This is a genomic window from Roseomonas gilardii subsp. gilardii (genome assembly GCF_023078375.1).
In the GTDB taxonomy this organism is placed as follows: Bacteria; Pseudomonadota; Alphaproteobacteria; order Acetobacterales; family Acetobacteraceae; genus Roseomonas; species Roseomonas gilardii.
The window spans coordinates 1128260-1185930 of sequence record NZ_CP095554.1; the positions used below are offsets into that span (position 1 = coordinate 1128260).

Consider the following 57671-nt stretch of genomic DNA (forward strand, 5'->3'; position numbering starts at 1 on the left):
GGAACTGCACGGCCTGGGCAATGGCCATGGCGAGGAGGCGGAGGACGAGGAGCGCCTCGGCCCTCCCTGGACCGACCCGCCCGGCGTGCCGGCGGTGGTGGTCACGCCGGTCGGGGTGGCCGATGCCTACCGCCTGCGCTCCGCCTTTCGCGGGCCGGACAGCACGGCGGTCTTCCCGGCCGAGGTCCTGGTGCCGCTGCTGCACGTGCTGGGCGACGTGCGCGACCTGATGGGCGGCATGGCCTGGGCCTGCACGGTGCTGGTGCTGCTGGCGGTGTTCCTCTCGCTCTCCGCCCTGCTGGCCACGCGGCGGCGGGACTTCGCCACGCTGCGGGCGATCGGCGCGCCACCCCTTTATGTACTGGCCACCGTCTGGGTGGAGATGGGCGTGATCCTCTGCGCCGGGGCGATCGCCGGCCTGGGCCTGGGGCTGGGCCTCGCCGTCCTCCTCGCCCGGCTGGCCGCGCCCGACCTGTCCTTCAGCCTGGGCATCCGCCCGGACTGGGAGGACCTGCTGCTGCCGGGCGTGGCCGGGGTGCTCGGCCTGCTCGCCGCCCTGCTGCCCGCCTTCGCCACCAGCCGCCGCCCGGTCGAGGCCGACCTGCGCCACTGACCGACACAGGGCGGCACTTTCTGGTCCGTCATTCTCCGGTGCCCGCCCTGGCTCCCACCGCCCTGGCTCCCACCGCCCCCGAACGCCTAAGCTCCGCCCCGCACCGGCAGGAAAGGGCACGCGGATGGCGGCGGAAGAAGGCTATGTCGCGGACCTCGCCCCGGTCGTCATCCTGCTCGGCGCGGCGGTGGTGGCGGTGCCAGTCTTCCGCCGCCTGGGCCTGGGCTCCGTGCTCGGCTACCTCGCCGCCGGCCTCGCCATAGGCCCCTTCGGCCTGCGCCTCGTCGCCGAACCCGGGGCGGTGCTGCACATCGCCGAACTCGGCGTCGTCATGTTCCTCTTCATCATCGGGCTGGAAATGCAGCCCTCCCGCCTCTGGGGCCTGCGGCGGGAGATCTTCGGCCTCGGCGTCGCCCAGGTCTGCGCCTGCGGCGCCGTGCTCACCGCCATCCTCTGGCTCGCCGGCTTCGCCCCCGCCGTGGCCTTCGTGGCCGCCATGGGCTTCGTCCTGTCCTCCACCGCCATCGCCATGCAGGTGCTGGAGGAACAGGGGGAGGTCTCCACCCCCGCCGGGCAGCGCATCGTTTCCATCCTGCTGCTGGAGGATCTGGCCATCGTGCCGCTCCTCGCCCTGGTCGCGATCCTCGCCCCCGGGCATGAGGCGGAGGGCTCGCGCTGGGCCTCCATCGGCCTCGCCCTGCTCTCGCTCGCCGCCCTGGTCGCGGCCGGCCGCTGGCTGCTCAACCCGATGTTCGCCCTGCTCGCCCGCGCCGGGGCGCGGGAGGTGATGACCGCCGCCGCCCTGCTCGTCGTCCTCGGTGCTGCGCTGGCCATGGAGCTCGGCGGCCTTTCCATGGCCATGGGCGCCTTCCTGGCCGGCGTCCTGCTCTCGGAATCCACCTTCCGACACCAGCTCGAAACCGATATCGAGCCCTTCCGCGGCATCCTGCTCGGCCTCTTCTTCATGGGCGTCGGCATGAGCCTCGACCTCGGCGTGCTGCGCAGCGACGGCCTGCTCATCCTGGCCGGCGTGGTCGTGCTGATGCTGGCCAAGTCCGCCATGGTCTTCCTCGTCGCCCGCCTCTCCGGCGCCGGGACGCGGGAGGCCGTGCGCCGCGCCGCCGTGCTCGCCCAGGGCGGCGAGTTCGCCTTCGTGCTCTATGCCGCCGCCGGTGCCGCCGGGCTGGTCGATGCCCGCACCGGCGCGATGCTCACCGCCCTCGTCATCCTCTCCATGGCGCTCACCCCGCTCGCCGTGCTGCTGGCGGAGAAATGGCCGGAACGCGCCACGCCCTCGATGGAGGGCATCGAGCGGCTGTGCCGATTCCCTGCATGGCGACGCGCTGATCATCGGCTTCGGCCGCTTCGGCCAGGTCGCCAGCCAGGCCCTGCTGGCGCGGGGCTTCACCGTCTCCACCATCGAGACGGATGTGGAGATGATCCGCGCCGCCGCCCGCTTCGGCTTCCAGGTCTATTACGGCGATGGCACCCGCCTCGACGTGCTGCGCACCTCCGGCGCCGGCCGTGCCCGCGCCATCCTGGTCTGCACCGCCGACCGCGCCACCACCGACCGCATCGTCACCCTGGCGCAGGAGGAATTCCCCCAGGCGAAGCTCTATGTCCGCGCCTATGACCGCGGCCACACGCTGGAGCTCATCAAGCGCGACGTGGACTTCGAGATCCGAGAAACCTTCGACGGCGCCCTCGCCATGGGCCGCGCCGCGCTGGAGGGGCTCGACGTGCCGGAGGAGGAGGCCGCCGAGATCACCGCCGAGGTCCGCCGCCGCGACCGCCAGCGCCTGGACATCCAGCTCTGCGACGGGCTGCTCGCCGGGCAGGAGCTGATGTACGGCAACCGCCCCGTCCCCGGCCCGCTCACCCCGCCGCGCCGGCTTGGCCAGGCCCTCAACCCGGAGGCCGAGGCCGCCATGCGCGCCGCCGAGAACGCCCGCGCCGCGGAAGGCACCGCCGCCGGGGGCAGGGACTGATCCGCCCTGGCGCCCGTGGCCCGGGGGGAAGGCTCCGCCTTCGCCCCCGATACCCCCATCCGCCAGGACGCTGCGCGCCCTGGACCCGGTTCGTTGGCGCCTGCTGCGGCCGGATCGCGCCGGAGAGCTTGGCTCTCCGGCGACTGCGGCCGCCACGAGCGCGGGCATGGTGTTTTCCTCCTTGAGTGCCCCACCTGTCCGCCGCGCTTCGGGATGAAGCCGCGGGGTTGGCGATCACCACCCAGAGCCAGCTCCCGGGGTCCAGGGCCCGCAGGGTCCTGGCGGAGTGGGGGCCGGGGGGAGAGGCAGGGCCTCTCCCCCGCCGCCGGCCGGCAAAGGCCCGGGCGCGGGCGGGCCGGTCTACTCCGCCGGTTCCGCCAGCGCGACCTTCGGCGCCGGTGGCAGGCGGCGCAGCAGGTAGAGCATCAGCACCATGGCCGGCAGCGCCGCCAGGGTGGTCATAACGAAGAAGCTCTCCCAGCCCAGCCGGGCGGCGAGCCAGCCGGAGGAGCCGCCGATCGTGTGCAGCGGCAGGGCGGCCAGCGAGGACAGCAGCGCATACTGGGTCGCGGTGAAGGAGCGGCTGGTCAGGCTGCCGAGATAGGTGAGGAAGGCCGCGTCGGCGAGGCCGCCGGTCACGTTCTCCACCCCCACCTGCAGCCACAGCATCCCCATGTCGTGCCCGGCCCGCGCCAGCGCGACATACATCAGGTTGGACAGCATCTGCCCCAGCCCGGTGATCACCAGCGCCCTGGCCACGCCGATGCGCCGGATCAGCCAGCCGCCCGCCAGCGCGCCGAGCAGCGTCGCGAAGAGCCCGAAGACCGAGGAGACCTGCGCCACGTCGAGGCGCGAGAAGCCCAGCTCGCGATAGAAGGGCGTGGTCATCACATGCGCCAGCGCCTCCCCCAGCTTGTAGAGCGAGACGAAGCCCAGGATCGCCAGCCAGGCCGGCCGCCGCATGAAGTCCAGGAACGGGTCCACCATGCCCGAGCGCATCCGCCGGGCCCAGGGCAGCGCCCGCAGCGGCGCCTCCGCCGGGCGCGGTGCGAAGGCGGTGGCGACGAAGCCCACCATCAGGATCAGCGCGGCGCACATGGCATAGGCGCCGGCCCAGCCCGCGAAGCCCACCGTCGCCAGCGCCCCGGCCCCCGCCACCAGCAGCGCGCCGCGATAGCCCCAGACATAGCAGGCGAGGCCGTAGCCCTGCTGCGTCTCCTCCAGCACCTCGATGCGGTAGGCATCGACGACGATGTCCTGCGAGGCGGAAAGGAAGGCCACCAGCACGGCGAGACTGGCCATCCAGCCCGGATGCGCCACCGGGTCGGTCAGCCCCACGCCCAGGATGGCCAGCGCCAGCAGCGGCTGGATCGTCCCCAGCCAGCCGCGCCGCTGCCCCCAGCGCCGGAACAGCGGCGGCGCCGCCTGGTCCAGCAGCGGCGACCACAGGAACTTCAGCGAATAGGACAGGCCGATCAGCGCCGTCAGCCCGATGGCGGTCAGGTCCACCTGCGCCTCGGACATCCATTGCCGGAGGACGAAGGCGGTCAGCGGGAAGGGCAGCCCGGCGGAAAAGCCGAGCGCCAGCATGACGAGGAAGCGGCGGTCGATGATCTTCACCGCCCCAGCCTGCCCCAACCGGCCCGCCGCTGGAAGCGCCGCGCCGTCCTGGCCGGGCGGATGCCGGCGGGGTGGTGGTCCTAGGCCAGGGCCTTGCGCGCCACCACGCGCCGGATCGGCCGGCCCGAGGACAGGCTGTCGGCCTCCTCATCCAGCAGGATGCCACCCGCCTCCAGCATCTCCAGCACCGGCCGCGGGTCGAGGGCCGCGTAGAGCCTCCCATACCCGTCCCGCCGGTCCGTCCCCTCCGTCACCCGCCAGCTCAGATAGAGCACGCCCCCGGGTACCAGGATCTCCAGCATCCGCGCCACCGCCGGCACCACGGTGGCGGGCTCCAGATGCATGATCACCGTCTCGCAGAGGATATTGGCGAGGCTTTCCGGCGCGATCCCCTCCAGCCCGGGCAGCACCGCATGGCGGAAGCGGATCGCTGGATGCCGCCGCCGCGCCTCCGCCAGCAGGGCCTCGGAGGCGTCGAACCCTTCGGCTGGATAGCCTTGTTCCCACAGCCAGGCGGCATCGCGCCCGCTGCCGCAGCCGATATCGGCGGTGGGGCCGGGCAGGAAGAACCGGCGCACGGCATCGTGCAGGTCGCTGGGTGCCGGCTGGGCCTCCCATTCCGCCGCGAAATCCGGCGCGACCCGGTCATAGGCGCGCAGCGTCGCCTCATCCATGGCTGTTCCCCTCCGCGGTTCATCCGGCCACCGGCACGTCCCCCTCCGGGCGGCGCCCCGGCTTCATGCCGCCATGCGCGCGTCCCGCAGTGCCTCATAGGCTTCCCGCACCGCCGAGGGCCCATGCGCGCGTTCCAGCCGCCGCACGGTGAAATGCGCCCGCGCCACGTTCCGGAAATGCTCCAGGAAGGAGAGGTTGATCGCCGCCCCGGCCGCCGCCCCCAGCACCGGCACCGCCTGGGCCGAGAGCTTCAACCCCACCGAGGCGGCGAAGCGGCCGGCGATGCGCGCCAGGAAGCCCGGCATCACCGCCGCGCCGAGATTGGTGACCGCGTTCGGCAGCACCTGCGCCAGGGCGATGCGGGCGGCGAAATAGCTGCTCTGGGCCGGGTCGTCGTCCAGGTCCTCGCTGCCCAGGGCGAAGACCTTCAGGCACTCCGCCTGCACCATCGGGTCGGACAGGTCCTCGCCCTGCTCCGCCGCCTCGGAGGCGATCTGGCGCAGCAGGATGGTGGTGGCGACCGGCAGTTCCGTCAGCGTCCCCGCCAGCCCGAAGGCCCCGCCCGCGACGCCCGAGGCCGCCGCCAGCCCGCGATGCAGCCAGTCCGGCGCCAGCCCATGCGGCGCCCGCCCGGGCTTCGAGCGCAGGGCCGCCTTCCAGGCGGCCTCGATCGCCCGCCGCACGGCGCCGTCCATGCCGGCCTGCAGGAATTCCGGCAGCCGGCGCTTCAGCGCGGAAACGGGCGTGCCCGCCATCGCCGCCATGCGGGCGGCGAGGGAGGGGTTCTCCAGGATCCGCACGGCCCCGGCCAGTTCGGCGCGGGCCTCGGGGGTAAGAGGCGCGGCGGTGAGGGCGGTGGAAGGGGATGTGTTCATCTCGACAGGCAAATGGCCCTGGCGCCTCGTGGTTTCAGCGGTCCCCGCCTGCGAAAGCCGGGTTTTCGCACCGTCTCCCGAATCCCGTCCGTCGCCGCCCCGTGTTCCTCCGGCCACGCCGCCCCACCGTTCCGCCTCCGCACCTCCGCCAGCAGCGGCCCCGCGATCGCCGCCACGCCTTGTTGATGCCGCGATCCCGGCGCATGCGGGCAAGGATGGGCGGCGAGGGGGAGCGAGTCGCCGTGGACCGGGTGTGGCCATGCCGCAACCCTTCCGCAGCCATCCCCCGGCTATAGCCTGCCCGGGAGCGGGAGCATGGCCAGGATCGCACCCCGGCCCATTCCCGCCGCCCGCCGGTGAACCATTGGGGGAGGCTCATCAGGAAGGCCCATGGCGAAACGAGCGCTCTTCTTGCTGCCGCTTCTGCTGCTGCTCTCGGCCTGCGGCCCGCCCGCCTATACCAGCCGCTTCGTCTGGGATGGCCGCCGCGGCTATGACGGCAATGGCGACTACGGCTACGACACCGCCGCGGCCGGGGCCTCCCGTGCCGAGGCCCGCAGCTACCTCTCCCACGCCGCACGCTCCTACCGCGCCCCCGGTCCGGAGGGCGATCCCTGGGGCCCGCATATCCGCGAGGCCGCCAGCCGCTTCGGCATCCCGGAACGCTGGATCCGCGAGGTCATGCGCCAGGAATCCGCCGGCAACCCCACCGCCACCAGCCGCGTCGGCGCCATGGGGCTGATGCAGGTGATGCCCGCTACCTACGACATCCTGCGCAGCCGCTACGGCTTGGGCTCCGACCCCTATGAGCCGCGCAGCAACATCATGGCCGGCGCCGCCTATATCCGGGAGATGTCGGACCAGTTCGGCGCCCCGGCCTTCCTCGCCGCCTACAATGCCGGGCCGCAGCGCCTTTCCGACTACCTGGCGGGCTACTCCGAACTGCCGGGGGAGACGGTCAACTACCTCGCCCGGATCGCCCCGCGCCTGGGCACCGAGGTCGCCATGATCGGTCCGCTCGCCGGCTTCGCCACCGGCTCGGGCACGGCCTATGCCTATAACGACCCGGCCAACCGCGCCTTCGACGGCGGCGGCCTCGTCACCGCCTCCACGCCCACCGGCAGCTATACGGGGACAGGTGGCGGCACCTCCTATGCCGGCCGCTCCCCCGCCACCACCCGCCTGGCCAGCGCCCGCCGCCCGGCCACGGGCACCTATGCCGCGCCGCCCTCCTACGCGGCGGAGGACCCCGCCAACCGTGCTTATGACGGGGTCTATGACGGGGGTGGGCCGGTCGCCGAGGGTGGCGCCCATGCCTATGACGACCCGGCCAACCGCGCTTTCGACGGCGGCGGCCTCGTCACCAGCCTGAGCCCGACCGGCAACCGCACGGGCGAAGGGGGCGGCAATCCGGTGATCCCGGCCTCCTATGCGTCCCAGGAGCCCGCCTACGCCGCAACACTCCCCGCCCAGGCTCCCGCACAGGCTCCCGCACTGGCCCGCGGCGCCCTCCCGTCCTGGACCGGCAGCGCCCAGGCCGCCGAGGCCCCGCCGGCGCGGCGGCCGGTTCCCGGTACCCTGGCCCTGCCGGCCCGCTATGGCGGCGCCGCACCAGCCACCGGGGGAGGGGGCGGCTGGGGCATCCAGGTCGGCGCTTTCCCCGATCCGGCCATCTCCCGCGCCGCTCTCTCCGTCGCCCGCTCGCGCACCAGCGGCCTGCTCGCCGGTGCCCAGGACAGCATCACCCCGGTCAGCCACAACGGCACGCTCTACCGCGCCCGCCTGACCGGCCTTTCCGCCGAAAGCGCCGGCAGCGCCTGCCAGCGCCTCCAGGGCAGCGGCATGCCCTGCTTCACCGTCCCGCCGGGGTCCTGACACCTGCCGGCTTCCGGCGGGGCGTGCGTTTCCGGCCCCGGGGAAGCCAGCACCTTCCCCAAGGGCGGCAGGCGAAGCACCGTCCTTCTCCCCGCCTCTTGCGCGGCGTTGCGGAAAACAGCACCTCTTTCCGCTTTCAACCGACCCCCCGGTCACCCCAGATTAGGCAAGACCATGGCTTCCCCCTCCCTCTGGCCCCGCAGACGCCGGACCCGTCCTTTGCCGAGCTGCTGGCGCAGCGGCCGCAGCTCACCGCCCATGCGCAGGACGGGCTGTGCCTGGAGGAGGTGCCGCTCGCCGCCATCGCGGCCAAGGTTGGCAGCCCGACCTGGGTCTATTCCGCCAATACCCTGCGCCGCCGTGCCCGCGCCCTGCGCGAGGCCCTGGCCGGGGCGGGGCTCGACGCCTCGATCCACTACGCCATGAAGGCCAATGACAACCTCGCCGTGCTGCGCCTGCTGGGCGCGGAGGGCCTGGGCACCGATGTGGTCAGCGGCGGGGAACTGCATATTTCCGAGGCCGCCGGCATCGGCGCCGGCCGCAGCGTCTTCTCCGGCGTCGGCAAGACCGGGGCCGAGATCCGCACCGCCCTCGCCGCCGGCATCTTCCAGATCAATGCCGAAAGCGCGGAGGAGGTGGAGATGCTTTCCGCCATCGCCGCATCGATGGGCCTCCTGGCCCCGGTGGCGATCCGCGTGAACCCGGACGTGGATGCCCGCACCCACGCCAAGATCACCACCGGCAAGGCCGAGAACAAGTTCGGCGTGGCGCTGGACGATGCCGCCGCCCTCTATGCCCGCATGGCCTCGCTGCCCGGCATCCGTCCGGTCGGCATCGCCGTGCATATCGGCTCGCAGATCACCGAGGGCATGTCCGCCTACCGCGCCGCCTATGCCAGGGTGGCCGAGCTCGTCACCGCGCTGCGCAACCGCGGCCTGCCGGTGGAGCGGGTGGATTGCGGCGGCGGCCTCGGCATCCCCTATCGCGACGAGACCGCGCCGCTGCCCGAGGCCCTGGCCGGCGCCATCGCCAGCACGCTGGGGCCCCTCGGCCTGCCGGTGATGATCGAGCCCGGCCGCTGGATCGCCGGCCCGGCCGGGGTGCTCCTCTCCCGCGTGGTGCTGGTCAAGCGCGGTGCCACCCGGCGCTTCGTGGTGCTGGATGCGGGGATGAACGACCTGATGCGCCCGGCCATGTACGAGGCCTGGCACGGCATCCTCCCCGTCGCCCCGCATGCCTTCCACGCCCCGCTCTCGCCCGCCGACGTGGTCGGCCCGGTCTGCGAGACCGGGGACACGTTCTCACGCGGCAGGGGCTTGCCCGAACTCGCCGCGGGCGATCTCGTGGCCTTCCTGGATGCCGGCGCCTACGGGGCCTCGATGTCCTCCACCTACAACGCGCGTCCCCTCGCCGCCGAGGTGCTGGTGGACGGGGCGCGCTGGGCCCTGGTGCGGGAACGCCAGAGCCTCGACGACCTGCTGGCCCACCAGCGTCTGCCGGAGTGGATGGGATGACGGATCTGCCAGAGGGCGTATCCCGGAAACTGACGCGCCAGCGGCGCCGTGCGCGGCTGGCCCTGCTCTGGGAATCCCTCTGGCCCCGGGCCTGGCCGGTGCTCGGCGTGCTCGGCCTCTTCCTGCTGGCCGCCTTGTCCGGCCTCTTCCTGATCCTGCCTCTCTGGGCGCATCTCCTGCTGCTGCTGGGCTTCGTGGCGGCCCTGGCCTGGGCCGCCCGGCGCGCCATCCGCGGCTTCGCCGCCCCGGCCCCGGCGGCGGCCGACCGCCGCATCGAATCCGCCTCCGGCCTGCGCCACCGCCCCCTCGCCACGCTGGGTGACCGTCCCGCCGGGGAGGACCCCGCCGCCCTCGCCCTGTGGCAGGCCCATCTCGCCCGGCAGGCGGAACGCCTCCACGACCTGCGCGTCGGCGCCCCCCGCCCCGGCCTGCCGGCGCGGGACCGGCGGGCCCTGCGCCTCGGCCTCGTGGTGGCCCTGGCGGCGGGCTTCGTGGCGGCGGGGGATGAGGCGGGCGAGCGCATCCGCCGCGCCTTCCTGCCCAGCCTGGGCCAGCCAGCCCCGGTCCCTGGCCTGAAGCTGGAGGCCTGGGTGACGCCGCCCGGCTATACCGGCGTGGCGCCGATCTTCCTGCAACCGGGCGGCCCTGGCTTCACCGCCCCCGCCGGCTCCGCGCTGCGCGTCGCCCTGTCCGGCGGCCAGGGCGGCACCCCGGAACTGCGCCTGGGCGGCAAGGACCGCAGCTTCGGGGCGCTGGACCGCGACAGCTACGGCATCGAGGTGCCGCTGGAGAATGGCGGCCGCCTCGCCATCCGCCGCGACGGCGCCGAACTGGCCGGCTGGGAGGTTTCCGTCCAGGCCGACGCCCCGCCCAGCATCGCCTTCGCCGAGCCACCCGGCCCGGCGCCGCGCAGCCACGCGCTGCGCCTGCCCTGGGCCGCCGAGGACGACTGGGGCGTGACCGCCGCGCGGGCCGAGATCCGCCTGGAGGCCCGCCCGGGCGCCGAGCCCCTGACGGTGCCGCTCACCCTGTCCGGCAGCAACCCGCGGCAGCAGCGCGGCACCGCCCAGCCCGACCTCAGCGCCCATCCCTGGGCGGGGCTGCCCGTGCAGATCCGGCTGGTGGCGCGCGATGGGGCCGGGCAGGAGGGCCACTCGGAAGAGGTGCCGGTCATCCTGCCGGAACGGCCTTTCAACCATCCCGTGGCGAAGCTGCTGATCCAGTTCCGCCGCATGCTCTCCCTCTCGCCGCAACTCCGTGGCCCGGTGGTGGCGGGGCTGGAGGGCGTGCTCTCCTCACCGGAGGCCTTCGACGACGACACCACCGTCTTCCTGGCGCTGAGCACCGCCCGCAGCCGCCTCATCCGGGACCGCCGCCCCGAGGCGGTGGACGAGACCCAGGCCATCCTCTGGGACACCGCCCTGGCGCTGGAGGAGGGGCGGACCGACCGCACCGCCCGCGCCCTCGCGGAAGCGCGCAAGGCCCTGGAGGAGGCGTTGCAGCAGCGCGACCCGAACCAGAGCGAGGCGGAACGCCGCGCCGGGATCGAGAAGCGCATCCAGGAACTGCGCGCGGCGATCGACCGGCACCTCCAGGCCCTGGCCGAGAAGCTGAGCCGCGAGAATGGCGAAGCGATGCCGCGCGAGGACGCCCGCCGCCTGGACAGCCGCGACCTGGACCGCCGCACCCAGCGCATGGAGGAGGCCGCGCGCCAGGGACGCGAGGAGGACGCACGGCGCGAGCTGGCGGAGATGGAGGAGATGCTCAAGGCCCTGGAGGAGGGCCGCGTCGCCCGCGCCGACCGGGAGCAGCAGCGCCAGCAGAACCGCCAGCGCGGCCAGGGCCAGATGAGCGTGATGCAGGACATGGTGCGGCGGCAGGCGGAGCTGCTGGACCGCGCCCACCGGCGGGAGCAGGACAGCGAGGCTGGGGAAGGCCAGGACCGCCCCCCCGGCCCGATGGGCCAACAGAACCCGGCGAACCGGCCGATGCCCTTCGGCATGCAGCAGCGCCCGGGAAGCCGCGACCCCTCTGCACGGAACCAGCCGGGCAGCCAGCAGGACCGGAACCAGGCCGGCCACGACGGGCAGCAGCCCACCGATGCCGAGGCGCAGCGCGACGGGCGCACCCAGCGCGCCCTGCGCCGCGCCCTGGGCGAGCTGATGCAGCAGTTCGGCGACCTGACCGGCGAGATCCCCGAACCGCTCGGCCGCGCCGACCAGGCGATGCGCGAAAGCGCCGAGGCCCTCCAGTCCGGCCGTGACTCCCAGGCGCAGCAGCAGCAGGCCCTGCGCGAGCTGACCGAAGGCGGCCGCCAGATGGCCCAGGCGATGCGGCGCCAGTTCGGCCAGGGGCAGCAGGGCGAGGGAGAAGGCGAGGGCGAGGAGGGCGACGGTCCCGGCATGGCTGGCAACCAGCCCGGCAACGGCCAGGACGGCGGCCTGGGCCAGGATCAGGCGAGCGGCCAGGGCCGTGGCCGCGACCCGCTCGGCCGCTCCACGCGCGAGAATGCGGGCTCAGCCAATGACGGCAACGACACCCGCGTGCCCGATCAGGCCGAGATGCTGCGCACCCGCCGTATCCAGGAGGAGTTGCGCCGCCGGGTCGGGGAGCGCGAGCGCCCGGCCCAGGAACTGGACTACTACGACCGCCTCCTGCGCCAGTTCTGAGAGCCCTTCGCCGTGGCGCCTCGTGGCTGGCCCCCGGAACCCCCACTCCGCCCATGACCATGATGGGGGACCGAAGCCGGTCCCCGGACCCCGGGCTATCGTGGGCGCTGATGGGTGCCGTCAGCCTGACGCCTGATCCCTGGGAACTGGCGGAAACGCGGGGCTCCCGAAAAGAAGAAAAGCACCTTGTCCGCGCTGGCGGCACCCGCGGTCGCCGGAGAGCCATGCTCTCCGGCGTGCCCCGGCTGACAGCAGGCGCCAACGAATGGGGTCCAGGGCGCGCAGCGTCCTGGCGGATAAGGGGGGCGGGGGAAAAGGCGGAGCCTTGTCCCCCGGGACAGAGCAACGCCCGACGTGAAGCGCGGCCTCAGGCCGCGAGCCATTCCGCGAAGCCGGCGGCCACGGCTTCCGGGGCTTCCAGCGACGGCAGGTGGCCCACGCCGGGCAGGAGGATCGACCGTGCGCCCGGCACCGCCCCGGCGATCTCCCACATCCGGTCGGGCGGGCAGAGCCGGTCTTCCTCGCCGCTGATCAGCAGCACCGGCACCTGGATCGTGGCCAGGCGCGGCCGGCTGTCGGCACGGTGGATCAGCACCGAGGTCTGTTCCCGCAGCACCGCCGGGCCGAGCGTGTTGGCCATGTCGCAGAGCAGGTCGAAGAGCGCCGAATCCTCTCGCCGCGAGGCGGGCACCGCATCGGGCCAGAACTCGCGCGCCACCATGGTGCGGGCGCCCTCGCGCTCCATCGCCTCCAGCAGGCGGAAGCGAGCCGGTGCCTTCTCCGGCGCGTCCGGCCGCGCATCCCCGGCCAGCAGGGCGAGGCGCGTGATCCGATCCGGCGCCTGCGCCACCATCTCCAGCGCCACCATGGCCCCCAGCGCCGCCCCCGCCAGGGCGAAGCGCGGCGGCGCGTCGCGCAGCAGCCGCGCCGCGAGGTCGGGCGCGCTGCGCGCCCCGCGCAGCGCCGCCACATGCGCGCCGGCATAGAGGTTGCGATCCGGAACCAGGACCCGCAACCGCTCCTGCACCGGTCCCCAGAGCCGCGCGTCGCACATCAGTCCGGGAAGCAGCAGGAGCGGTTCGGCCATGGGGGTCAAACGCTCCGCGCCGCCGCCAGGTTGGCCCGCGCCGCGCCGGCGAGGAAACCGACATCGTAGCCGGGGTTCACGAGCTGGAAGCCCTCCTTCGCCCGCCGCGCCGCCGCTGGCCCGTCGGAACAGAAGATGCCGGCGATCTTCCCGGCGGCGCGGCTGCGGGCCAGCACATGCGCGATGGCAGTGGCGGCGCGCGTCCCGGCCTCGGGCTCCGAGGAGGGGCGCTCGCCCATCTCGATACACAGGTCGTTCGGCCCGATGAAGATGCCGTCGATCTCCGGCAGGGCGAGGATCGCGTCGATCTCCGCCACGCCGCTCCGGGTCTCGATCATGGCCAGGGCCAGGACCTCGTCATTCGCATGCTCGAAATAATCCGGTCCGCCATAGAGCACGCCGCGCGCCGGGCCGAAGGAGCGTCCGCCGCGCGGGCCGTAACGGCAGGCCTCCGAGAAGCGCCGCGCCTCCTCCGCCGAGTTCACCAGCGGGCAGATGACGCCATAGGCTCCGGCATCGAGCACCTGCATCACCAGCCCCGGGTCGTTCGAGCGCACCCGCACCAGCGGCTGCGTCGGCGTGGCGGAGATCGCCTGGAGCATCGCCGCCGCCGTCTCGAAGCCGATCAGCCCGTGCTGCATGTCCACGGTGAGGCAGTCATAGCCCACATGTCCCAGCAGCTCGGCCGCATAGGGGGCGGGAAGGCCGCACCAGCCGTTCATCGCCACCCCGCCCTTGCGGGCGATCTCGCGGACGCGGTTCGGGCGCATCAGCGGCCCTCCCGCCCGGCGGTCCTCGCCAGAGCGTGCCGAAGGGGGTGCCAAAGGGGGTGCCCGGGAACGGATGCGATGGGGATCGATGCTGACATGGGCGTTCCTTTCCGGCCGCCCGGCCCGGGATGGGGCCGGGGGCATGGAAGGCTCTCCCCGTAACGTCCGGGCACAGTCAGCCCGGACGCGGCGCGGGCCTTCCTTGTTCCAGCGAGGCTAGCGCAGGACAGGGCCGCGAAGAAGCCCGCCGCCCGTTCATATCGGGGTGGCGGAACGCGGGGCGGGAGGATGAGGCGCCTCCCCCCGCACCCGGCCCCCTACTTCGCCAGGCTCAGGTTCATCGCCCGCGTCTCCTCGTCGGCGCGCGGCGTATAGGCATAGCCCTTGCGCATCGCCCAGACGCTCTTCTGGATATGCAGCGGGATGATCGCGACATCCTCCATCGCCATCTTCATCGCCCGCTGCATCAGCCCTTCGCGCGCCTTGTCGTCCAGCGTGCCGAGCGCCTGCTGCACCAGCTTGTCGAATTCCGGGTTGGAATAGCGCCCGTAATTCGACAGCCCGCGCCCCAGCGCCGGATCGCGCGTGCCCAGCACCGCCTTCAGCGAGGAGGAGGGCTCGCCCGTGGAATTGCTCCATCCCAGCAGATAGGCCGAGGCATCGAAGCGGTTCAGCCGCCCGATCACCGTCGCCAGCGGCTGCGCCTCCACCCGCGTCTTCACCCCGACGCGCGTCCACATCTGCGCCACCGTCTGCTGGATCTGCGCGTCGTTGACATAGCGGTCGTTCGGCCCGCGCAGGATGATGCTGAAGCCGTTGGGATAGCCCGCCTGGGTCAGCAGCTCCTTCGCCCGGTCCGGCGCGAAGGCGGGGACGGGGATGGAGGGATCGTAGCCGAAGACGCCCGGCGGCATGAACTGGCCGGTGGCCAGCGCCGCCCCTTCCATGACGCGCGACACGATGGCCGGCCGGTTGATGGCGATGCTCAGCGCCTCCCGCACCCGGTGGTCGCGCAGCGGGTTCTTGTCCAGCTTCTCGCCATTCGGGCCGGTGATGTCGGGCGAGCCGTCCTGCCGCTCCACATCCAGCCCGAGGAAGATCAGCCGCGTGCTGGCGGCCTCGGCGATGGTGAGCCGCTCGTCCTTGCGCAGCCGCGCCGCATCGGCGGTGGGCACCGCGTCGATCAGCGCGACGTCGCCCGACAGCAGCGCCGCCACGCGCGCGCCGTCATTGGTGATGATGCGGTAATCCACCGTCTCCCAGGCCGGCTTGCTGCCGTAGTAGCCGTCGTTGCGCGCCAGCTTCACCCGGTTGTTCGGGTCATAGGAGACGAACTTGTACGGCCCGGTGCCGATCGCCGCCTTGCCGCTGTTGAAATCCGCCGTGCTGGAATTCGCCGCGACGGAGCGCGAGACGATGAAGATGTTCGCGAGATTCGCCGGCAGCAGGGGCGAGGGCTCCTTCGTCTTCAGCCGGATGGTCTGCGGGTCCACCACCTGCACATCGGTGATGTCGCGCGTATAGACGGAGAAGGAGCTGGGGCTCTGCACCGTCGGCACGCGTTCCAGCGAATAGGCCACGTCCTCGGCGGTGAAATCGGCGCCGTTGTGGAACTTCACCCCCGGCCGCAGCCTGAACTCCCAGGTGGTGTCGTCCACCAGCTTCCAGGATTCCGCGAGGTCCGGCACCAGCCGCGAATTCTCGTCGCGCTGCACCAGCCGGTTGAAGATGTGCGACGACAGCATGATGCTGGGCGTCAGCGTGTAGTAATGCGGGTCGATGCTGGCCGGCGGCGCGCTGACCGCGAGCGACAGCGGCTCGGCCCGGGCGGCGGGCGCCGCGAGCGTGCCGCAGAGCGGCAGGAACAGCGAGGCGAGCAGCGCCGCGCGGCGGGAAACTGTCTTGATCATCGGCCGTGTTCTTTCTGGTTTCGGTGCCGCCCGGCCCGCGCGGGGGCCGGACGACGGCTCCGGCAGCCCCGGCGGCATGGCGCGGCACGCCCCACCCGCCGGGAAAACGGGCCCGGCCGCCAGGGTGCCGCCGGGCCATGGAAGGCATCGCGCGGGCCGTCAGGCCGCCTTCGCCTCCTCGCTTGCCCAGCCCAGCTCATGCCGCACCAGGCTCGCCCAGTAGGCCGCCCCCAGGGCCAGCGCCTCGTCGTTGAAGTCGTAATGCGGCGTGTGGACGTTGTGGAAGCTGCCATCCGCGTTCACGCCATTGCCGATGCGGATGAAGGCTCCCGGCTTCTCGCGCAGCATGAAGGCGAAGTCCTCGCCCCCCGTGCTCATCGGGATCTCCCCGACCTTCGCGGCGCCCACCACCGCCCCGGCGGCGGCACGCGCCACCTCGGTCTTCTCCGTGTCGTTCACGGTGGGGATGCAGAGTGGCTGATAGTCCAGCTCCGCCGTCACGCCATAGGTTGCGGCCAGCCCCTCGGCCAGCTCGCGCAGGCGGCGGCGGATGGTCTCCTGCGTCTTCGGCTCGAAGTACCGCGCCGTGCCGCGCACCAGCACCCTGGACGGCATCACGTTCGGCGATTCCGCCGTGCCGCAATGCACATGCCCCACGCTCACCGCGGCGGGTTCCGTCGGCGCCAGCGCCCGCGCCGCGATGGTGTGCACGCCGAGCAGGAAATGCCCCAGCACCACCGTCGCATCCGTCGCCAGATGCGGCGCCGCGCCGCCATGCCCGCCCGTGCCGGTAAAGGTCACGCCCCAGAAATCCGCCCCCGCCAGGTTCGGCCCCGGGCGGATCGCGAACTGTCCGACCGGGATACCGGGGCTGTTGTGCATGCCATAGACGGCGTCGCAGGGGAAACGCTCGAACAGCCCGTCGCGGATCATGGCCGGCGCCCCCGTGCCGGCCTCCTCGGCAGGCTGGAAGATCAGGTGCACCGTCCCCGCGAAGTCGCGGTTCCCGCTCAGGTACTTCGCCGCGCCCAGCAGCATGGTGGTGTGCCCGTCATGGCCGCAGGCATGCATCTTCCCCGGCACGGTGGAGGCATGCGGCAGCCCGGTCTGCTCCTCCATGAACAGCGCATCCATGTCGGCGCGCAGCCCGATCGCCCTCTGCCCCGGACGGGTGCCGCGCAGCGTGCCCACGACGCCGGTGCCGCCCACGCCCTCCGTGACCTCGTCGATCCCCCATTCCCGCAGCTTCTCCGCCACCAGCGCGGCGGTGCGATGCTCCTCGAAACGGGTCTCGGGATGGGCATGGATGTCGCGGCGGATGGCGATCAGTTCATCCTCGAAGCGCTTGATCGCATCCAGGGGCGTTTCGGTCACGTCGTGTCCTCGTTGCGCGGACGCCGGCGCGGCAGCGCCGGGCGTCACGGGATTGTCTTGGAACGGCGCGGACCGTGACTCCACCGGCGCACCGGGTCAATCGAGGCCGGAGCATTTCCGGCTCATCCCGACGCCAACGCGAACGCCCCTGCCCGCCGGCGGGGCAGGTTCACCTGTCCGGACGGATGCCGGCCGGGCCTTCCGGCTCACCCCCCGGCGGGCCGCAGTGTCACCGTCCAGTGGAAGCGCCGCGCCCGCCCCGGCTCCAGCAGGATCACGCCGGGCTTGCCGGCGAGCTCCCCCTCCCAGCCGAGCGGGGTGGAATGGCCGGCCCAGGGCTCCAGGCAGAGGAACTCCGCCCCCGGCTTGGACCAGAGGCCGAAATCCTCGTAGCCCTCCCAGACCATCTCCAGCATCGCGCCGCCCGGGCCGTCATAGCGCAGCGCATGGGCGGGCAGCCGCGTCATCACCAGCGCGTCCTTGCGGAACAGCTCGTCTTCCAGCCGCAGCCGGCCCTGGCGCAGCGGCAGGGTCTCCGACCGGTCGAGCAGCCCGTTGGACAGCCGCCGCACCGGCAGGCTGTCGCGCAGCGTACCGGGCGGGGCCGCCGCGTCGGGCAGGAAGGTCACGCCATGCTCCTCCCGCGCCCCGCCGCGCGGCAGCGGCCAGGCGAAGGCCGGATGCGCGCCGACCGAGAAGGGCAGGGGCGCCTCGCCCGTATTGGCCACCGTCACCGTGCAGGCCAGCGCGGATTCGGCCACGGCGAAGGCGACATCCAGGGTGAAGGGAAAGGGATAGGCCGCGCGCGTTTCCGCATCGTCCGTCAGGCGCAGGGCGCAGGCCGTGTCGGTCAGGGCGAGCCATGTGAAGCGGCGGTCCCGGGCGAAGCCATGTTGCGTCATCCGATGGGCTTCGCCCGCATGGAGCAGCGTGTCGCCCGGCAGCCGGCCGACGATCGGGAACAGCACCGGCGCATGGCGCGGCCAGGCCGGGCCCGCCTGCCAGAGCCATTCCGCGCCGGAGGCATCGCGCAGGGACTGGAGTTCGGCACCATGAACCGAGATCGCCGCCCGCAGCGCTCCGCTGCCGATCTCGTGCCGCTCCAGCCTGTCCCGTTCCATCGCTTCGCCACTCCTCCGGTCCGGCTGAAAAGCCGTCCCCTCCTGCCGCGCGCCATCCCGATCCAGGAGCGCCCCATGACATTGCGGCCGGTTCGTCCTGGAAGGAGACCGGCCGGGTCCTTGTTATGCCGTGGCGCAATCCATCCGGCGCCCCCACCCGCCATCACATCTGCGTCCCACGCGCCCCGCCCGTCGTCCTGGGTGGGGTATCCGGCGGGGAATGGATCTTGCCGATGGCTCCGGAGCGGCGCAGATGGGCGCCACCGTGCTGCATCTCATCAAGCTTTCCGTCGGCCCCAAGGACGTGGCCGAGCTGCGCCAGATCCAGGCCCGCCGCCTCGCCGAGCAGCCGCCGCTGCGCCACTGGACCCGGATGATCCCGCGCCGGGGTGGGGAACTCCTGGACGGCGGCTCCATCTACTGGGTCGTGGCCGGCTTCGTGCGCGTCCGGCAGAGGCTGATCGGGCTGGAGGATGGACAGACCGCCGATGGCCGCGCCCAGGTCGGCCTCGTGCTCGACCCGGAACTGGTGCCGGTGGAAATGCGCCCGCAGAAGCCCTTCCAGGGCTGGCGCTACCTCCAGCCGGACGCCGCCCCGCCTGACCTGCCCGCGGATGGCCCGGTGGCGGAAGGGCTCGACTCCCTGCCACCCCGCCTGCGCCGCGAACTGCGGGAACTCGGGCTGATCTGAGGCAACTCTGCCGTTGCGCTGCGTGGCCGGCCCCGGGGGAGAGGCTCTGCCTCTCCGCCCGGACCCCCACTCCGCCCATGCCCATGATGGGGGACCGAAGCCGGTCCCCGGACCCCGGGCTTTCGTGGGCGTTGGTGGTGGCCGTCAGTCTGTCGATTGATCCCTGAGCGCAGGTGGATCGGCGGGGCTCCCGAAAAGAAGAAAAACATCCTGTCCGCGCTGGTGACACCGGCAGTCGCCGGAGAGCGATGCTCTCCGGCGTGATCGGGCTGCAGTCAGCACCAACGAATGGGAGGTCCAGGAACCTCAGGTTCCTGGCGGATCAGGGGGGCCGGGGGAAAGGCGGAGCCTTGTCCCCCGGGACAGAGCAACGCCCGACGTGAGGCCCGCCCCGCAAATCAGTCCGGCAGCACCGCCAGCAACTCCCGACCCTCGATCAGCCGCAGCCGGTCCTCCAGCACGTCTTCCCGTGCCAGGCCCAGGGCGACCAGACCGGCGCCGCGCTCCTCCGCCTCGCTGTCCAGCAGGATCTCCAGCACGCCGTCTTCCCCTGGCTCCTCCGGGGCGGGCAGGAGCAGCATGGCCTTCGCCTCCTCCCCCGGCGACAGGTCCAGCGTCGTGGCCACCTCCTCGCCGCCCCCGCGCCAGGCGCTGATCCGCAACCGGCAGGGCTCCGCCGGTGCCCGGACCTCCAGCAGCAGCCGCAGCGCCCCGCCATGCACCCCCTCTGGCACCCGGCAGCGCAGCCGCGCCAAACCCGGCAGGCTGGGCCGCGCCCCCGCCTCCGCGGGCAGCCAGCCCGGGCCGTTGGGCAGCACCTGCGCCAGCGCCTGTTCCAGCCTGGGCCGGCGGCTGGGCGGCGGCGCCAGCCGGACCCGCAGGCCCGGCGGCAGCCGGGGCGGCACAGCCGGCTGCGCGGCCCCGGCCAGGGCACGTGCCCGCGCCAGCATCTCCCGCGCCACCTCGCCCCAGGGCCGGCAGCCGCCACCCGGCGCGATCCGGGCCGCCGCCAGCTCCGGTCCGGCGATCAGCGCCAGCGCCTTCTCCACAAGGTCGGGCTCGGAATTCGGCGTGAAGAAGGTCGCGCCCGCCGCGCCGCTTTCCAGCAGCGCGGAGTGCCCCGGGACCAGCACCGGCCGCCCCAGCGCCAGCGCCTCGCTGACCGGCAGGCCCCAGCCCTCGCCATGGCTGGCACTGACCGCGAAGCGGCAATGCCGCGTCAGCGCGTACAGGGTGGCATCGTCCACCTCGGGCAGGATCACCACCCGGGCCGCCAGCTCCGGCGAGGCTTCGAGCAGCGCCATGGCCCCTTCCGAGCGCCAGCCCGGCCGGCCGACGCAGACCAGCAGGGGACAGGCACCCCCCAGCCGGCGCGCGAGTGTCAGCCAGGCCTGGAAGAGCAGCAGGTGGTTCTTCCGCCCCTCGATCGTGCCGGTGCAAAGGGCATAGGGCCGGGATTCGAGCTCCGGCGGCAGGCTGGCCTCGCGCGGCGGCGGGGGAGGGGCGCCGTTGAGCGGCACCACCGCCAGCGGCGGCCATTCCTGCCCCGGCAGGTACCGCGCGGCGAAGCGGCGCAGATCCGCCGCCGTCGCCTCGGAATTGCACAGGATGCCGTCGGCCAGCAGCGGCAGGGCCGAGAACCAGGCGGCATAGTCCGACACGGTGCGGGCCTCGCACCATTCCGGCAGGGCCAGGGGGATCGTGTCGTGCAGCAGCGGCACGTAGCGCGCCCCGGCCTCCCGCGCCGCCGCCAGCCGCGCCGCCTGTTCCGGCATGGCCCAGGCCGTGCCCGGACAGAGCAGCAGCGCGCCCGGCGCCAGGGCCAGGTCCGGCGCTGCCGCCAGCCAGTCATGGAGGATGCCGCTCGCCTCCTGCCAGGCGGCCTCGCGCGGATCGGCGCCCCCCTGGATCGCGAGGCGCCGCAGCCGCAGCAGCAGCGGCGCCGGCAGTTCGCGCCAGCCGCCCACCCCATTCCCGGCCGGGAGCATGGCGCAGGCCAGCACCGCGCCATCGTTCATTCCCCCGCCGGCGCAAAGGCTGGCGGCGATCTCGTACTGCACCCGCTGGATGCCGGAGGGGGCCCGCCGGCCACCCAGGACCCAGGAGACGAGGTCGGACAGATCCAGCCCCACGCCTGTCAGTCGGCGGGGCGGGGGCGGCCACGCCGGGCCAGCGCCAGCCATTCCCGCCAGGGGTCCTCGCCCTCCGGGTCCAGCGCCAGCGCCCTTCCATAGGCATCCAGCGCCTCCGGCAGCCGGTGCAGCAGCTTCAGCGCATGGCCCGATTGCAGGTGGATGTCGGGATCGGCCGCGTCCAGACTCCGCGCCCGCTCATAGAGCGCCAGCGCGGCCTCCGGGTCCCCGGCCTCCTTCACCATATGCCCCTGTTGCACGATGGCGGCGCGGTCATCCGGCCGCAGGCGCAGATAGTCGCCATAGAGCGTGGCGGCCGCCCGCCATTCGCGGGCATCGCGGGCGCGGTCGGCGTCTTCGAGCAGGGTTGCGGCCTGTGACATGCCAATGCCGCACCACGATGTTAATACTTCGTCAAGACATCCTTTGGTTGCGGCTGCGAAAAATCGCCCGCCACGCCACCTCCCCCAGGCTCTTCCCAGCGTCTAGCCTGTGTCCATGGCGCGCATCTACATCGACGGGTACAACCTTGGACTGGAGCATGGGACCGGCGTGGCCACCTATGCCCGCAACCTTTCCTTCCGCCTCGGCGCCATGGGGGCCGAAGTCGGTGTGCTCTACGGCACCCGGGCCAGCCCGGCGAAGGACCCGCTGATCCGCGAGATCGCCTTCTTCGACAACCGCGTCGGCAAGCCCAAGCCGATGAACCGCCTGCTGCGCACCGCGCGCCGCCTGCTCCTGCCGATGATCGGCCACAAGGCCCAGCCCGTGCCCATCACCGGCCGGGTGATCACCCGGCCCTTCGAGGCCCGGCTGCCGCATTTCGATCATCTCTGGAACGTGGAGGAACTCTTCAGCCTCTCCGCCAACCACTTCAAGATGCACAAGGATCGGCTCAAGGTCCGCCTACCCCGGCAGCCCGACGTGATGCACTGGACCTATCCGGTTCCGGTCCATGTGCGCGGCACCCGCAACATCTACACGCTGCACGACCTGGTGCCGTTGCGCCTGCCCTACACCACCCTCGACCACAAGCGCCGCTACCTGCGCCTGAACCGCCTCCTGGTGCAGCAGGCCGACCATATCGTCACGGTCAGCGAAGCCTCCCGCCGCGACATCATCGACCTGCTCGGCTGCCCGCCGGAGAAGGTGACCAACACCTACCAGTCGGTGGAACTGCCGCGTGCCCTGGCGCAGAAGCCGGAAGGCGAGGCGCGCGACGAGCTGATGGGCTCCTTCGGCCTGGACTGGAAGGAATACTTCCTCTTCTTCGGCGCCATCGAGCCCAAGAAGAATGTCGGCCGGCTGATCGAGGCCTACCTCGCATCCGGCGTCGAACGCCCCCTGGTCATCGTCGGCAAGCAGGCCTGGAAGAGCCAGGAGGAGCTGCGGATGCTCTACGAGGACCATCAGCGCTGGCTCCTGCCCGGCCAGCAGGAGCCCGTCACCAGCAGCCAGCGCCGGCTGCGCGACCGCATCATGCTGGTGGACTACGCCCCCTTCCGCCTCCTCGTCAGCCTGATCCGCGGCGCCCGCGGCGTGCTCTTCCCCTCGCTCTACGAGGGCTTCGGCCTGCCGGCGCTGGAGGCGATGAGCCTCGGCACGCCCGTCCTCACCTCCAACACCGCCTCCCTGCCGGAGGTGGTGGGCGACGCGGCGGTGACGGTCGATCCCTACGACATCCGCGCCCTCACCGAAGGCATCCGCGCCCTGGACACGCATGAATCCCTGCGCGGCCATCTCGCGGAAGTGGGGCCGCGCCGGGCTGCGCTCTTCTCCGCCACGGCCTATGAGAAGCGGCTGGCCGAGGTCTATGCCCGGGTGGGTATTCCCATGGAGGCCGGCACCGGCTGACCGCAGGGGCCGGCCACCGCAGGGGATGGAGTCACGGAACCCGCATGAACCAATCCGAGTATCCCGCTTCCTCCCGCCCCGCCCCAGCCCCGGCTTCGGCCCTGGCCTCAGCCCCCGCCGCCGATCTGCATCCCGATGGCCTGCCCATGCCCCGCCGCCTCTGGTCGGTCGTGGCCATCGCGCTGGCCATCACCATGGCCGTGCTGGACGGTGCCATCGCCAATGTCGCCCTGCCCACCCTGTCGGAGGAGCTCGGCGTCGCCCCCTCCGCCTCGATCTGGGTGGTCAACGCCTATCAGCTCGTCATCACCATCTCGCTGCTGCCGCTCGCCTCGCTGGGCGAGATCCTGGGCTACCGCCGCATCTATCTTTGCGGCCTCGCCGTCTTCACCGCCGCCTCCGCCGCCTGCGCCCTGTCCGACACGCTGACGACGCTGACGCTGTGGCGGGTCGTGCAGGGGCTCGGCGCCTCCGGCGTCATGGCCGTCAACGCCGCGCTGATCCGCTTCACCTATCCGCACAGCCAGCTTGGCCGCGGCATCGGCATCAACGCCCTGGTGGTCGCCGTCTCCTCCGCCATCGGCCCCACCGTCGCCAGCGCCATCCTGGCCGTCGCCAACTGGCCCTGGCTCTTCGCCGTCAACGTACCCATCGGCATCGTGGCGCTGGCCATCGGCTGGCGCAGCCTGCCGCACTCGCCCCTCTCGAAGCGCCGCTTCGACACGGCCAGCGCCCTGCTCTGCGCCATCACCTTCGGCCTGTTCATCATGGCCCTCGACGGCGTCGCCCATGGCGACGGGCTGGGCCTCTCCGGCCTCTTCCTCCTCGCCGCCATCGGCGCCGGGGTCGGGCTGGTGCTGCGCCAGCTTAGCATGACGGCGCCGCTGCTGCCGGTGGACCTGATGCGCATCCCCCTCTTCGCCCTCTCGGTCGGAACCTCCGTCTGCTCCTTCCTGGCGCAGATGCTGGCCTTCGCCAGCCTGCCCTTCCTGCTGCAGACACAGCTCGGCTTCACCGCTGTGCAGACCGGGCTGATGATGACGCCCTGGCCCCTCGCCACCGCCGTCCTGGCCCCCATCGCCGGCCGGCTGGCGGACCGGCACAATCCCGGCCTGCTCGGTGCCCTGGGCCTCGCCGCCTTCGCCGCGGGCCTCGCCGCCCTGGCGCTGCTGCCGGCCGACCCCTCCGCCGCCGACATCGCCTGGCGCATGGCCCTGGCCGGGGCGGGCTTCGGCCTGTTCCAGTCGCCCAACAACCGCGCCATGATCGGCTCCGCGCCGCGCGAGCGGGCCGGCGGCGCGGGCGGCATGCTCTCCACCGCGCGCCTGCTCGGCCAGACCATCGGCGCCGCCTGCGTGGCCCTGGTCCTGGCCCGCTTCGGCGACCACGGGCCGGTCGTCGCCCTGGGCCTCGGCGCCACCGCCGCCATCCTGGCCGCCATCGTCAGCAGCCTCCGCATGCTGCCCGGCACCGTCCGGCGCGGCTGACGAGGTGCCGGCGGCCGTCGCTCTGTCCCGGGGGAAAGGCGCTGCCTTTCCCCCGGACCCCCTATCCGCCAGGAACCTGAGGTTCCTGGACCTCCCATTCGTTGGTGCTCGCTGACGCAGGATCACGCCGGAGAGCCATGCTCTCCGGCGACTGTGGGTGCCATCAGCGCGGACACGGTGTCCTTTTTCTTTTCGGGAGCCCCGCTGACCCACCTGCTCTCAGGGATCAGGTGTCAGGGTGACGCCCACTACCAGCGCCCACGAAAGCCCGGGGTCCGGGGACCGGCTCCGGTCCCCGGCGGAGGGGGCCGGGGGAGGCGGCGCCTCCCCCGGGGTGGCCACCAGGAGCCACGCCCGGGAAGCGCGGCCCGGGCGCTAGGCCCTGATCTCCTGCACGGACTCGAAGCCCTCGAACTGCGGCGGGCCGAGATAGAGGGAGCGCGTGTTGGTCTGTCCGGCATCGCGATGCGCGGCACGGAACTGTTCCGAGCGGGTCCAGTTCTCGAAATCCTCCCGCGAGCGCCAGATCGTGTGCGAGGCGTAGAGGACATGCTCCTCCGTCGCCGGGCCGCGCAGCAGGTGAAACTCCACGAAGCCCGGCACCTCGCGCAGGCGGGAATCGCGGGACTTCCACACCTCCTCGAAAGCGGCCTCCGAGCCGGGCGCGACCTTGAAGCGGTTCATGGCGACGAACATGGGCGGCATCCTCTGGGCTTGCCCCGCCCTCCCGGCGGGAAGGCGGCTGGGCGGCGCGCAGGTTGCCCCGCCTGCCCCGGAAGCACAAACGCGGCGGTACGAGGGGGTATCCACAAAAGCGAAGGGCGCCGGCGGGGAGGAATTCCCGCCGGCGCCCCCTCTGTCGCCCCCATCGATGGGGGCTCCGCCTTACTCCACCCGCTCGCCATGAAGCACGATGTCGAGGCCCTCGCGCTCCTCCTCGGTGGTCACGCGCAGCCCGATCACCACGTCGATGATCTTGAGCAGGATCCAGGTCACGACCCCGGTGTAGATGAAGGTCGAGAGCACCGCGTAGAGCTGGATCATGAACTGCGCCATCGAGCCCGCGGTGCCGTCCGGCGCCGCCGGGGTGGCGGAGAGCGGGCCATAGGCGAAGAAGCCCGTCAGCAGCGCGCCGACGATGCCGCAGAGCCCGTGCACGCCGAAGGCATCGAGGCTGTCGTCATAGCCGCACCAGTGCTTGAGCGCGGTCGCGCCCCAGAAGCCGGTCAGCCCCGCGACCACGCCGATCACCAGCGCCGGCACCGGCAGCACGAAGCCCGCCGCCGGGGTGATGGCGACCAGCCCGGCCACCGCGCCGGAAATGGCGCCGAGCACGGAAGGCTTGCCCTTCACCGCCCATTCCACGAACAGCCAGGACAGCGTCGCGGCCGCCGCGGCGACCTGCGTCACCAGCATGGCCATGCCCGCGCGCCCGCCCGCGGCACCCGCCGAGCCCGCGTTGAAGCCGAACCAGCCCACCCAGAGCAGCGAGGCGCCGATCACCGCCAGGCCCAGGTTGAAGGGCGACATGTTATCGTGGCCGAGGCCCACGCGCTTGCCCAGCACCACGGCGCAGACGAGGCCCGCCACGCCCGCGTTGATGTGCACCACCGTGCCGCCCGCGAAGTCCAGCGCGCCGAGCGCGAAGATCCAGCCATTCGGGTGCCAGACCCAGTGCGCGATCGGGCAATAGACCACCAGCAGCCACAGGATGGTGAAGACCACCATCGCCGAGAACTTCATGCGGTCCGCATAGGCGCCGCTGATCAGCGCGGGCGTGATGATCGCGAAGGTCATCTGGAAGGTCAGGAAGACCGTCTCGGGAATGGTGAAGGCCACCGCCCCGTCGCCCGAGCCCAGGGTGAAGGGCGCGTTCCAGTTCTCCGCCACGCCGTTCAGCAGCAGCTTGGACAGGTCGCCCACATAGGCGTTGCCCTCACCGAAGGCGATCGAATACCCCACCACCATCCACACGATCGTGGCGAGCGCCGCGATCGAGAAGGACTGCATCATGGTGGCCAGCACGTTCTTCTTGCGCACCATGCCGGCATAGAACAGTGCCAGGCCCGGGATGGTCATCATCAGCACGAGCGCCGTGCTGGTGAGCATCCAGGCCGTGTCGCCGGTATCGGGCGTGGACGGCGCCGCCGGCACCGCCTCGGGCGCGGCCGGCGTGGTCTGTGCCAGCACGGGCAGCGCCAGCATCAGCACAGGCAGGGCCGCCAAGGCGCAGCCCGCCGCGCGGCGGGCCCGCGTCTTCATCAACTCGCTCATCATTCCCCCTCAGAGCGCGGCGTCGTCGGTCTCGCCGGTGCGAATCCGCATGACCCGTTCCACATCCAACACGAAAATCTTTCCGTCACCGATCTTGCCCGTGCGGGCCGTGGTGGCGATGGCCTCCACCACCGCGTCCACCATGTCGGTGGCGACGGCGACCTCGATCTTGAGCTTCGGCAGGAAGCTCACATGGTACTCGGCACCCCGGTAGATCTCGGTCTGGCCCTTCTGCCGGCCAAAACCCTTCACTTCCGTCACCGTCAGCCCCTGGATGCCCAGGGGCGTGAGCGCCTCCCGCACCTCATCCAGCTTGAAGGGCTTGATGATCGCCATGACCAGCTTCATTCGGCCGGAGCCCCCTTCGATCCTTCTCGGCACACGAGATGCGAAGCGCGTGCCACGCCGGGGAATGGGCAGTCTGCACGCATTCCGTGCGGCTGATGCTCCGGAAGGGCAGGAAAGCCCCGCCACCCCCTGCCCAAAACCTGTGCAATGCGGCAGGATGGCAGGCATGACGGAACGGATCGAGGTCGAGGTCTGCGTGATGGGCGCGGGCCCGGTGGGGGCGACCCTGGCCGCCACCCTGGCGGCGGCGGGGCTGGAGGTCGCGGTGGTGGACACCGCCCCCCTGCCGCCGATGGAGCGGCCCGAATTCGATGGCCGTGCCTATGCCATCGCCGCCTCCTCCCGCAACCTGCTGGAGGCCGCGGGCATCTGGGCGCGCCTGCCCGACGAGCCCTGTCCGATCACCCGCATCCGCGTGGCCGACGGCCGCCCGGGCGAGCCCGCCTCGCCGCTCGACCTGCATTTCGACGCCGCCGAGCTGGGCGAACCCGCCTTCGGCTGGATGGTGGAGGCCCGCTCCCTCCGCGTCGCCCTGAACGCCGCCCTGCCGCACCTGCCGCGCCTGCATGTCTTCGCCCCGGCCCGGCCGCGCGTCACCCGCACCGCGGAGGCCGCCCTGGTCACCCTGGCCGATGGCACGGAGATCGCCGCCCGCCTCGTGGTCGGCGCCGAGGGCCGCCGCAGCCCGCTGCGCCGCGCCGCCGGCATCGGCACCGCCGGGCTCGACTACCGCCAGACCGGGATGGTCTTCGCCATCGCGCATGAGCGCCCGCACGACCATCTCGCGCTGGAACAGTTCCTGCCCAACGGCCCCTTCGCCCAGCTCCCGCTCGCCGGCACGCCGGAGCACCCCCACGCCTCCGCCATCGTCTGGTCCGATCGCGCGCCCCTGGCCGCGCGCTTCATGGCGATGGACGACGCGGCCCTGTCACGCGAGATCCTTCGCCGCCTGGGCAGCCATCTCGGCGCGGTGCGCGTCATCGGCCGCCGCTGGTCCTATCCCCTGACCGCCATGCAGGCTGCCCGTTTCGTGGACACGCGCCTCGCTCTGGTGGGCGATGCCGCCCATGGCATCCATCCGATCGCCGGGCAGGGGCTCAACCTCGGCTTCCGCGACGTCGCCGCCCTGGCCGAATGCGCGATCGAGGCCTGCCGCGCGGGACAGGACCCCGGTGCCCCCGAGGCCCTGGCCCGCTACCAGGCCGCCCGCCGCCCGGATGCCCTGTTGATGCTCGGCGCCACCCACGCGCTGGAACGCCTCTTCGGCAACGACCTGCCGCCGCTGCGCCTCGCCCGCCGCCTGGGCATCGCGGCGGTGGACCGCCTGCCGCCGCTCAAGCGCTTCTTCGCCCGCCGCGCCATGGGTTTCTCCGGCGGCCCGCTCTCCGGCCTGCTCGAAGGCCGCGGCCTGACCGCTCCCTGATTGCCTCCCCCTGGCCGTTGCGCCAGGTAGCCACCCCCGGGGAAGAGGCTTTGCCTCTCCGCCCGGACCCCCTCACCGCCGGGGACCGGAGCCGGTCCCCGGACCCCGGGCTTTCGTGGGCGCCTGTGGTGGCGTGGGCCTGCGGGCTGTCCCTGGAAGCAGGTGGATCAGAGGGGCTCCCGAAGAAATACAAACACCGTGTCCGCGCTGATGGCACCCGCAGTCGCCGGAGAGCCATGCTCTCCGGCGCGATCCGGCCTCAGCGGGAACCAACGAATGGGAGGTCCAGGAACCTCAGGTTCCTGGCGGATGGGGGGCGGGGGGAAAGGCGGAGCCTTGCCCCCGGGGACGGCGCAACGCCACCACGACGCGGGGCGGGCAGGGACCTCGAAGCCTTTCTCCCAGGCAACTCGCACGTGTTTCCGCTTGCTGCACGAAGAATTCTGTATTCAGTTATACGGAACGTGGAGGAAAACCGGATGAGCACCACGCAGTCACCGGCGATAGGGGTTGCCGTGGCGGGCAGGACGGGCGTCCGCTGGCGCATCTTCGGCGTGATCGCCCTGCTGACGGTGATCAACCTCGCCGACCGCACCACCCTTTCGGTGGGCATGCCGACCATCGCGCATGAGCTCGGCCTGTCTCCCACCATGCAGGGGCTCATCCTCAGCTCCTTCTTCTGGACCTACGCGCTGCTCCAGGTCCCTGGCGGCTACCTGATCGACCGCATGGGACCCAGCCGCGTCGTCACCATCTCCACCCTGGCCTGGGGCGCCTTCCAGACCCTGGCCGCCTTCGCCACCGGCGGCCTCTCCCTCCTCGTCACCCGCCTTGGCCTCGGCGCCGCCGAGGCCCCGCTCTTCCCCTCCGGCGGCAAGCTGAACGCCCTCTGGCTCTCCCCACGCGAACGCGGGCGTGGCGCCGTGCTGATGGACAGCGGCTCCTATCTCGGCGCCGGGCTCGGCGGCGGCGTCATCGCCTGGCTGATCTACACGCTGGATTCCTGGCGCCTCGCCTTCGCCGTGGCCGGCCTCGTCACCATCGGCGCCGGCCTCATCGCCTGGCGCTACCTGCGCGACGACCCGGCGCAGCATCCCGGCGTGAACGAGGCGGAACTCGCCCATATCCGCACCCCCGTCCCCGGCATGGCCCAGGCCGTGCCCGCCGGCACGCCGCTCGCGCCCCGCGCCGTGGCTCCGGTCATGCTCGGCCGCTGCGGCTGGGCCATGATGAATTTCGGCCTGATCACCTGGGGCCCCAGCTATCTCGCCCAGGCCCGCGGCTTCGACCTGAAGCAGCTCGGCGGCGCCATGGCGGTGATCTTCGTCTGCGGCTTCCTCGGCTCGCTCACCGCCGGCTTCGGCGCCGACGCGCTGCAACGGCGCGGCCTGCCCCGCAGCCTCGTGCTGAAGGCCATGCTCTGCCTGTCCGGCCTCGGCGTGCTCGCCGCCTTCCTGCTGCTGCCCACCATCGCCGACCCCGTCGCCGCCGTCGCGCTGCTGTCCGGCACCGTCTTCCTGCTCTGCTTCGGCAGCCTCTACTGGAGCTTCCCGGCCCTGCTCGCCCCCGCCGACAAGGTCGGGCTGGTCGGCGGCATGATGAACTTCGCCGGCAGCCTGGGCGGCATCGCCATCCCCATCATCGCCGGCATGATCCTCCAGGCGACCGGCTCCTACACGGTGGTGCTGCACTTCTTCGCCGGCTGCGCCGCGCTCTACATCCTCGGCACGCTGCTGGTGCCCCTCGCGGGGCGGGAGACCGCGCGGTGACACGGGAACACGACGCCCCGCTCTGGAACGGTCCTATGGTGGATGCCCACCACCATGTCTGGGACCCGCGCAACGGCCGCTATCCCTGGCTGACGCCGGAAGGGAAGCTGCCGAACTTCCGCTACGGTGACACCACGCCGCTGATGCGTCCCTACCTCCCGCCCGACTACTGGGCCGATGCGGCGGGCCATGACATCCGCGGCACGGTCTATATGGAGGCCGAGTGGGACCCCGCCGATCCGATCGGCGAGACCCGCTTCGTCAGCGGCCTCGCGGCGGGCTACGACCTGCCCAATGCCATGGTCGCCCAGGCCTGGCTGCACCACCCGGATGCGGAGGCCGTCCTCGCCGCCCAGGCCGCCTTTCCGCTGGTCCGCAGCGTCCGCCACAAGCCCGGCGGCCCCGCCACGCCCCAGGCCGCCCGCGATGGGGAGCGCACGCTGATGTCGGACGAGCCGTGGCGCCGCGGCTATGCCGCGCTCGAACGCCACGGCCTGCATTTCGACCTGCAGACCCCCTGGTGGAACCTGCACGAGGCCGAACGCCTGGCCCGCGACTTCCCCCGCACCCGCATCATCCTCAACCACACCGGCCTGCCCTCCGACCGCAGCCCCGATGCCCTCGCCGGATGGCACGCCGCCATGGCCCGCTTCGCCGCGCATCCGAATGCCGTCGTGAAGATCTCCGGCCTCGGCCGGCCCGGCCATGCCTGGACCGTCGAGGAGAATGGCTGGGTCGTGCGCGAGACCATCGCCATTTTCGGCCCGCGCCGCGCCATGTTCGCCAGCAATTTCCCGGTGGACGGGCTCTGCGCCAGCTTCGGCACCATCTTCACCGGCTTCAAGCGCATCGTCGCCACCCTGCCCGCCGAGGATCAGGCCTGGCTCTTCCACCGCACGGCGGAAGAGGTCTACGCCCTGGACAGGCGCCGCACCGCCACGGGCTGAGGCGGCTCTCCCCTGGCTGGCCCCGGGGGAGGCTCCGCCTGCCCCCGGAACCCCTACCGTTGGGGGGATGGTATCCACCCAGACCCCGCCTGTCGTTAGCGCTGGTTGGCCAGGTCAGCCCGTGGCCTGATCCCTGGGAACAGGAAGACACCCTGTCCGCCTTGGCGGCACCCATGGTCGCCGGAGGGCATGGCTCTCCGGTGCGATCCGGCGTCCGCGAGCGCCAGCGAACCAGGGCCGGGAGAAAGGCTCCGCCTTTCCCCTGGGGGCGCCACCAACGCCAACCCACCCAGCCCTGCACAGAATTTCACCGCCCTGCCGGAAAAGGCGCCATCCTCCACCACGTCACCTGACAGTTTTTGCGGGGCGGGCCCAGAACGCCACTTGCTCACGCGGCGCAGCAAAAACTAGCATTCCCGGATAACGCAACCACGGTTCCAGAAAACGGAACTTCATGAGCATCCTCTCCAACGCCGCCGATGTGCTGCGCTGCTTCTCGGCGCACCGCCTCGAACTCAGCCTGACCGAGGTGACGGGCCTGCTCGGCATGCCGAAGAGCAATGCCTCACGGCTGCTGCGCGCGATGCGGGAGGCCGGGTTCCTGGAGCAGGTGCCGGGCACGCGCCGCTACCGCGCCGGCCTGCTGATGTTCGAGATGGGGCACACCTACCGGCGCGGCTCGCCGCTGCTCAGCCAGGCGCATGCGGCGGTCTCGCGCATCTCCCGCGACTGCGGCCATACGGGCTATGTCAGCATCCGCGACGGGCGCGACGTGATGGGCCTCACCTATCACGAGGGCTCGCAGCTCCTGCGCGTCGGCACCCCGATCGGCGAGCGTCTTTCCGCGGCCGCCACCGCCACGGGGCGCTCGCTGCTGGCACGGCTGGAGGATGACGCCGTCCGCGCCCTCTTCCCCGAACCGCTGCAACCGCCCTCGCCGAACTCCCCGCGCGACATGGAGGAACTCCTCCAGCGCCTCGCCCACATCCGCGAGCGTGGCTACGAGATCGCGCATCACGAGGCCAATCCCGGCATCGACTCCCTCGCCACCGCCCTGGGGGACCCGGCCAGCGGGGAGGAAGTCAGCCTCTGCATCGTCTATCCCTCCGCCATCGTCACCGAGGCGGAGCGCGGCGACATCCTGGCGGCCATGCTGCGCGAGGCCCGCGCCATCGCGGCGCTGCTGGGCGATCCCGGCACCGCCACGCCGCCTCCCCCGTCGCCCGCGCGCGACGTCGCCTGATTCACCGGCAAGACCACCGAGAGCACGAGCCCATGGCAAACCCCGTCCCCTCCCTGAACCGCTGGCGCATCGGCTTCGACATCGGTGGCACCTTCACCGACTTCATCCTCTATGACGCGGCGGAAGGCACGGTGCGGCTGCACAAGCGCCTGACCACGCCGCACGACCCCTCCGAGGCCGCGCTGATCGGGCTGGAGGAACTGGTGGCCATGGGCGGCATCACGCTGGCCGAGGTCGGCGAGATCATCCACGGCACCACGCTGGTCACCAACGCCGTCATCGAACGCAAGGGCGCGAAGCTCGGCCTGATCACCACCAAGGGCTTCCGCGACGTGCTGGAGATGGGCACGGAGCAGCGCTACGACATCTATGACCTGTTCCTCGGCTTCCCCGAGCCGCTGGTGCCGCGCGACCTGCGGCTGGAGGTCGCCGAGCGCCTGGACCGCGACGGCCGCGTGGTCGAGGTGCTGGACGAGGAGGCCGTCCGCACCGCCTTCCGCAGCCTGCTCGACGCGGGTGTCGAGGCGGTGGGCGTCTGCTTCCTGCATGCCTACCGCAACCCGGCGCACGAGCAGGCCGTCGGCCGCATCGCGCGCGAGGAATTCCCCGAGCTCGCCGTCTCCCTGTCCGCCGAGGTCGTGGCGGAGATGTGGGAGTACCAGCGCTGCGTCACCACCTGCGCCAATGCCTATGTCCAGCCGCTGATGGACCGCTACCTGAAGCGGCTCGAACGCGAATTGGCGGCGCGTGGCTTCACCGGCGCGCTGCGCCTGATGCACTCGGCGGGCGGCCTCGTCTCCCCCGCCACGGCGCGCGCCTTCCCGATCCGCCTGCTGGAATCCGGCCCGGCCGGCGGCGGCCTCGCCACGGCGCTGTTCGGCGAGCTGGCGGGCAAGAAGGACGTCATCTCCTTCGACATGGGCGGCACCACCGCCAAGGCCTGCATGGTCGAGAACGGGCGCGTCGAGATCGCCCCGATGCTGGAGGCGGGGCGCGTCCACCGCTTCAGCAAGGGCTCCGGCCTGCCGATCAAGGCGCCCGTGATCGACATGATCGAGATCGGCGCCGGCGGCGGCTCCATCGCCGGCATCGACGAGGTCGGGCTGCTGAAGGTCGGCCCGCATTCCGCCGGCTCCGACCCCGGCCCGGCCTGCTACGGCATGGGCGGCACGAAGCCGACCGTGACGGATGCCAACCTCGTCCTCGGCTACTACGATCCGGGCTTCTTCCTCGGCGGCCGCATGGCGCTGGACAAGCCGGCGGCGGAACGCGCCGTGGAAAGCGTGGCGGCGCCGCTGGGTCTTGGCGTGATGGAGGCCGCCTGGGGCATCCACAAGGTCGTGGTGGAAAGCATGGCCGCCGCCGCCCGCGTCCATCTGGTGGAGAAGGGCAAGGACCCGCGCGCCTATGCCATGGTCGGATTCGGCGGCGCCGGCCCGGCCCATGCCGCCGACGTGGCCCGCGCGCTCGGCGTGCGGGAGGTGATCATCCCGCCCGCCTCCGGCGCCGCCTCGGCGCTGGGCTTCCTCGCCGCCCCGCTCTCCTTCGAACTGGTGCGCTCCCTGCCGCTGGAATTCTCGGCGGGCTTCGACGCCGCCCGGCTGAACGCCCTGCTGGCGGAGCTGGAGGCCGAGGGCCGCGCGCGCCTCGTGGAAGCAGGCGTCGCGCCGGAAGGCATCCGCGTCGAGCGTTCCGCCGACATGCGCCTGGTCGGCCAGATGCACGACATCGCCGTGGAACTGCCCGCCGGCGAGATCGGCACGGACAGCCTGGGCGAGATCCGCGCCCGCTTCACCCGCATCTACGCCGCCCGCTACACCTCGGTCTATGAGGGCGCTCGGATGGAGGCGATCAACTTCCGCCTCCGCTGTGTCGGTCCGGAGCCGAAGCTGTCCCTCACCGGCGCGGTGGGTGGCGGCGACACCGCCAAGGCTGTGAAGGGCACGCGCCGCGCCTGGTTCGAGGGCGGCTGGCAGGAGGCCAAGGTCTACGACCGCTATGCGCTGGCCAGCGGCGACCGCATCCCCGGCCCCGCCATCATCGAGGAGCGCGAGGCCACCACCATCGTCCCGCCCGGCGACACGGTGCGGGTGGACGACACGCTGAACCTGCGCATCGCCATCGCCGCCCCCGCCATGGCGGGCGAGCTGGTGACGGCGGAGATGCCGCTGGCCGAGGCCATGGCACGCATCGAGGCCGACCCGATCGCGCTGGAGATCATGTGGTCCCGCCTCGTGAACGTGGTGGAGGAGATGTGGCTGACGGTGGTCCGCACCGCCTTCTCCCTCATCATCTCCGAAAGCCAGGACTTCGCCTGCGAGCTGCTGGACCCGGAGGGCGAGACCCTGGCGCATTCCCCGCGCGCCATGCCGGTCTTCAACCTGACCCTGCCGCGCGCGGTGAAGGCGCTGCTGGAGAAGTATCCGGCGGAGACGCTGAAGCCGGGCGACGTGCTGATCACCAACGACCCCTGGCTCTGCGCCGGGCACCTGTTCGACATCGCCATCGTCACCCCCGTCTTCCGGGAGGGCAAGGTCGTCGGGCTGATGGGCACGGTGGGCCATGTCTCCGACATCGGCGGCACGAAGGATTCCCTGCGCGCGAGAGAGATCTTCGAGGAGGGCTTCCAGATCCCGCCGATGAAGCCCTTCGACGCGGGCGTGCCGAACGAGACCTTCTTCACCCTGTTCCGCGAGAATGTCCGCAACCCGGACCAGGTGCTGGGCGACCTGCACTCCTTCATCGCCGCCAATGCCCTGGGCGGCGAGCGCCTGCTTTCCTTCATGCGCGACTATGGCATGAGCGACCTGCGTGCCCTGGCGGCGGTGGTGCAGGGCCGTTCCGAGAAGGCGATGCGCGACGCCATCGCCGCCCTGCCGGATGGCGACTACCATGCCGAGATCCGCAACAACCCGCTGGGCAAGGAACTGCGCTATCCGCTCAGGCTGACGGTCGCGGGCGACACCATCAACCTCGACTTCGACGGCGCCCCGCCGCAGCTCCCGCAGGGCGGGCTGAACTCCACGCTGAACTACACAGCGGCGCACGCGACCTATCCGCTCAAGTGCATGCTGACGCCGAATGTCCGCGGCAATGCCGGCTGCTACCGTCCCTTCAACGTGGAGGCGCCGGAGGGCTCGATCCTGAACCCGCGCCGCCCGGCGGCGGTGAACATGCGCACCCGCACCGGCTGGTACCTCGCCCCGAACATCTTCCGCGCGCTCTCCGAGGCGGCGCCGAGGCTGGTGCAGGCCAATACCGGCCTGCCGGTCGCCACCAACGTCTATGGCCAGGATGCCGAGGGCAACCTCTATTCCGACCACCTCTTCGTCGGCGGTGGCCAGGGCGCCTCGGCTCAGGGGGACGGCAAGTCCGGCCTGCTCTGGCCGACCTCGGCCTCCAACACCTCGATCGAACTCTTCGAGAGTCGCGCCCCGGTGCTGGTGGTGGAGAAGACCTATGTCCCCGACACGGGCGGCGCCGGCCAGTTCCGCGGCGGCCTCGGCCAGCGCGTGCGGCTGCGCAAGCTCACCGACGACGGCCGCACCACCCTGGTCTCCGTCTATCCGGAGGGCGTCACCAACCACATCGACGGCCTCTTCGGCGGCCGGCCGGGCACGGGCGCGCGCGGCCGCGTCATCGACCTCGACGGGCGGGAGCTGCATGATTGCGGCCCCGGCGAGATGGTCGAGGTGAACAGCCCGCACGAGGTCGTGGAGGTCACCGTCAACGGCGGCTCCGGCTATGGCGACCCGGCGAAGCGCGACCCGGCGTCGCTGGCACGGGATATGCGTCTGGGCATGGTCACGCCGGAGGGCGCCGCGCGCGACTACGGCACCGTCAAGACCACGGTCACGGCCTGAAGGAACGGAACAGCATGAGCATCACCCCCACGCGCCGCGCCCTCCTGGCCGCCGGCGCCGCCCTGCCCGGCCTGTCGCTGCTCCGCCCGGCCTCGGCGCAGGGCCGCCGCATCCTGGTGCTCTCCAGCAACCAGGACATCCCGAACTTCGACCCGCATGTGGCGACGGGCTATTCCTCCTCCTGGCTGCTGCGCAACGTCTATGACAGCCTGGTCGGCGTCGCCGGCAGCCCGCCGAAGCCCGAGCCGCGCCTCGCCCGGAGCTGGGACATCTCCGGGGACGGCAGGACCTATACCTTCCACCTGGACCCCGCCGCGAAGTTCCACGACGGCACGCCGGTGACGGCGGAGGCGGTGCGCTATTCCTTCGAGCGCATCCTGCGCCTCAACCGGGGCAATGTCTGGATGATCCAGAACATCGTCGTGCCCGGCGGCGTCGAGGCGGTGGACGACCGCACCGTCCGCTTCCGCCTCGCCACGCCCTTCGTGCCCTTCCTCAGCGTCCTGCCCTGGATCTGGGTCGTGAACCCCAAGCAGGTCGAGGCCAACAAGGGCGCGGATGACGGCCAGACCTGGCTGCGCTCCAACATCGCCGGCTCCGGCCCCTTCGCCGTCCGCCGCGCCGAGGCCGGCAACCTCTACGAGCTGGAGCGCGTGGCCGGGGGCTGGCGCAAGGAGGGCGGCAACCTCACCGGCGCCATCTGGAAGATCACGCGCGAAACCGCGACGCAGCGCCTGATGGTCCAGCGCGGCGAGGCGCAGGTCGCCCTTGATCTCACCTCCGAGGACATGGACACGCTCAAGGGCCGCCCCGGCGTCGTCCTGGTGATCGAGCCCGAGTACCGCACCTTCCAGATCAAGATGAACACCCGCCACGGCCCGCTGGCGGACGCCAATCTCCGCCGCGCGGTGAGCTGCGCCTTCAACTACCAGGCGATGCTCGACGTGGCCGGCTACGCCGACCTGATGACCGGCCCGCTGCCCCCCACGATCCAGGGCTTCGACAGGACGCTCCAGCCCTGGCGCACGGACCTGGAGAAGGCGAAGGGCTTCCTGGCGAAGTCGTCCTCGCCGAACGGGGGCATCAGGCTCACCGTCACCCATGTCGCGGGGCTGGAGCAGCAGCGCCGCTGGTCGCTCATCCTGCTCGACAGCCTGCGCCCGCTGGGCATCGAGCTGGAGATCCGCACCGCCACCTGGCCGGACCTCGTGGCCTCCTGCCGCTCGCCCGAGACGCTGGCGGATTTCTTTCCCGTCTACCAGACCGCCAATTACGGCGATCCGGACAACCTCGCCTATGCGGGCTTCCACTCCTCGCGGAACGGCAACTGGCAGAACCCCGTCTACAACAACCCGAAGGTCGATGCGCTGATCGAGCAGGCCCGCGCCGAGCAGGACCCGGCGAAGCGCGACGCCCTCTACGCGCAGTTCCAGCAGGCGGTGATGGAGGATGCCTGCGACATCTTCGGCGTGCTGGAGAAGCGCAAGCTCGCGATGCGCGACACGGTGAAGGGCTACAGCTTCACCCCTGTCGCCTCCAACGCGCCCGAGCTCTTTCCGCTCTCGCTCTGACGCACGGGACAGTCCCTTCATGATCCGCTACATCCTCAGGCGCATCCTCCTGCTGGTGCCGGTGCTGGTGGGGCTGTCCATCCTGGTCTTCTGCATCGCACGCCTGCTGCCGGGCGATCCCGTCCGCCTCGCCGCCGGGCCGAACGCCACCGCCGCCGACATCGCCTCGGTGGCGAAGGAGTTCGGCCTCGACCGCCCCTTCGTCGTCCAGTACTGGGACTACGCCACCGGCCTGCTGCGCGGCGACTGGGGCGTCTCCCTCTTCACCCGCCGCCCGGTGGCGGAGGACCTCGCCGTCTATCTCCCCGCCACGCTGGAACTCGTCCTGGCGGCGATGATCCTGGCCGTCGGCCTCGGCATCCCCGCCGGCCTGCTCGCGGCGGTGTACCGCAACCGCTGGCCCGACTTCCTGTCCCGCACCGTCTCGCTCGGCGCCATCTCCATGCCGCGCTTCTTCCTGGGGCTGGTCTTCCAGCTCGCCTTCGCCATGTGGCTCGGCTGGCTACCCCTGTCCGGCCGCTTCCCGCTGACCGAGGACCCGCCGCCCACCATCACCGGCTTCCTCACCATCGACGCGCTGGCCAGCGGCGACCTCCACGCCTTCGGTATCGCCCTGCAATACCTGGCGCTCCCCGCCATCGCGATGAGCCTTTCGCCGCTCGCCACCATCATGCGCATGATGCGCGCCTCGACCATCGAGGTGCTGGGCCAGGACTATGTCACCACCGAGCGCGCCCTCGGCCTGCCGGGCCGGCAGATCCTGTTCAAATACGTGCTGAAGAACGCCATCTCCGCCACCCTCACCGTCATCGGCCTGTATTTCGGCTGGCTGCTCGGCGGCACGGTGCTGGTGGAAACCGTCTTCGACTGGCCGGGCATCGGCCTCTACGCCACCCAGGCCGTGCTGAGCCAGGACTTCATGCCGATCATCGGCGTCACCCTCTGCATCGGCGCGCTCTTCATCACCGTGAACCTGGTCGTGGACCTGCTCTACGGCCTGCTGAACCCAAGGGTCCGCCTCGGATGAGCGACGTCACCGCCAGCCTGACACCCGCTGGGGCCGGAGCCGCCACCGCCGCCCGTTCCGACCGCTGGCGCCGCGGCTTCTATCGCTTCCGCAGTTCCTGGGTCTCGATCCTCGGCCTCGCCATCGTCGCGGTGCTCCTCCTCCTCGCCACGATCGGCCCCGCCATCATCCCTTATCCGCAGCACGTCGCCGGGATGGTGGACACCGCCTCCCGCTTCATCCCGCCCTCCGCCGCGCACTGGTTCGGCACCAACGAGGTCGGGCAGGACGTGCTCTCCCTCACCGTCGCCGGCACCCGCATCTCCCTCCTCTCCGGCCTCGCCGTGGTGATCCTCGGCAGCGCCGTGGGCATCCTGGCCGGCGCCCTGGCGGGCTTCCTCGGCGGCTGGGTGGACGAGGTGCTGATGCGCCTCTCCGACCTGATGCTCACCGTGCCCGGCCTCATCCTCGCCATGGCCGTCGCCGCCGCCCTCGGCCCCGGGCTGCTGAACATGGTCCTCGCCATCACCCTGTCCTGGTGGCCCGGCTATGCCCGCCTCGTGCGCGGCGAGGTCATCGCGAAGAAGGAGGAGCAGTTCGTCATCGCCGCCCGCGCCGTCGGCGCCGGCACCGGCCGCCTGCTCTTCCGCCACATCCTGCCCAACATCATGAGCCCCATTATCGTGAAGATGTCGCTCGACATGGGCTTCGCCATCCTCACCGTCGCCTCGCTCGGCTTCATCGGCATCGGCGTGAAGCCGCCCACGCCGGAATGGGGCTCCCTCCTCTCCGTCGCCCGCGGCAACATGCCCGACTACTGGTGGACGGCGATCTTCCCCGGCCTCGCCATCTTCCTCGCCGTCTTCGGCTTCAACCTCCTCGGCGATGGGTTGCGTGACGTGCTGGACCCGAAGGCCCGCCGCTAGATGGTCCGGCCTGCCGCATCCCGGGGCGAGGCTCCGCCTCTCCCCGGTCCCCTCTCCGCCAGGACTCTTCGGGCCCTGGACCCCAAGAGTTGGCTCGGATGGTGGCCGTCAGCCTGCGGGCTGATCCCTGGGGGGCCGGTGGACCGGCGGGAATCCGGAAGGGAAAACAACACCCTGGCCGCGCTGGCGGCACCGGCAGACGCCGGAGAGCATGTCTTTCCGGCGCGATCCGGTCGCCGCCGAGAGCCAGCGAATGGGAGGTCCAGGACCCCCGGGGAGACCTCCAGGGTCCTGGCGGATGGGGTTTGGGGGCCGAAGCACTGCTTCGGCGCCGAAGGCCGGCAGAGCCTTCCCCAAGGCCGGCAGGGATGAGCTGAACCATGGCGCTACTGGAAATCCGCGACCTGCACCTGGCGATGCGCTCCTTCGAGGGCGAGGCGCATGTGCTGAACGGCATCCACCTCACCGTCGAGCGCGGCGAGATCTGGGGCATCGTGGGGGAGACGGGCTGCGGCAAGTCGCTGACCGGCCTGTCGGTCTCGCGCCTCGTGCCCTCGCCCCCGGCCCGCTACATCCGGGGGGAGATCCGCTTCGAGGGGAGGGACCTCCTCCGGGCCAGCGAGGAGGAGATGCGCGCCCTGCGCGGCCGCCGCATCGGCATGATCTTCCAGGACCCGACCACGAACCTGAACCCCGTCTTCACCATCGGCGAGCAGATCACCGATGTCGCGCTCCATGCCGGCCGCGCCGACCCGGGGCTGCTGGGCCTCGTCCCCGGCGCCTCGCGCCGCGCCATGCGCCAGGCCGCGCAACGCCGCGCGGTGGAGGCGCTGGAGGAGGTGGGCATCCCCGACGCCGCCGCGCGCCTCGGGGACTATCCGCACCAGTTCTCCGGCGGCATGCGCCAGCGCGTGCTGATCGCCATGGCGCTGGTGGGCCGCCCCGACCTGCTGATCGCCGACGAGCCCACCACGGCGCTCGACGTTTCCGTGCAGGCGCAGATCCTGCGGCTGATCCACGACCTCGTGCGTGAGCACCGCCTCGGCGTGCTGTTCATCACCCACAATCTCGGCGTGGTGGCGCAGCTCTGCACCCATGTCGCGGTGATGTACGCCGGCAATGTCGCGGAGGCCGGGCCGGTGAGGGAGGTGCTGAAGCACCCCGTCCACCCCTATACCCGCGCGCTGATGGCCGCCGTCCCCACCGCCGGCACGAAGCGTGGCGAGCTCCAGGGCCTCGCCGGCACGGTCCCGAACCTGATCGCCCCGCCGCCGGGCTGCCGCTTCGCCACCCGCTGCCCCTGGGCCGAGCCCGCCTGCGATGCCGCCCTGCCGCCGATGGAAGGCTTCGGCCCGCATCACGAGGCCGCCTGCCTCGTTGCCGCCCGGGCGCGGAAGGAGGCCGCCTGATGCTCCGCATCGAGCATGTCACCAAGACCTATGGCGGCGCCCGCAAGGGCCTCTCCGGCCTGCTCGGCATCCCCGCCGCCGAGGTCCGTGCGCTGCGGGACGTCTCCCTTTCCGTCCGCCGGGGCGAGAGCTTCGGCCTGGTCGGTGAATCCGGCTCCGGCAAGACCACGCTCACCCGCTGCATCCTGCGGCTGGAGGAGGTCTCCGCCGGCCGCATCCTCTTCGACGGCACCGATCTCGCCACGCTGAAGCCCGCCGAGCTGCGCCGCCTGCGCGCCCGCGTGCAGATCGTCTTCCAGGACCCCTACGCCTCGCTGAACCCGCGCATGAGCGTGCGCGACATCCTGTGCGAGCCGATGGAGATCCACCGCGACCGCATGGGCCTCGACGCGCGCGGCCGCCTCGACCGCGCGGCGGAACTGCTGCAACGCGTCGGCCTCGGCACCCAGCACCTCTCGCGCTTCCCGCACGAATTCTCGGGCGGCCAGCGCCAGCGCATCGGCATCGCCCGCGCACTGGCCACGAAGCCCGATTTCCTGATCCTGGACGAGCCCACCTCCGCCCTCGACGTCTCCGTGCAGGCCCAGGTGCTGAACCTGCTGCACGAGCTCCAGGCCCAGCTCGGCCTCACCTATTTCTTCATCAGCCACGACCTGGGCGTGATCCGCTACATCTGCGACCGCGTGGCGCTGATCTATCGCGGCCAGCTCGTGGAGGAGGGCGACACCGAATCCGTCTTCCGCAGCCCCGCCAGCGATTATGCCCGCATGCTCCTCGCCGCCATGCCGGAGCCCGACCCGGACCGCTCCCCCTTCCACGCCACGGCCCCGTCACCGGCTTGATCGCCCCGGGCCTGCCCCGTTAACCAGGGAGCATCCGCCGGGCAGCGTGTATGCTGGCCGTGGCTGTGGAGTTGTGGCGGAATGATCGATATCCTTCTGAAACTACGGTATATCCTGGTCCTCGCATCGGTGGGCGTCTTCGCGGGCGCCCTGCTCGTGCTCTGGGATGCCGTGCTGCGACTCTGGCGGGCGTTCTCGGCCTTCCGCCAGGGCATGGAAATCTTCGTCATCCCGACCGTCCTCGGCGCGGCGGACAAGTTCCTCTTCAGCATCGCGCTGATGATCTTCGCCTATGCGATCACCTTCTGCTTCGTGCTGGATCTCTCGGCCGAGGTGCGGCGCAAGCTGCCCGCCTGGATGATCGTCGATACCGTCTCGGAGCTGAAGAACCTGCTCTTCCAGCTCGTCATCCTCTACCTGGTCGTGCATGTCGCGATCGAGGTCGCGGAGGCCGAGGATACCAGCAACTGGTCCCTGCTGGTCGTTCCCACCGCGGTCCTTCTCCTTGCGGCGGCGATGAAGCTGATCTCCCTCTCCTCGCATCTGACGGCGAGCCACCAGGGGAATGGTGCGCCGCACGAGCCGGATTGAGAAACCGGGCCCGCCCCGCGCACGGAACCGCTGACCCGGCTGGACAGCGCGCCACGCCCGGCTATGACAGGCCAAAGACGACAAACCGGCCGAGGAGACTCCCGACATGCGCAACACCCCGCGCATCTGGCAACTCGTGGACGCGAAGCGGGACGAGATGATCGCCCTCGCCGACCGCGTCTGGGAAACGCCCGAACCCCTCTACACCGAGCACCGTTCCGCCGCTGCCCATATCGAGGCGCTGGAGCAGCAGGGCTTCCGCGTCGAGGCCGGCGTCGCCGGCATCCCCACCGCCATCATGGCGGAGGCCGGGGAGGGCGGCCCCGTCATCGCCATCCTGGGTGAGTACGACGCCCTGCCGGGCCTCTCGCAACAGGCCGGCCTCGCCGAGCCGAAGCCCGTCGAAGGCCAGAACGGCGCCGGCCATGGCTGCGGCCACAACCTCCTCGGCGCCGGCGCGCTCTTCGCCGCCACGGCGGTGAAGGACTGGCTGGCCGAGCGCGGCATCCAGGGCCGCGTCCGCTACTATGGCTGCCCCGCCGAGGAAGGCGGCGCCGGCAAGACCTTCATGGTCCGCGCGGGCCTCTTCGACGATGCCGACATCGCCATCACCTGGCACCCGGACTCCTTCGCCGGCGTCTCGCCCGCCATTGCGCTCGCCAACACCCGCGTGGACTTCACCTTCACCGGCCGTGCCTCGCACGCCGCCGCCGCGCCGGAGCTGGGCCGCTCCGCCCTCGATGCCGTCGAGCTGATGAACATCGGCGTCAACTACATGCGCGAGCACATGAACAGCGAGGCCCGCGTCCACTACGCCATCCTCGACGCCGGCGGCATCGCCCCCAATGTGGTGCAGCCGCGCGCGAAGGTCCGCTACGCCATCCGCAACACCGATGTCGCCGGCATGCGCGCGCTGTTCGAGCGGGTGAAGAAGATCGCCCAGGGCGCCGCGCTGATGACGGAAACCACGCTGGCGGTGAAGGTCGTCAGCGCCTTCTCCAACCTCGTCGGCAACCGCCCGCTGGAAGAGGCCATGCAGGCCGAGTTCGACCGCCTCGGCCCACCGGAATTCGATGAGGCCGACCGCGCCTACGCCGCTGCCATCCGCGGCACGCTGGACCAGGGCGACATCCGCGCCGCCTTCCGCAGCGCCGGCCTGCCCTTCGATCCGTCCATGGACCTCTGCAACACCATCGTGCCCCTGGACGCCCCCCGGAAGCCCGCCGTCGGCTCCACCGATGTCGGCGACGTCTCCTGGGTCGTCCCCACGGTGCAGGCCCATGGCGCCACCTGCGCCACCGGCACGCCCTTCCACTCCTGGCAGCTCACCGCCCAGGGAAAGAGCCCGCATGCCCATAAGGGCATGATCCATGCCGCCAAGGTGATGGCCGCCACCGCCACGGCGGCGCTGGAGAACCCGGAGCTCATCGCCCGCGCCAAGGCCGATCTTGCCCGCCGCCTCGAAGGCCAGCGCTACGAAAGCCCCATCCCGGCCGAGATCCCGCCGCCGCTGGATATGGCCAAGGGCTGATCGGGCGTTCTTGGGGGCAAGGCTTCGCCTTCCCCCCAAACCCCCATCCACCAGGACCCTGCGGGCCCTGGACCCGATGAGTTGGCTGCTGCTGACGCCGGATCGCGCCGGAGAGCCTCGCTCTCCGGCGACGGCCGGTGCCACCAGCGCGGACAAGGTGATTTTCTTTCGGGAGCCCCGCTGATCCACCTGCTCCCTGGGATCGGCCTGCGGGCTGGCGGCACCACCCGTGCCAACGAAAGGCGGGGTCTGGGGGGATACCATCCCCCCAGCGGAGGGGGCCGGGGGAGGCGGAGCCTCAGCCCGGGGTCGGCCCCGGGGAGCAACACCCAACCGACCTCAGGGCGCCTCCAGCACGGCCACCTGGGTCTTCGGCCCTTCCTCGATCGGCTTCCCCCGGGCGGCGGTGATTCTCACGCCGCTGAAGCTGCCCTCGACATGGCGCAGCACCATCCCTTCGCCGCGCGAGGCGATGCTGACATGCTGCAGCCGGATGTCGCGCAGCGGTGCCTCCGGCAGCCCGGCCAGCAGCCCCGCCCGCCGCGCGCCGCTGGCGAAGAGGTGCTGGACGGTGACGTCATGGATATGCGGCGTCAGCGGCGTCACCGGCACGGGCGTCTCCGCCCTGGCGCCGGGCACCCCCATCGCCGGTGCCCCCGCTCCTGACGCCTGGGCTCCTTCCCGGGCCTCGCCCGGATAGGCGGCGTCGATCGTCAGCGGCACCGCCACATCCGTCATCCGCGCATGCCGCACCAGCACGTCGCCGACCTCGCCGCCCCGGTCCCGCCCGGCCTTGATCCGGATGCCGTACTGCGTCCCGGTGAAATGGGCACCGTTGATCCGCACATGCTCCACGCCATGCGCCAGCTCACTGCCGATCGCCAGCCCGTGCCCCTGGCCGAATCGCACGTTGCTGATGGTGACGTTGCGCGCCGCCCGCTTCGGCATCTCGGCGCCCGGCAGGCCGGACTTGATGGCGATGCCGTCGTCGCCCGTGTCGATGGAGAGGTTCGACAGCGACACCTTGCGCGAGGACACGATGTCGATCCCGTCCGTGTTCGGCGAGTCCGGCGCGTTGGTGATGCGGACATCGCGCATCACCGCATCCTCGGAATAGCGCAGCGCCACCGTCCACATCGGTGCGTTGGTCAGATGCACGCCCCGCAGCAGCACCCGCCGGGCGTTGTAGAACTCGATCAGCCAGGGGCGCGGCAGTCCGTTGCTGGCCGGCACCTTCTCCATCCCCGGCCCCCAGCTCTTCGCCCCCGCCCGCATGGCCTCCCGCGCCGCCACCGCCGCCGGCCACCACAGCTCCGCGCCCTGGCCGTCGATCGTGCCCTCGCCGATGATGCCGACATCGCTGACATTCACCCCGGAGATCAGCGCCTCGTGCGGGCGGAAGGGGCGGCCGATGAAGGCCCAGGTGAAGCGGTCCGCCTGCGGCACGGCGCGCAGCCGCGTGCCCTGGGCCAGTTCCAGCGTCACATGGTCCTTCAGCGCGATCGGCCCGGTCAGGAACACCCCGTCCCCGAAGCTCACCCGCCCGCCGCCCCGTGCCGAGCAGGCATCGATCGCCGCCTGGATCGCGGCGGTATTGTCGGTGGTGCCGTCGCCCCGGGCGCCATGCTTCAGCGGGTCGCAGCTATGATTGGCATTGGCGCTCGCCGAGCCTCCCTGGACGCCCCCCTGAATGCCCCCCTGGGCATGCACCCCGGTCGTGCCGGTCAGAAAGGCGAGGGCGAGTGTCAGGAAGCACGGGACGAGACGATGCATCGGGCAACCTCGGTGCGAGGCTGCCTGCTTAGATCAGATGCCGATCCCCTGGAAACACCACATCGGATGCTCCGCGCCCCGCCCGCCGCATGCCTTGAAACGGGCCGCGCGGGGCCATGACGGCCCGCTCAGTCTTCCGCCGCCACCCGCGCCCGCCAGTCCGCCAGCATGTCGGCCAGCGTGGTCTCCCAGGGGATGCGCGGCGCCCAGCCCAGAAGCCGCCGCGCCGCGCCGATATCGCCCGCGGTGCGCTCCACATCGGTGGGCCGCAGCCGCGACGCCTCCTGCTCCACCCGCGCCTCCACCCCGGCCAGGGCGAGCAGCGCCTCCAGGATGTCGCCCACCTGGCGCGGCGCGCCGGTGGCGAGGTTGATCACCACCCCTGGCGCCAGATCCGCCGCCAGCGCCAGCGCATAGCCCTCGCAGACATCCCGCACGTCCAGGAAGTCGCGCCAGCGGTCCAGCGCCCCGGTCCGGATCACCGGCTCCTGCTTCCCGGCCGCGATCCGCGCCACCTGATGCGCGAAAGCGCCGACCACGAAGCCGTCCGACTGCCCCGGCCCGGTCTGGTTGAAGGGCCGCATCCGCACCGCCCGCAGGCCCCGCAGCGCCATCTCCCCGATGGCGATGTCCGCCGCCGCCTTGGAGGCCGCATAGGGATTGGCCGGGCGCGGCAGCGCCTCCTCCGTCAGCGGCACGCCCGCCTGGAAGGACAGCCCGTAGATCTCGGCCGAGGAGACATGGACGAAGCGCGCGCCCGGCGCCGCCTCCAGCACCGCCTCGGCCAGCGCCAGGGTCCCGTCCAGGTTGGTCCGCCAGGTCAGGCGCGGATTCCGGAAGGAAACCGGTACCGAGGCCTGCGCCGCCAGATGCAGCACCGCATCCGGCGCCGCCCCGGCCACCCGCCCGGCGAGATCATCGCCGAGCAGGTCCATCTCCAGCGTCTCGTCCGCCCCGGGCACATGCTTCTCGCCATCCCGGCTGGCGGCGATCAGCCGCGCCGCCGGGAAGTGCCGCCGCAGCACCGGCAGCAGATGGCCGCCGACGAAGCCGCCGGCGCCCGTGACGAGGATGCGTTCCATGACGACAGTTCCCGGGGCCGTGCCGGACACCGGCCCTCAGCCCATCCGCGACCGGTGGCGGAACAGGTCGGCGTCCACCATTTCCTTGATCATCTCCTCCAGGCTGATCGCCGGCTCCCAGCCGAGCTTCTCCCTGGCCTTGGAGGGATCGCCCAGCAGCAGGTCCACCTCGGCCGGCCGCAGGAAGGCCGGATCGACCTTCACGAAATCCTCGTAGTTCAGCCCGACATGCTCGAAGGCGATCTTGCACATGTCGCGCACCGTGGTGGTGCGGCCGGTGGCGACCACATAGTCGTCCGGCACCTCCTGCTGCAGCATCAGGTGCATCGCCCGGACATAGTCCTTGGCATGGCCCCAGTCGCGCTTGGCGTCGAGGTTGCCCATCTTCAGCTCGGTCGCCTTGCCGAGCTTGATCCGCGCCGCCCCGTCCGTGACCTTGCGGGTGACGAACTCGATGCCGCGCAACGGGCTCTCATGGTTGAACAGGATGCCCGAGGAGGCGTGCAGCCCGAAGCTCTCGCGGTAGTTCACCGTCATCCAGTGCGCGTAGAGCTTGGCCACCGCATAGGGGCTGCGCGGATAGAAGGGCGTCTTCTCGCTCTGGATCGGATGCTGCACCAGCCCGTACATCTCGGAGGAGGAGGCCTGGTAGAAGCGCGCCTGCGGCGCCACCAGCCGCACCGCCTCCAGGATGTTGTTCGCCCCCAGCGCCGTCACCTGCCCGGTCAGCAGCGGCTGGTTCCAGGAGGTCTTCACGAAGCTCTGCGCGCCGAGGTTGTAGACCTCGTCCGGCTTCACCTCGTTCAGCACGCGGATCAGCGAGCTGATGTCGATCAGGTTGCCGTCCATGACCCGGACCTGCCCGGCGATCCCCAGCCAGCGCAGCCGCTCGTCCACCACATCGGAGGAGGAAGAGCGCCGCACCAGCCCATAGACCTCGTAGCCCTTCTCCAGCAGCAACTGCGAGAGATAGGCGCCGTCCTGGCCCGTCACCCCGGTGATCAACGCTTTCGGCATGGTCCCCCGCCTCGAAACGATACAAGCCGCGCTTTAGCGGTGCCCGCCACGCTTGGCCAGATCGTTCGCTGCCCGGTTGTGGTCGCCCGGATGCAAAATCCCGCGCTTTCCCGTGACATGGGTTGCGGTGCGCCCCGGGTTCCGTCGCCTGGGGGCAAGGCTCCGCCTTTCCCCATGTTTTCTCCTTTGGCCCCCCATCCGCCAGGACCCCGCGGACCTCGGACCTGGTTCGTTGGCGCTTCTGCCGCCGGATCACGCCGGAGAGCCACGCTCTCCGGCGACTGCAGGCGCCAGCAGCGCGGGTAGAATATTCTTGCCCGGGAGCCCGCTGATCCGCCCGCTCCCAGGGATCGGCCCGTGGGCTGGCGGTAACGCCAGCGCCCACTCAAGGCGGGGTCTGGGGGGATACCATCCCCCCAGCGGAGGGGGGCGGGGGAGGCGGAGCCTCAGCCCGGGGCCGGCCACGAAAGCGGCGGCCCGCCCCACCCGTCCCGCTCACCCCGCCAGGGCGGCGCGATAATCCGGCACCGGCAGTCGTGCCGGGGGCAGGCCCCGCAGCGCCGGGTCGCCCGCCACCTGGCGCAACGCCGCGGCGGCCGCGCCCAGGTCGGCCTCGGCCCACATCGCCCCCGACAACGCATAGGTCGCCTGCGGGTCCAGCGCCGGCACCAGACGCCAGGGCACGGCGAAGCAGCCCGGCCCGGTCATGAAATCCACGTTGCCCGACCATCCCGTGGCCACCACCGGCCGCCCCAGCGCCATGGCCTCGGCGATGGCCAGCCCATAGCCCTCGGCCCGGTGCAGCGAGACCAGCACATCGCAGCAGGAGGTCAGCGCCCAGAGGTCGCGCCGGGGCAGGGCGGCATCCAGCACCCGCACATTCGGCCGCGCCGCCGCCGCCCGCGCCACCTCCTCCCAGGCCGCCCCGGCCCGCGCCGTGCCATGGGTCTTCAGCACCAGCACGTGCTCCGGCGATCCCCGAAGGCCAGGCGGTGCGCCTCGATCGCCGCCATCGGGTTCTTGCGCCACAGGGAGGAGGTCGCGTCGAAGATGCTCAACCCGACGAAGGCCCCCTCCGGCAGCCCGAAATTCGCCCGCCCCAGCGGCGAGGGATCAGGCTCCGGCGGCGGGTGCGGCACCACCAGCGGTGCGGGGAAACCTGGCCTCCCCGCCATGGGCCGGGCGAAGACCTCCGCGCAGAACCGGCTCGGCGCCCAGATCCGGTGGCAGGCGCCATAGCCCCGCCGCCAGTCCGCCGGCAGCTCCGGCAACTCCCAGGCCCAGTAGGCGATCAGCCGCTTGCCCGCCACGGCCCGCCGCCCCAGCGCCAGCAGCGCCCAGGGCAGCATCGGCCCGTTCACATGCAGCACGATGGTCCCGGGCCCTTCCGGCACCGCACCCGGCAACAGGTGCCCCCCGGCACTCTCCCGCTCCGGCAGGGGCGGTCCCTGCCGCTGCGCCGCGGTCAGATCGATTCCCACCGCCCCCAGCCCGGCCCCGTTCATGGCCCGCAGCATCATCCGCGCGCCCTCGCCCAGCCCGGTGGCGGCCCCCAGATAACCCGCGACGTAGAGCGGCCCCGCGCCATCCGGCTCCGGCCGCGCCGGACGCGGCGCCAGCAGCGCGGCCCCGCCGAACAGCGCCTCCCGCCGCAAGCCGCGCGGCAGCGCCTGCCACAGCCGGTGCAGCGGGCTCATGCTTCCGCCCGCCCGAAGCCCAGCCGGCGCAGGCCCTCCACCAGCATCGCCGCCTGCCCGTCCCAGTCCCGCAAGCCCGCCCCGGCCGCCAGCGCGGCCCGCGAGAACCCGTCCCGCGCCCCGGGCTCCAGCAGCCGCGCCATGGCCGCCGCCAGGGCGGGGGCCTCCGCCATGTCCGCCACCACGCCGGGGGCCGCCTCCCCGCCGAACTGCTCCGCCAGCCCGCCCACCGGCGTCGCCACCACCGGTACGCCGAGCGCCAGGGCCTGCGACAGCACGCCGGACTGGCTGGCCTCGCGATAGGGCAGCACCACCGCCCAGGCCCGCCGCAGCAGGGCCGGGATCTCGGCATCCGCCACCCAGCGCGGCTCCACCGTTACGCCCGGCAGGGCGGAAAGCCCCGGCGCGCAGGCTTCCGCATCCCCTTCGCCCACCACCCGCAGCGTCGCCTCCGGGTGCCGCTCCCGCAACAGGCGGAAGGCATCGCGCAGCAGGTCCAGCCCCTTGTAGGCCCGCAGCCGCCCGAAGAAGAGGAACTGCCCCGCCTCCGGCCCCGAGCACACCTCCGAAGACACCTCCACGGCTGCCCCCAGCGGCAGGCGCAGCACCGGCAGGCCCGGCCGCAGCGCCGCCACCTCCCGCTCCACCGCCTCGGAGAAGACCACCGCCGCGCGCGCCGCTTCCAGTTCCTGCCGCAGCCGCCAGTCCCAGAGCAGGGAGGGGTCGCCCGGATGCGGCCTCGCATCGTGCACGGAGGGCACATAGGCGATGCCGGCACGCGGCAGGGCCGGGGCCACGAAGGGCGTCCAGACATGGTTCATGGCGGACAGCACCAGATCCGCCCGCATCCGCCGCGCCTGCGCCACCAGCCCACGGCGCAGCGAAGGCAGCCGCGCCAGCCCCGCCAGGGCACCAGGCGCGCCACGGAAGGTCCGCACCACCTCCAGATCGGCATCCAGCGCGCGGAAGGTCTCCAGCGCGTCGAGCCGGTCCGCCAGGGACAGGCCGAGCCGGATATCGGGCCGCCGCGCCAGGGCCCGCGCCAGGTTCAGCGTGTGCTGCGCCCCGCCGCCCCGCCGCCCCCAGTACCAGAGAAGGAGATGGATCACCCCCCGGCGCCTATCATCCCACCGCCCGCGCTGCAAAGGCCGCGTCCTGGAAAGGGGAAAAATCCCGTTTTCCGGCACAGTCGGCGGCATAGGAAGCCTGTTACAAAGTATCAGAGTGTTTCCGTGGGTGAAATAATTGATGAGTCGGCGGAAATTGCACGATTTGCCCTTCACGAGTGAAGGTCATCCGTGAGACGGATGCGGCCAGCCTCTCACGGCGTCTCAAACAAGGATCGGAGCAGTCCGGATTCGCGGCATGATGATCCCTCCGCCTCTTTCCCGCCCGTCCGCCCTGCTGCCCGGGGACAGCCAGGCCAGCCTGCCGCTGCACGCCACCGGCCAGGACGGGCTGGAGGCCTTCGCCGCCACGCTCGATCCCTCCGCCGCCGCCTTCCTCCGCGCCTCGGGCTTCAAGGCCAGATCCGGGCAACTCGCCCTGCTGCCGGGGCCGCAGGGCCTGTCCGGCGCCGTGCTGGGCCTGGGCGATTCCCCGGAAGCCGCCCGCGCCGAGCCCTGGACCTATGGCGACCTGCCCCGGAACCTCCCCGAGGGCACAAGCTGGCACCTGGCGGGGGAGGGGCCGGACCCGGCCGCCGCCACGCTGGGCTGGGGCCTGGGCGCCTATGCCTACACCGCCTTCAAGCCGGCGAAGCGTGAGGCAGCCCGCCTCGTCACCCCGTCCGGAGCGGAAGACGCCGCCAGCACCGCCGCGCTGATCCACTGGGTGCGTGACCTGATCAACACCCCCGCCGCAGATCTCGGCCCGGCGGACCTCCTCGCCGCCGCCCGCGCCATGGCGGAGGCCGAGGGCGCGTCCTTCGAGACGATCGAGGGCGACGCGCTGCGCGAGGGCTTCCCCGCCCTGGCCGCGGTCGGCGGCGGCAGCCCGCGCGCGCCCGGCGTCGGCATCCTGCGCTGGGAAGGCGCCGCGGACGGCCCGCTCCTGGCCCTGTGCGGCAAAGGCGTCTGCTTCGACACCGGCGGCCTCGACCTCAAGCCTTCCGCCGGCATGCTGCGGATGAAGAAGGACATGGGCGGCGCCGCGGTGGTGCTCGGCCTCGCCGCGCGGATCATCCGTGCGCGCCTGCCGGTGCGCCTTCTCGCGCTCGTCGGCGCCGTGGAGAACAGCGTTTCCGGCGAAGCCTTCCGCCCGATGGACGTGCTGCGCACGCGAAAGGGCCTGACCGTCGAAATCGGCAACACCGATGCCGAAGGCCGCCTCGTGCTCGCCGATCTGCTCGCCTTCGCCGCGGAACAGTCGCCCGCGCTGCTGCTGGACTGCGCAACGCTGACGGGCGCGGCGCGCGTGGCTCTCGGCCCCGACCTGCCGGCGATCTTTTCCAACAACGACGCGCTGGCGCGCATTGTGCAGCGCGCGGGCGACGCACATCACGATCCTGTGTGGCATCTCCCATTGCGGCGCGGTTACGATTCGTGGTTGGACAGCGCCATCGCAGACCTCAACAACGTTGCTTCGCGGCCCATGGCCGGTGCGGTGATTGCTGCGTTGTTCCTCAACCGCTTTGTGCCAGAGGCAACGCCCTGGCTGCATGTCGATCTCTACGCCTGGAACGATGCGAACCGTCCCGGGCGCCCGGAGGGTGGCGAAGCACAGGCGCTTCGTGCCCTGCATGCCGGAATCGCGGACTGGCTTTCCCGCCGGGAAAATGCCGGTGACGAAACGGCATGACGGCATAGCGGTTCCACCAAACGGCATCGTACGCGGCGCCGTGAAAGCCGGCCCCGGCCACTGCGGGTTCCGACCCCGTGCGGGGCTGCCAGAAGAAGAGAAGGATGGAAAAAACTGATGTCATCGAAGATCAGCGGAGATGAGCTCGTAGAGATCCTGCGGGACACCGTGGTCGCGCTGGTTCGTCGTGATGGCCCCGACCTCTCGGCCCGGCAGCTCGGCGTCTTCCTGACCACCTACCTCTCCGATGGCCCGCACACCGTACGCGGACTTGCCGCGACGCTGAACGTGTCCAAGCCGGCGATCACGCGCGCGCTGGACCGTCTGGGCGAGCTCGACCTGACCCGCCGCAAGACCGATCCGCAGGACCGTCGCAGTGTGCTGGTGCAGCGCACGCCGAAGGGCACGTCGCTGCTGCGCGAGATGTCCACCATCATGGGCGAGGCCACGCGGGGCGAGGCCGGCACCTCCAGCGCCCCGGCCAACGAGCCGGTGGCGATCGAGACCCGCCCGCGCCACGTGGCGGCCTGAGGAAAGGCCCCGGCGGCCGGCGGCATGGCGCCGCCGCCGCCCGCGCCTCCCCAGGATGAGGTCCCGCCCGGATCAGCCCCGGGGTCAACCCCGGAATCAGCCCCAAGTGGCGGAAGCCTCCTCCCCGGCGGAGGTCTCGAAGGCCGCCGTCATCAGCAGACGCGTGTAGTCCTCGCGCGGCGCCGACGTCACCTGCTCCGTCCCGCCGCTTTCCACCACGCGCCCGTCCTTCATCACCAGGATGCGGTGCGCCATGGCCCGCACCACGCGCAGGTCGTGGCTGATGAAGAGATAGGCGAGCCCGTGCCGCGCCTGTAATTCGCGCAGCAGCTCCACCACTTGCGCCTGCACGGAGACGTCGAGCGCGCTGGTCGGCTCGTCCAGCACCACCAGCTTCGGCCGCAGCACCAGCGCCCGCGCGATGGAGATGCGCTGCCGCTGCCCGCCCGAGAACTCGTGCGGATAGCGATGCGCCGAGGCCGGATCGAGCCCCACCTCCCGCAGCACATCCTCCACCCGTGCCTCGCGCTCCGCCCGCGACAGCTCCGGCTCATGCACCGCCAACCCCTCGGCCACGATGTCCGCCACCGTCATGCGTGGCGACAGGCTGCCGAACGGGTCCTGGAACACCACCTGCATGCTCCGCCGCAACGGCCGCAGCGCGCGCCGCCCCAGCCCGTCGATCCGCTCGCCCTCCAGCCGCACCGTGCCTTCGCCGCGCTCCAGTTGCAGCACGGTCAGCCCCAGCGTCGTCTTGCCGGACCCGCTCTCCCCCACCACGCCCAGCGTCTCGCCGCGCCGGATGGCGAGCGAGACGCCATCCACCGCCCGCACCTCCGACACCACCCGCCGCATCAGCCCGCGCCGCACCGGGAAGCGCACGCGGATGTCCCGCGCATCCAGCACCGTCTTCGCCCGCGGTGCGACCGGCGCCGGCCCGCCCCGCGGCTGCGCGGCCAGCAGCATCCGCGTATAGGGGTGCCGCGGATCGGCGATCACCGAAGCCGCCTCGCCCTGCTCCACCGCCAGGCCGTCCCGCATCACCACCACCCGGTCGGCATGGCGCCGCACGATGCCCAGGTCATGGGTGATCAGCAGCATCGCCATGCCGCTCTCGCGCTTCAACCGGTCCAGCAGGTCCAGGATCTGCGCCTGCACCGTCACGTCCAGCGCCGTGGTCGGCTCATCGGCGATCAGCAGCTTCGGATCGTTGGCCAGCGCCACCGCGATCATCACCCGCTGCCGCTGCCCGCCCGAGAGCTGGTGCGGGAAGGCGTCCAGCCGGTTCTCCAGCGCCGCCAGCCCGGCGCGCCGCAACAGGCGCCGCACCTCCTCCCGCAACGCCACGCCGCGCAGTGGCCGGTGCAGCGTGATCGCCTCCGCCACCTGCCGCCCGATGCTGTGCAGCGGGTTCAGCGAGGTCATCGGCTCCTGGAACACCATCCCCGCCACGCCGCCGCGCAGCCGCCGCAGCTCGCCCTCCCGCGCCGACAGCACCTCCACCCCGTCCAGCCGCACCCGGCCCGAGGGGTTGCTCCCTCCCACCGTCAGCAGCCGCAGGCAGGACAGCGCCGTCACACTCTTGCCCGATCCGCTTTCCCCCACCAGCGCCACCGTCTCCCCCGGCCGCACGTCGAAGGAAACGCCATGCACCACCGGCACGCCCCGGAAGGCGACCTGGAGGTTCTCCACCGCCAGGACCGGCTCGCCCACAGGCTCGCTCATGGCGCTCATCCGCGACCTCCTCCACCGCCCCCTGGCAGCTTGCGCGGGTCGAAGGCGTCGCGCACCGCCTCGCCGATGAAGATCAGCAGCGTCAGCGTGCCCCCCAGCACGGCGAAGGCGGTCGCCCCCAGCCAGGGCGCCTGGAGGTTGTTCTTCGCCTGCGCCACCAGTTCTCCCAGGGAGGGCGAGCCCGGCGGCAGGCCGAAGCCCAGGAAGTCCAGGCTCGCCAGCACCGTCACGCTGCCCGACAGGATGAAAGGCAACAGCGTCAGCGTCGCCACCATCGCATTGGGCAGGATATGCCGCGCCATCACCCGCGCATCCGACACGCCCAGCGCCTTCGCTGCCCGCACATAGTCCAGGTTCCGCCCGCGCAGGAACTCCGCCCGCACCACCCCCGTCAGGCTCATCCAGGAGAAAAGCAGCAGGAAGATCAGCAGCGTCCAGAACCCGGGCTCGATCACCGAGGACAGGATGATCAGCAGGAAGAGCTGCGGCATCCCCGACCAGACCTCGATGAAGCGCTGGAACCCCAGATCCACCCAGCCGCCGTAATAGCCCTGCACCGCCCCCGCCGCGACACCGATCGCCGAGGCCGCGAAGGTCAGCGCGAAACCGAACAGCACCGAGATCCGGAACCCCCAGATCACCCGCGCCAGCACGTCCCGCGCCTGGTCGTCCGTCCCCAGCCAGTGCCGCGCATCGGGCGGGGTGGGCGCCGGCCGCCCCAGATCCCGCACCACCGTGTCATAGCGGTACGGCACCAGCGGCCACACCGCCCAGCCGCGCTTCGCCACCTCCGCCGCCAGCACCGGGTCGTGCCAGTCCGCATCGGTCGGGAAGCCGTCCGGCAGGATGTCGCTCTCGGCATAATCCGTGACCACCGGGAAGAACCACTTCCCCTCCACCCGCGCCACGATCGGCCGGTCATTCGCCAGCACCTCGGCGAAGAGCGTCACCAGGAAGATCGCCCCGAACAGCCACAGCGAGACATGGCCCCGCCGGTTGGCCCGGAAATTCGCCCAGCGGCGCCGGTTCAGGGGACTCATCCGGGGCGGCGCTCCGTGGTCGGGGCGAGGCTCCGCCTCTCCCCGAACCCCTCTCCGCTCAGGGAGGCAGTGCCTCCCCGAGACCCCGCCGGGAGTTGGCTCCATGTGGCCACCACCAGCGCGGTGTCCGATCCCGCACGGCCGGCGAAAACAGCGGGCGCCGGAAAAGAATCCAGCCAGGCCTTAGCCCGTGCGGCGTCGTCCCTCGCCGGAGGGCATGGCCCTCCGGCGCACATCCCCTGGCCGAAAGAGCCAGCGAATGGGAGGTCCAGGAACCTCAGGTTCCTGGCGGATGGGGTTTGGGGAAGGCAGAGCCTTCCCCAAGGACCACGAGGCGTGACACCTCTCAACGCCGTGCCTCGAAATCGATCCGCGGGTCCACGAGGGTATAGGCGAAGTCGCCGATGATCTGCATGACGAGGCCGAGCAGGGTGAAGATGTAGAGTGTGCCGAACATCACCGGATAGTCCCGCCGGATCGCGGATTCGAAGCCGAGCAGCCCGAGGCCGTCGAGCGAGAAGACGATCTCCACCAGCAGCGCGCCGGTAAAGAGGATGCCGATGAAGGCCGAGGGGAAGCCCGCGATGATCAGCAGCATGGCATTGCGGAAGACATGGCCGTAGAGCACGCGCCGCTCGCCCGCCCCCTTGGCCCGGGCGGTCAGCACGTACTGCTTGCCGATCTCGTCCATGAAGGAGTTCTTGGTCAGCATCACCAGCCCGGCGAAGCCGCCCACCACCAGCGCCACGGTCGGCAGCACCATGTGCCAGGCATAATCCAGCGCCCGTTCCCAGAAGGGCCAGTTCTGCGAACCCGAGGAGACCAGCCCGCGCAGCGGGAACCACTGGAAGAACGACCCCCCGGCGAAGACCACCACCAGCAGGATGGCGAAGAGGAATCCCGGGATGGCATAGCCCACCAGCACCACACCGGAGGTCCAGGCATCGAAACCCGTCCCGTCCCGCACCGCCTTGCGGATGCCGAGCGGGATGGAGACGAGATAGATGATCAGCGTGGACCACAGCCCCAGGCTCACCGAGACGGGCAGCCGCTCCCCGATCAGCTCGATCACCGGCCGCCCGCGGAACAGGCTCTGCCCGAAATCGAAGCGCAGATAGTCCTTCAGCATCGCCAGGAACCGCTCCGGCGCCGGCTTGTCGAAGCCGAAGGCCTTCTCGATATCCTTCACCACCGCCGGGTCCAGCCCCCGCGCGCCGCGATAGCCCGAACCTTCCCCGCCCTGGGGCTGGGCCGGCCGCACCTCCGCATTCCCGCCCCCTTCGGTCAGCCGCCCGATCGTGCCGCCCCCGCCACGCTTCAGCTCGGCGATCATCTGTTCCACCGGCCCGCCCGGCGCGAACTGCACCACGGCGAAGTTGATCAGGATGATCCCGAACAGCGTCGGGATCACCAGGATCAGGCGCCGGAGGAGATAGGCGGCCATGCGCGCCGCTCAGGCCGGGGAGCGCCGCGCCTCGGCCAACGCCCGGTCCCGCGCGGGATCGATCCACCAGCCCTCGAAGCCGATATTGTAGCGCGGGTTGCGCGGCGGCCGCCCGAAGCGGTCCCACCAGGCGATGCGGAAACTGTCGCTGTACCAGTGCGGCACGACATGGAAGCCCCAGAGCAGCACGCGGTCCAGCGCATGGGTGCGCGTCACCAGCTCCTGCCGGTCCGGCGCGTTCACCACCAGCTCCACCAGCGCATCCACCACCGGATCGGCGAGGCCCAGCGTGTTGCGGCTGCCATCCTGCTTCGCCGCCGCGCTGCCCCAGAAATCGCGCTGCTCGTTGCCGGGCGACTGGCTCTGCCCGAACAGCTCCACCGTCATGTCATAGTCGAAGTGGTCCATCCGCACCTGGTACTGCGCCAGGTCGATGGTCCGCACATTCGCCTCCACGCCCAGCCGCTGCAGCGATTGCGCATAGGGCAGGGCGATGCGCTCGAACGTCGCGTCGCTCAGCAGGATCTCGAAGCTCAGCTTCTGCCCCTGCGCGTTC

45 protein-coding genes and 1 pseudogene (2 of these 46 running past the window's edge) are annotated in these 57671 nt (G+C 71.8%); 23 read left to right on the plus strand and 23 right to left on the minus strand.

The genetic code is table 11. The features are described from left to right. From MVG78_RS05170 to MVG78_RS05180, 3 genes and pseudogenes are all read left to right on the plus strand, one after another. Positions 1-613, plus strand: partial view of an FtsX-like permease family protein gene (locus MVG78_RS05170; RefSeq protein WP_247558827.1) — the 3' portion only. The gene continues 608 nt to the left of window position 1, outside the view; the window shows 613 of its 1221 coding nt (coding positions 609-1221); its start codon lies beyond the left edge, outside the window; it ends in the stop codon at positions 611-613. Between the two features lie 124 nt (positions 614-737). Beyond that, a pseudogene (locus tag MVG78_RS05175) lies at positions 738-1805 on the plus strand (monovalent cation:proton antiporter-2 (CPA2) family protein); the annotation flags it as partial. Then, positions 1804-2601, plus strand: a complete 798-nt coding sequence (locus MVG78_RS05180) for an NAD-binding protein (RefSeq protein ID WP_247558829.1) — start codon at positions 1804-1806, stop codon at positions 2599-2601. The pseudogene MVG78_RS05175 and the gene MVG78_RS05180, both read left to right, overlap by 2 nt. 360 nt (positions 2602-2961) lie before the next feature. Here MVG78_RS05180 and MVG78_RS05185 read toward each other — a convergent pair whose 3' ends face one another. The 3 genes from MVG78_RS05185 to MVG78_RS05195 all read right to left on the minus strand — a co-directional run bounded on the left by MVG78_RS05185 (position 2962) and on the right by MVG78_RS05195 (position 5771). After that, the gene (locus MVG78_RS05185; protein WP_345892860.1) at positions 2962-4221 is read right to left on the minus strand and encodes an AmpG family muropeptide MFS transporter; all 1260 of its coding nucleotides are present in this window, start codon (positions 4219-4221) and stop codon (positions 2962-2964) included. A gap of 80 nt (positions 4222-4301) precedes the next feature. After that, positions 4302-4895: a class I SAM-dependent methyltransferase gene (locus MVG78_RS05190; RefSeq protein WP_247558833.1), complete on the minus strand. Its 594-nt coding sequence runs from the start codon at positions 4893-4895 to the stop codon at positions 4302-4304. Between the two features lie 63 nt (positions 4896-4958). Then, positions 4959-5771: an EcsC family protein gene (locus tag MVG78_RS05195; protein ID WP_247558834.1), complete on the minus strand. Its 813-nt coding sequence runs from the start codon at positions 5769-5771 to the stop codon at positions 4959-4961. 390 nt (positions 5772-6161) lie between these two features. Here MVG78_RS05195 and MVG78_RS05200 point away from each other — a divergent pair, with 390 nt between their 5' ends. From MVG78_RS05200 to MVG78_RS05210, 3 genes are all read left to right on the plus strand, one after another. After that, complete coding sequence (locus tag MVG78_RS05200) at positions 6162-7646, plus strand: lytic transglycosylase domain-containing protein (protein ID WP_247558835.1); 1485 nt, start codon at positions 6162-6164, stop codon at positions 7644-7646. A gap of 191 nt (positions 7647-7837) precedes the next feature. Beyond that, on the plus strand, positions 7838-9160 hold the full coding sequence (gene lysA / locus MVG78_RS05205; protein ID WP_247560315.1) for a diaminopimelate decarboxylase: 1323 nt from the start codon (positions 7838-7840) through the stop codon (positions 9158-9160). Then, entirely contained in the window at positions 9157-11829 is a 2673-nt protein-coding gene (locus MVG78_RS05210) for a TIGR02302 family protein (RefSeq protein ID WP_247558837.1), read from the plus strand. The genes lysA and MVG78_RS05210 overlap by 4 nt, the downstream gene beginning before the upstream one ends. Before the next feature lie 367 nt (positions 11830-12196). On the opposite strand, the gene MVG78_RS05215 is transcribed toward MVG78_RS05210, so the two are convergent. The 5 genes from MVG78_RS05215 to MVG78_RS05235 form a co-directional block, all read right to left on the minus strand. Then, positions 12197-12916: an alpha/beta fold hydrolase gene (locus MVG78_RS05215; protein WP_247558839.1), complete on the minus strand. Its 720-nt coding sequence runs from the start codon at positions 12914-12916 to the stop codon at positions 12197-12199. Between the two features lie 5 nt (positions 12917-12921). After that, complete coding sequence (locus MVG78_RS05220; protein WP_247558841.1) at positions 12922-13686, minus strand: HpcH/HpaI aldolase family protein; 765 nt, start codon at positions 13684-13686, stop codon at positions 12922-12924. A 317-nt stretch (positions 13687-14003) separates the two neighbouring features. Next, on the minus strand, positions 14004-15596 hold the full coding sequence (locus tag MVG78_RS05225) for an ABC transporter substrate-binding protein (protein WP_247558843.1): 1593 nt from the start codon (positions 15594-15596) through the stop codon (positions 14004-14006). Positions 15597-15755: 159 nt separating this feature from the next. After that, positions 15756-16970: an amidohydrolase gene (locus MVG78_RS05230; protein ID WP_247558845.1), complete on the minus strand. Its 1215-nt coding sequence runs from the start codon at positions 16968-16970 to the stop codon at positions 15756-15758. A 206-nt stretch (positions 16971-17176) separates the two neighbouring features. Further along, complete coding sequence (locus tag MVG78_RS05235) at positions 17177-18091, minus strand: aldose 1-epimerase family protein (protein WP_247558847.1); 915 nt, start codon at positions 18089-18091, stop codon at positions 17177-17179. A 220-nt stretch (positions 18092-18311) separates the two neighbouring features. Here MVG78_RS05235 and MVG78_RS05240 point away from each other — a divergent pair, with 220 nt between their 5' ends. Beyond that, a complete protein-coding gene (locus MVG78_RS05240) occupies positions 18312-18782 on the plus strand; it encodes a DUF1489 family protein (protein ID WP_247558849.1) in 471 nt (156 codons plus the stop codon). Between the two features lie 398 nt (positions 18783-19180). Here MVG78_RS05240 and MVG78_RS05245 read toward each other — a convergent pair whose 3' ends face one another. Further along, a complete protein-coding gene (locus tag MVG78_RS05245) occupies positions 19181-20914 on the minus strand; it encodes a glycosyltransferase (RefSeq protein ID WP_247558851.1) in 1734 nt (577 codons plus the stop codon). 5 nt (positions 20915-20919) lie between these two features. After that, positions 20920-21297, minus strand: a complete 378-nt coding sequence (locus MVG78_RS05250) for a tetratricopeptide repeat protein (protein ID WP_247558853.1) — start codon at positions 21295-21297, stop codon at positions 20920-20922. A 115-nt stretch (positions 21298-21412) separates the two neighbouring features. On the opposite strand from MVG78_RS05250, the gene MVG78_RS05255 reads away from it, so the two are divergent. Both MVG78_RS05255 and MVG78_RS05260 read left to right on the plus strand, forming a co-directional pair. Beyond that, entirely contained in the window at positions 21413-22768 is a 1356-nt protein-coding gene (locus MVG78_RS05255) for a glycosyltransferase family 4 protein (protein WP_247558854.1), read from the plus strand. A 44-nt stretch (positions 22769-22812) separates the two neighbouring features. Then, positions 22813-24255, plus strand: coding sequence for an MFS transporter (locus tag MVG78_RS05260; RefSeq protein WP_247558856.1), 1443 nt, complete (start codon positions 22813-22815; stop codon positions 24253-24255). Between the two features lie 375 nt (positions 24256-24630). On the opposite strand, the gene hmuQ is transcribed toward MVG78_RS05260, so the two are convergent. From hmuQ to MVG78_RS05275, 3 genes are all read right to left on the minus strand, one after another. Further along, complete coding sequence (gene hmuQ / locus MVG78_RS05265) at positions 24631-24951, minus strand: heme-degrading protein HmuQ (RefSeq protein ID WP_247558858.1); 321 nt, start codon at positions 24949-24951, stop codon at positions 24631-24633. A gap of 189 nt (positions 24952-25140) precedes the next feature. After that, on the minus strand, positions 25141-26517 hold the full coding sequence (locus MVG78_RS05270; protein WP_282615066.1) for an ammonium transporter: 1377 nt from the start codon (positions 26515-26517) through the stop codon (positions 25141-25143). A gap of 21 nt (positions 26518-26538) precedes the next feature. Then, positions 26539-26877: a P-II family nitrogen regulator gene (locus tag MVG78_RS05275; RefSeq protein ID WP_145139878.1), complete on the minus strand. Its 339-nt coding sequence runs from the start codon at positions 26875-26877 to the stop codon at positions 26539-26541. A 166-nt stretch (positions 26878-27043) separates the two neighbouring features. On the opposite strand from MVG78_RS05275, the gene MVG78_RS05280 reads away from it, so the two are divergent. The 12 genes from MVG78_RS05280 (at position 27044) to MVG78_RS05335 (ending at position 43998) form a co-directional block, all read left to right on the plus strand. Then, positions 27044-28300, plus strand: coding sequence for a UbiH/UbiF/VisC/COQ6 family ubiquinone biosynthesis hydroxylase (locus MVG78_RS05280; protein ID WP_247558860.1), 1257 nt, complete (start codon positions 27044-27046; stop codon positions 28298-28300). A gap of 479 nt (positions 28301-28779) precedes the next feature. After that, positions 28780-30069, plus strand: coding sequence for an MFS transporter (locus MVG78_RS05285; protein WP_247558862.1), 1290 nt, complete (start codon positions 28780-28782; stop codon positions 30067-30069). Between the two features lie 35 nt (positions 30070-30104). Then, complete coding sequence (locus MVG78_RS05290) at positions 30105-31016, plus strand: amidohydrolase family protein (RefSeq protein ID WP_247558864.1); 912 nt, start codon at positions 30105-30107, stop codon at positions 31014-31016. A 454-nt stretch (positions 31017-31470) separates the two neighbouring features. Continuing rightward, a complete protein-coding gene (locus MVG78_RS05295; protein WP_247558866.1) occupies positions 31471-32259 on the plus strand; it encodes an IclR family transcriptional regulator in 789 nt (262 codons plus the stop codon). Between the two features lie 32 nt (positions 32260-32291). Beyond that, positions 32292-36122 (plus strand): hydantoinase B/oxoprolinase family protein, encoded by a 3831-nt coding sequence (locus MVG78_RS05300; RefSeq protein ID WP_247558868.1) that lies wholly within the window; start codon positions 32292-32294, stop codon positions 36120-36122. A gap of 14 nt (positions 36123-36136) precedes the next feature. Then, the gene (locus MVG78_RS05305) at positions 36137-37693 is read left to right on the plus strand and encodes an ABC transporter substrate-binding protein (RefSeq protein ID WP_247558870.1); all 1557 of its coding nucleotides are present in this window, start codon (positions 36137-36139) and stop codon (positions 37691-37693) included. Positions 37694-37712: 19 nt separating this feature from the next. Next, positions 37713-38720, plus strand: a complete 1008-nt coding sequence (locus tag MVG78_RS05310; RefSeq protein WP_247558872.1) for an ABC transporter permease — start codon at positions 37713-37715, stop codon at positions 38718-38720. After that, positions 38717-39625, plus strand: a complete 909-nt coding sequence (locus MVG78_RS05315; RefSeq protein WP_247558874.1) for an ABC transporter permease — start codon at positions 38717-38719, stop codon at positions 39623-39625. The genes MVG78_RS05310 and MVG78_RS05315 overlap by 4 nt, the downstream gene beginning before the upstream one ends. A 380-nt stretch (positions 39626-40005) precedes the next feature. Further along, positions 40006-41034, plus strand: a complete 1029-nt coding sequence (locus tag MVG78_RS05320; RefSeq protein WP_247558876.1) for an ABC transporter ATP-binding protein — start codon at positions 40006-40008, stop codon at positions 41032-41034. After that, a complete protein-coding gene (locus MVG78_RS05325; RefSeq protein ID WP_247558878.1) occupies positions 41034-41876 on the plus strand; it encodes an ATP-binding cassette domain-containing protein in 843 nt (280 codons plus the stop codon). Before MVG78_RS05320 ends, MVG78_RS05325 begins: the two co-directional genes overlap by 1 nt. 81 nt (positions 41877-41957) lie before the next feature. Further along, complete coding sequence (locus tag MVG78_RS05330) at positions 41958-42467, plus strand: YqhA family protein (protein ID WP_247558880.1); 510 nt, start codon at positions 41958-41960, stop codon at positions 42465-42467. Between the two features lie 106 nt (positions 42468-42573). Next, a complete protein-coding gene (locus tag MVG78_RS05335; protein WP_247558882.1) occupies positions 42574-43998 on the plus strand; it encodes a M20 family metallopeptidase in 1425 nt (474 codons plus the stop codon). 339 nt (positions 43999-44337) lie between these two features. Here the strand turns inward: MVG78_RS05335 and MVG78_RS05340 are convergent, their stop codons facing one another. The 6 genes from MVG78_RS05340 to MVG78_RS05365 all read right to left on the minus strand — a co-directional run bounded on the left by MVG78_RS05340 (position 44338) and on the right by MVG78_RS05365 (position 50676). Beyond that, a complete protein-coding gene (locus tag MVG78_RS05340) occupies positions 44338-45771 on the minus strand; it encodes a glycoside hydrolase family 28 protein (protein ID WP_247558884.1) in 1434 nt (477 codons plus the stop codon). Positions 45772-45899: 128 nt separating this feature from the next. Beyond that, entirely contained in the window at positions 45900-46853 is a 954-nt protein-coding gene (locus MVG78_RS05345) for a GDP-mannose 4,6-dehydratase (protein WP_247558886.1), read from the minus strand. A gap of 36 nt (positions 46854-46889) precedes the next feature. After that, complete coding sequence (gene gmd / locus MVG78_RS05350) at positions 46890-47870, minus strand: GDP-mannose 4,6-dehydratase (RefSeq protein ID WP_247558888.1); 981 nt, start codon at positions 47868-47870, stop codon at positions 46890-46892. A 495-nt stretch (positions 47871-48365) separates the two neighbouring features. Next, entirely contained in the window at positions 48366-48827 is a 462-nt protein-coding gene (locus MVG78_RS05355) for a glycosyltransferase (protein ID WP_247558890.1), read from the minus strand. Further along, positions 48821-49567, minus strand: coding sequence for a hypothetical protein (locus tag MVG78_RS05360; RefSeq protein WP_247558892.1), 747 nt, complete (start codon positions 49565-49567; stop codon positions 48821-48823). Before MVG78_RS05360 ends, MVG78_RS05355 begins: the two co-directional genes overlap by 7 nt. After that, on the minus strand, positions 49564-50676 hold the full coding sequence (locus MVG78_RS05365) for a glycosyltransferase family 4 protein (protein WP_247558894.1): 1113 nt from the start codon (positions 50674-50676) through the stop codon (positions 49564-49566). Before MVG78_RS05365 ends, MVG78_RS05360 begins: the two co-directional genes overlap by 4 nt. Before the next feature lie 256 nt (positions 50677-50932). Between MVG78_RS05365 and MVG78_RS05370 the strand changes: the two genes are divergently transcribed. Both MVG78_RS05370 and MVG78_RS05375 read left to right on the plus strand, forming a co-directional pair. Continuing rightward, positions 50933-52366, plus strand: a complete 1434-nt coding sequence (locus MVG78_RS05370; protein WP_247558895.1) for a leucyl aminopeptidase family protein — start codon at positions 50933-50935, stop codon at positions 52364-52366. Positions 52367-52483: 117 nt separating this feature from the next. Beyond that, positions 52484-52897, plus strand: coding sequence for a MarR family winged helix-turn-helix transcriptional regulator (locus MVG78_RS05375; RefSeq protein ID WP_247558897.1), 414 nt, complete (start codon positions 52484-52486; stop codon positions 52895-52897). 96 nt (positions 52898-52993) lie between these two features. On the opposite strand, the gene MVG78_RS05380 is transcribed toward MVG78_RS05375, so the two are convergent. The 4 genes from MVG78_RS05380 to MVG78_RS05395 all read right to left on the minus strand — a co-directional run. Further along, a complete protein-coding gene (locus MVG78_RS05380; protein ID WP_247558899.1) occupies positions 52994-54622 on the minus strand; it encodes an ABC transporter ATP-binding protein in 1629 nt (542 codons plus the stop codon). A 5-nt stretch (positions 54623-54627) separates the two neighbouring features. Further along, on the minus strand, positions 54628-55671 hold the full coding sequence (locus MVG78_RS05385; protein ID WP_247558901.1) for an ABC transporter permease: 1044 nt from the start codon (positions 55669-55671) through the stop codon (positions 54628-54630). 346 nt (positions 55672-56017) lie between these two features. Then, positions 56018-57115 (minus strand): microcin C ABC transporter permease YejB, encoded by a 1098-nt coding sequence (locus MVG78_RS05390; protein WP_247558902.1) that lies wholly within the window; start codon positions 57113-57115, stop codon positions 56018-56020. 9 nt (positions 57116-57124) lie between these two features. Next, positions 57125-57671, minus strand: partial view of an extracellular solute-binding protein gene (locus MVG78_RS05395; RefSeq protein WP_247558903.1) — the end only. 1211 nt of this gene lie beyond the right edge of the window; 547 of the gene's 1758 nt are visible here — the last part of the coding sequence; the start codon falls outside the window, past its right edge — the gene reads right to left on this strand; it ends in the stop codon at positions 57125-57127.

What these genes read in the sequence shown, in the direction of transcription:
- MVG78_RS05320 (WP_247558876.1), top strand. Translation starts at nt 40,006, where the DNA reads ATGGCGCTACTGGAAATCCGCGACCTGCACCTGGCGATGCGCTCCTTC.
- MVG78_RS05385 (WP_247558901.1), bottom strand. Translation starts at nt 55,671, where the DNA reads ATGAGTCCCCTGAACCGGCGCCGCTGGGCGAATTTCCGGGCCAACCGG.
- MVG78_RS05210 (WP_247558837.1), top strand. Translation starts at nt 9,157, where the DNA reads ATGACGGATCTGCCAGAGGGCGTATCCCGGAAACTGACGCGCCAGCGG.
- hmuQ (WP_247558858.1), bottom strand. Translation starts at nt 24,951, where the DNA reads ATGTTCGTCGCCATGAACCGCTTCAAGGTCGCGCCCGGCTCGGAGGCC.
- MVG78_RS05190 (WP_247558833.1), bottom strand. Translation starts at nt 4,895, where the DNA reads ATGGATGAGGCGACGCTGCGCGCCTATGACCGGGTCGCGCCGGATTTC.
- MVG78_RS05215 (WP_247558839.1), bottom strand. Translation starts at nt 12,916, where the DNA reads ATGGCCGAACCGCTCCTGCTGCTTCCCGGACTGATGTGCGACGCGCGG.
- MVG78_RS05270 (WP_282615066.1), bottom strand. Translation starts at nt 26,517, where the DNA reads ATGAAGACGCGGGCCCGCCGCGCGGCGGGCTGCGCCTTGGCGGCCCTG.
- MVG78_RS05280 (WP_247558860.1), top strand. Translation starts at nt 27,044, where the DNA reads ATGACGGAACGGATCGAGGTCGAGGTCTGCGTGATGGGCGCGGGCCCG.
- MVG78_RS05295 (WP_247558866.1), top strand. Translation starts at nt 31,471, where the DNA reads ATGAGCATCCTCTCCAACGCCGCCGATGTGCTGCGCTGCTTCTCGGCG.
- MVG78_RS05335 (WP_247558882.1), top strand. Translation starts at nt 42,574, where the DNA reads ATGCGCAACACCCCGCGCATCTGGCAACTCGTGGACGCGAAGCGGGAC.
- MVG78_RS05330 (WP_247558880.1), top strand. Translation starts at nt 41,958, where the DNA reads ATGATCGATATCCTTCTGAAACTACGGTATATCCTGGTCCTCGCATCG.
- MVG78_RS05250 (WP_247558853.1), bottom strand. Translation starts at nt 21,297, where the DNA reads ATGTCACAGGCCGCAACCCTGCTCGAAGACGCCGACCGCGCCCGCGAT.
- MVG78_RS05225 (WP_247558843.1), bottom strand. Translation starts at nt 15,596, where the DNA reads ATGATCAAGACAGTTTCCCGCCGCGCGGCGCTGCTCGCCTCGCTGTTC.
- MVG78_RS05285 (WP_247558862.1), top strand. Translation starts at nt 28,780, where the DNA reads ATGAGCACCACGCAGTCACCGGCGATAGGGGTTGCCGTGGCGGGCAGG.
- MVG78_RS05345 (WP_247558886.1), bottom strand. Translation starts at nt 46,853, where the DNA reads ATGGAACGCATCCTCGTCACGGGCGCCGGCGGCTTCGTCGGCGGCCAT.
- gmd (WP_247558888.1), bottom strand. Translation starts at nt 47,870, where the DNA reads ATGCCGAAAGCGTTGATCACCGGGGTGACGGGCCAGGACGGCGCCTAT.
- MVG78_RS05195 (WP_247558834.1), bottom strand. Translation starts at nt 5,771, where the DNA reads ATGAACACATCCCCTTCCACCGCCCTCACCGCCGCGCCTCTTACCCCC.
- MVG78_RS05370 (WP_247558895.1), top strand. Translation starts at nt 50,933, where the DNA reads ATGATGATCCCTCCGCCTCTTTCCCGCCCGTCCGCCCTGCTGCCCGGG.
- MVG78_RS05290 (WP_247558864.1), top strand. Translation starts at nt 30,105, where the DNA reads ATGGTGGATGCCCACCACCATGTCTGGGACCCGCGCAACGGCCGCTAT.
- MVG78_RS05235 (WP_247558847.1), bottom strand. Translation starts at nt 18,091, where the DNA reads ATGGAACGGGACAGGCTGGAGCGGCACGAGATCGGCAGCGGAGCGCTG.
- MVG78_RS05380 (WP_247558899.1), bottom strand. Translation starts at nt 54,622, where the DNA reads ATGAGCGAGCCTGTGGGCGAGCCGGTCCTGGCGGTGGAGAACCTCCAG.
- MVG78_RS05325 (WP_247558878.1), top strand. Translation starts at nt 41,034, where the DNA reads ATGCTCCGCATCGAGCATGTCACCAAGACCTATGGCGGCGCCCGCAAG.
- MVG78_RS05275 (WP_145139878.1), bottom strand. Translation starts at nt 26,877, where the DNA reads ATGAAGCTGGTCATGGCGATCATCAAGCCCTTCAAGCTGGATGAGGTG.
- MVG78_RS05315 (WP_247558874.1), top strand. Translation starts at nt 38,717, where the DNA reads ATGAGCGACGTCACCGCCAGCCTGACACCCGCTGGGGCCGGAGCCGCC.
- MVG78_RS05200 (WP_247558835.1), top strand. Translation starts at nt 6,162, where the DNA reads ATGGCGAAACGAGCGCTCTTCTTGCTGCCGCTTCTGCTGCTGCTCTCG.
- MVG78_RS05360 (WP_247558892.1), bottom strand. Translation starts at nt 49,567, where the DNA reads ATGAGCCCGCTGCACCGGCTGTGGCAGGCGCTGCCGCGCGGCTTGCGG.
- MVG78_RS05255 (WP_247558854.1), top strand. Translation starts at nt 21,413, where the DNA reads ATGGCGCGCATCTACATCGACGGGTACAACCTTGGACTGGAGCATGGG.
- MVG78_RS05240 (WP_247558849.1), top strand. Translation starts at nt 18,312, where the DNA reads ATGGATCTTGCCGATGGCTCCGGAGCGGCGCAGATGGGCGCCACCGTG.
- MVG78_RS05305 (WP_247558870.1), top strand. Translation starts at nt 36,137, where the DNA reads ATGAGCATCACCCCCACGCGCCGCGCCCTCCTGGCCGCCGGCGCCGCC.
- MVG78_RS05180 (WP_247558829.1), top strand. Translation starts at nt 1,804, where the DNA reads ATGCCCGCACCGGCGCGATGCTCACCGCCCTCGTCATCCTCTCCATGG.
- MVG78_RS05220 (WP_247558841.1), bottom strand. Translation starts at nt 13,686, where the DNA reads ATGCGCCCGAACCGCGTCCGCGAGATCGCCCGCAAGGGCGGGGTGGCG.
- MVG78_RS05310 (WP_247558872.1), top strand. Translation starts at nt 37,713, where the DNA reads ATGATCCGCTACATCCTCAGGCGCATCCTCCTGCTGGTGCCGGTGCTG.
- MVG78_RS05390 (WP_247558902.1), bottom strand. Translation starts at nt 57,115, where the DNA reads ATGGCCGCCTATCTCCTCCGGCGCCTGATCCTGGTGATCCCGACGCTG.
- MVG78_RS05340 (WP_247558884.1), bottom strand. Translation starts at nt 45,771, where the DNA reads ATGCATCGTCTCGTCCCGTGCTTCCTGACACTCGCCCTCGCCTTTCTG.
- MVG78_RS05260 (WP_247558856.1), top strand. Translation starts at nt 22,813, where the DNA reads ATGAACCAATCCGAGTATCCCGCTTCCTCCCGCCCCGCCCCAGCCCCG.
- MVG78_RS05375 (WP_247558897.1), top strand. Translation starts at nt 52,484, where the DNA reads ATGTCATCGAAGATCAGCGGAGATGAGCTCGTAGAGATCCTGCGGGAC.
- MVG78_RS05300 (WP_247558868.1), top strand. Translation starts at nt 32,292, where the DNA reads ATGGCAAACCCCGTCCCCTCCCTGAACCGCTGGCGCATCGGCTTCGAC.